Origin of the sequence: Saccharopolyspora elongata (genome assembly GCF_004348985.1) — a bacterium.
GTDB lineage: Bacteria > Actinomycetota > Actinomycetes > Mycobacteriales > Pseudonocardiaceae > Saccharopolyspora > Saccharopolyspora elongata.
In genome coordinates, this window is the sequence record NZ_SMKW01000044.1 from 1 (window position 1) to 57,671 (window position 57,671).

General features: G+C 69.4%; 52 protein-coding genes and 4 tRNA genes (1 of these 56 running past the window's edge). 18 read left to right on the plus strand and 38 right to left on the minus strand.

The window, feature by feature from the left end; genetic code table 11:
- A partial coding sequence (locus E1288_RS28235; protein ID WP_235883856.1) for a YbaB/EbfC family nucleoid-associated protein occupies positions 1–566 on the minus strand: 566 nt, incomplete at its 3' end.
- 194 nt (positions 567–760) lie between these two features.
- On the opposite strand from E1288_RS28235, the gene pdxR reads away from it, so the two are divergent.
- The 5 genes from pdxR to E1288_RS28260 all read left to right on the plus strand — a co-directional run bounded on the left by pdxR (position 761) and on the right by E1288_RS28260 (position 5,253).
- On the plus strand, positions 761–2,152 hold the full coding sequence (gene pdxR / locus E1288_RS28240) for a MocR-like pyridoxine biosynthesis transcription factor PdxR (protein WP_207954595.1): 1,392 nt from the start codon (positions 761–763) through the stop codon (positions 2,150–2,152).
- A 104-nt stretch (positions 2,153–2,256) separates the two neighbouring features.
- Positions 2,257–2,733 (plus strand): DUF6319 family protein, encoded by a 477-nt coding sequence (locus tag E1288_RS28245; protein ID WP_132490250.1) that lies wholly within the window; start codon positions 2,257–2,259, stop codon positions 2,731–2,733.
- Between the two features lie 506 nt (positions 2,734–3,239).
- The gene (locus E1288_RS28250) at positions 3,240–3,677 is read left to right on the plus strand and encodes a YbaB/EbfC family nucleoid-associated protein (RefSeq protein WP_132490252.1); all 438 of its coding nucleotides are present in this window, start codon (positions 3,240–3,242) and stop codon (positions 3,675–3,677) included.
- A gap of 2 nt (positions 3,678–3,679) precedes the next feature.
- On the plus strand, positions 3,680–4,030 hold the full coding sequence (locus tag E1288_RS28255; RefSeq protein ID WP_132490254.1) for a WXG100 family type VII secretion target: 351 nt from the start codon (positions 3,680–3,682) through the stop codon (positions 4,028–4,030).
- Positions 4,027–5,253, plus strand: a complete 1,227-nt coding sequence (locus tag E1288_RS28260) for a WXG100 family type VII secretion target (protein ID WP_132490256.1) — start codon at positions 4,027–4,029, stop codon at positions 5,251–5,253. The genes E1288_RS28255 and E1288_RS28260 overlap by 4 nt, the downstream gene beginning before the upstream one ends.
- A gap of 76 nt (positions 5,254–5,329) precedes the next feature.
- On the opposite strand, the gene E1288_RS28265 is transcribed toward E1288_RS28260, so the two are convergent.
- Together E1288_RS28265 and E1288_RS28270 are read right to left on the minus strand one after the other, a co-directional pair.
- A complete protein-coding gene (locus E1288_RS28265) occupies positions 5,330–6,028 on the minus strand; it encodes a hypothetical protein (protein WP_132490258.1) in 699 nt (232 codons plus the stop codon).
- A gap of 176 nt (positions 6,029–6,204) precedes the next feature.
- On the minus strand, positions 6,205–6,630 hold the full coding sequence (locus E1288_RS28270; protein ID WP_235883857.1) for a hypothetical protein: 426 nt from the start codon (positions 6,628–6,630) through the stop codon (positions 6,205–6,207).
- A 462-nt stretch (positions 6,631–7,092) separates the two neighbouring features.
- On the opposite strand from E1288_RS28270, the gene E1288_RS28275 reads away from it, so the two are divergent.
- Entirely contained in the window at positions 7,093–7,977 is an 885-nt protein-coding gene (locus tag E1288_RS28275; protein ID WP_132490260.1) for a helix-turn-helix domain-containing protein, read from the plus strand.
- 24 nt (positions 7,978–8,001) lie between these two features.
- Entirely contained in the window at positions 8,002–8,202 is a 201-nt protein-coding gene (locus E1288_RS28280) for a DUF397 domain-containing protein (RefSeq protein ID WP_132490262.1), read from the plus strand.
- Positions 8,203–8,320: 118 nt separating this feature from the next.
- Here the strand turns inward: E1288_RS28280 and E1288_RS28285 are convergent, their stop codons facing one another.
- Both E1288_RS28285 and rpoB read right to left on the minus strand, forming a co-directional pair.
- Positions 8,321–12,232 (minus strand): DNA-directed RNA polymerase subunit beta', encoded by a 3,912-nt coding sequence (locus E1288_RS28285; protein ID WP_132490264.1) that lies wholly within the window; start codon positions 12,230–12,232, stop codon positions 8,321–8,323.
- A gap of 111 nt (positions 12,233–12,343) precedes the next feature.
- A complete protein-coding gene (rpoB, locus tag E1288_RS28290; RefSeq protein ID WP_132490265.1) occupies positions 12,344–15,838 on the minus strand; it encodes a DNA-directed RNA polymerase subunit beta in 3,495 nt (1,164 codons plus the stop codon).
- A 1,058-nt stretch (positions 15,839–16,896) separates the two neighbouring features.
- Between rpoB and E1288_RS28295 the strand changes: the two genes are divergently transcribed.
- Entirely contained in the window at positions 16,897–20,034 is a 3,138-nt protein-coding gene (locus E1288_RS28295) for a CHAT domain-containing protein (protein ID WP_132490267.1), read from the plus strand.
- Positions 20,035–20,356: 322 nt separating this feature from the next.
- Here the strand turns inward: E1288_RS28295 and E1288_RS50150 are convergent, their stop codons facing one another.
- Both E1288_RS50150 and E1288_RS28305 read right to left on the minus strand, forming a co-directional pair.
- The gene (locus tag E1288_RS50150; protein WP_165968294.1) at positions 20,357–22,336 is read right to left on the minus strand and encodes a sigma-70 family RNA polymerase sigma factor; all 1,980 of its coding nucleotides are present in this window, start codon (positions 22,334–22,336) and stop codon (positions 20,357–20,359) included.
- Positions 22,333–22,662: a YciI family protein gene (locus E1288_RS28305; RefSeq protein WP_132490269.1), complete on the minus strand. Its 330-nt coding sequence runs from the start codon at positions 22,660–22,662 to the stop codon at positions 22,333–22,335. Before E1288_RS28305 ends, E1288_RS50150 begins: the two co-directional genes overlap by 4 nt.
- A gap of 144 nt (positions 22,663–22,806) precedes the next feature.
- On the opposite strand from E1288_RS28305, the gene E1288_RS28310 reads away from it, so the two are divergent.
- Positions 22,807–23,175: a DUF1801 domain-containing protein gene (locus tag E1288_RS28310; RefSeq protein WP_132490270.1), complete on the plus strand. Its 369-nt coding sequence runs from the start codon at positions 22,807–22,809 to the stop codon at positions 23,173–23,175.
- 170 nt (positions 23,176–23,345) lie between these two features.
- Here the strand turns inward: E1288_RS28310 and E1288_RS28315 are convergent, their stop codons facing one another.
- The 13 genes from E1288_RS28315 to rplJ form a co-directional block, all read right to left on the minus strand.
- Positions 23,346–24,299, minus strand: a complete 954-nt coding sequence (locus E1288_RS28315; protein WP_132490272.1) for a hypothetical protein — start codon at positions 24,297–24,299, stop codon at positions 23,346–23,348.
- A gap of 37 nt (positions 24,300–24,336) precedes the next feature.
- Positions 24,337–24,864, minus strand: a complete 528-nt coding sequence (locus tag E1288_RS28320; RefSeq protein WP_132490274.1) for a nuclear transport factor 2 family protein — start codon at positions 24,862–24,864, stop codon at positions 24,337–24,339.
- 13 nt (positions 24,865–24,877) lie between these two features.
- Positions 24,878–25,981, minus strand: a complete 1,104-nt coding sequence (locus E1288_RS28325; RefSeq protein ID WP_132490276.1) for an MlaD family protein — start codon at positions 25,979–25,981, stop codon at positions 24,878–24,880.
- Positions 25,981–27,111, minus strand: coding sequence for an MCE family protein (locus E1288_RS28330; RefSeq protein ID WP_132490278.1), 1,131 nt, complete (start codon positions 27,109–27,111; stop codon positions 25,981–25,983). The genes E1288_RS28325 and E1288_RS28330 overlap by 1 nt, the downstream gene beginning before the upstream one ends.
- Positions 27,112–27,230: 119 nt before the next feature.
- Complete coding sequence (locus E1288_RS28335) at positions 27,231–28,421, minus strand: MCE family protein (protein ID WP_132490280.1); 1,191 nt, start codon at positions 28,419–28,421, stop codon at positions 27,231–27,233.
- Complete coding sequence (locus E1288_RS28340) at positions 28,418–29,398, minus strand: MCE family protein (RefSeq protein ID WP_132490282.1); 981 nt, start codon at positions 29,396–29,398, stop codon at positions 28,418–28,420. Before E1288_RS28340 ends, E1288_RS28335 begins: the two co-directional genes overlap by 4 nt.
- Positions 29,395–30,420, minus strand: coding sequence for an MCE family protein (locus E1288_RS28345; protein WP_132490284.1), 1,026 nt, complete (start codon positions 30,418–30,420; stop codon positions 29,395–29,397). Before E1288_RS28345 ends, E1288_RS28340 begins: the two co-directional genes overlap by 4 nt.
- On the minus strand, positions 30,417–31,766 hold the full coding sequence (locus tag E1288_RS28350; protein ID WP_132490286.1) for an MCE family protein: 1,350 nt from the start codon (positions 31,764–31,766) through the stop codon (positions 30,417–30,419). The genes E1288_RS28345 and E1288_RS28350 overlap by 4 nt, the downstream gene beginning before the upstream one ends.
- Positions 31,763–32,602, minus strand: a complete 840-nt coding sequence (locus E1288_RS28355) for an MlaE family ABC transporter permease (protein WP_132490288.1) — start codon at positions 32,600–32,602, stop codon at positions 31,763–31,765. Before E1288_RS28355 ends, E1288_RS28350 begins: the two co-directional genes overlap by 4 nt.
- 210 nt (positions 32,603–32,812) lie before the next feature.
- Positions 32,813–33,544 (minus strand): MlaE family ABC transporter permease, encoded by a 732-nt coding sequence (locus E1288_RS28360; protein ID WP_397530415.1) that lies wholly within the window; start codon positions 33,542–33,544, stop codon positions 32,813–32,815.
- 56 nt (positions 33,545–33,600) lie between these two features.
- Positions 33,601–34,788 carry an ABC transporter ATP-binding protein gene (locus tag E1288_RS28365; protein ID WP_132490292.1) on the minus strand — a complete coding sequence of 396 codons (1,188 nt, stop codon included), beginning with the start codon at positions 34,786–34,788 and terminating at the stop codon, positions 33,601–33,603.
- A gap of 258 nt (positions 34,789–35,046) precedes the next feature.
- On the minus strand, positions 35,047–35,430 hold the full coding sequence (gene rplL / locus E1288_RS28370; RefSeq protein ID WP_132490294.1) for a 50S ribosomal protein L7/L12: 384 nt from the start codon (positions 35,428–35,430) through the stop codon (positions 35,047–35,049).
- Between the two features lie 86 nt (positions 35,431–35,516).
- Positions 35,517–36,044 carry a 50S ribosomal protein L10 gene (gene rplJ, locus E1288_RS28375; RefSeq protein WP_132490296.1) on the minus strand — a complete coding sequence of 176 codons (528 nt, stop codon included), beginning with the start codon at positions 36,042–36,044 and terminating at the stop codon, positions 35,517–35,519.
- Positions 36,045–36,362: 318 nt separating this feature from the next.
- Between rplJ and E1288_RS28380 the strand changes: the two genes are divergently transcribed.
- Entirely contained in the window at positions 36,363–37,190 is an 828-nt protein-coding gene (locus E1288_RS28380) for a hypothetical protein (protein WP_132490360.1), read from the plus strand.
- A 158-nt stretch (positions 37,191–37,348) separates the two neighbouring features.
- On the opposite strand, the gene rplA is transcribed toward E1288_RS28380, so the two are convergent.
- From rplA to E1288_RS28405, 5 genes are all read right to left on the minus strand, one after another.
- Positions 37,349–38,056, minus strand: a complete 708-nt coding sequence (gene rplA, locus E1288_RS28385) for a 50S ribosomal protein L1 (RefSeq protein ID WP_132490298.1) — start codon at positions 38,054–38,056, stop codon at positions 37,349–37,351.
- Positions 38,057–38,138: 82 nt separating this feature from the next.
- Positions 38,139–38,573: a 50S ribosomal protein L11 gene (gene rplK / locus E1288_RS28390; protein WP_010315507.1), complete on the minus strand. Its 435-nt coding sequence runs from the start codon at positions 38,571–38,573 to the stop codon at positions 38,139–38,141.
- Positions 38,574–38,729: 156 nt separating this feature from the next.
- Positions 38,730–39,578, minus strand: a complete 849-nt coding sequence (gene nusG / locus E1288_RS28395) for a transcription termination/antitermination protein NusG (RefSeq protein WP_132490299.1) — start codon at positions 39,576–39,578, stop codon at positions 38,730–38,732.
- Positions 39,579–39,660: 82 nt separating this feature from the next.
- Positions 39,661–40,071: a preprotein translocase subunit SecE gene (gene secE / locus E1288_RS28400; protein ID WP_132490301.1), complete on the minus strand. Its 411-nt coding sequence runs from the start codon at positions 40,069–40,071 to the stop codon at positions 39,661–39,663.
- Between the two features lie 30 nt (positions 40,072–40,101).
- Positions 40,102–40,174, minus strand: a tRNA-Trp gene (locus E1288_RS28405).
- Between the two features lie 206 nt (positions 40,175–40,380).
- Here E1288_RS28405 and E1288_RS28410 point away from each other — a divergent pair.
- On the plus strand, positions 40,381–41,610 hold the full coding sequence (locus E1288_RS28410) for a pyridoxal phosphate-dependent aminotransferase (protein ID WP_132490303.1): 1,230 nt from the start codon (positions 40,381–40,383) through the stop codon (positions 41,608–41,610).
- Between the two features lie 61 nt (positions 41,611–41,671).
- Here E1288_RS28410 and E1288_RS28415 read toward each other — a convergent pair whose 3' ends face one another.
- The 7 genes from E1288_RS28415 to E1288_RS28445 form a co-directional block, all read right to left on the minus strand.
- Entirely contained in the window at positions 41,672–42,097 is a 426-nt protein-coding gene (locus E1288_RS28415; RefSeq protein WP_132490305.1) for a MaoC family dehydratase, read from the minus strand.
- Positions 42,098–42,233: 136 nt separating this feature from the next.
- Complete coding sequence (locus E1288_RS28420; protein ID WP_132490306.1) at positions 42,234–42,698, minus strand: MaoC family dehydratase N-terminal domain-containing protein; 465 nt, start codon at positions 42,696–42,698, stop codon at positions 42,234–42,236.
- Between the two features lie 98 nt (positions 42,699–42,796).
- A complete protein-coding gene (rpmG, locus tag E1288_RS28425) occupies positions 42,797–42,961 on the minus strand; it encodes a 50S ribosomal protein L33 (RefSeq protein ID WP_010315521.1) in 165 nt (54 codons plus the stop codon).
- 67 nt (positions 42,962–43,028) lie between these two features.
- Positions 43,029–43,104 (minus strand) — tRNA-Met (locus E1288_RS28430).
- Between the two features lie 105 nt (positions 43,105–43,209).
- A tRNA-Thr gene (locus E1288_RS28435) sits at positions 43,210–43,282 on the minus strand.
- A 133-nt stretch (positions 43,283–43,415) separates the two neighbouring features.
- Complete coding sequence (locus E1288_RS28440) at positions 43,416–46,049, minus strand: putative bifunctional diguanylate cyclase/phosphodiesterase (protein ID WP_132490308.1); 2,634 nt, start codon at positions 46,047–46,049, stop codon at positions 43,416–43,418.
- A gap of 313 nt (positions 46,050–46,362) precedes the next feature.
- Complete coding sequence (locus E1288_RS28445; RefSeq protein WP_235883858.1) at positions 46,363–47,340, minus strand: alpha/beta fold hydrolase; 978 nt, start codon at positions 47,338–47,340, stop codon at positions 46,363–46,365.
- A 28-nt stretch (positions 47,341–47,368) separates the two neighbouring features.
- Here E1288_RS28445 and E1288_RS28450 point away from each other — a divergent pair, with 28 nt between their 5' ends.
- Positions 47,369–47,788 (plus strand): TIGR03668 family PPOX class F420-dependent oxidoreductase, encoded by a 420-nt coding sequence (locus tag E1288_RS28450; RefSeq protein WP_132490312.1) that lies wholly within the window; start codon positions 47,369–47,371, stop codon positions 47,786–47,788.
- Between the two features lie 40 nt (positions 47,789–47,828).
- On the opposite strand, the gene E1288_RS28455 is transcribed toward E1288_RS28450, so the two are convergent.
- Positions 47,829–48,086: a hypothetical protein gene (locus tag E1288_RS28455; protein ID WP_132490314.1), complete on the minus strand. Its 258-nt coding sequence runs from the start codon at positions 48,084–48,086 to the stop codon at positions 47,829–47,831.
- Between the two features lie 104 nt (positions 48,087–48,190).
- Between E1288_RS28455 and E1288_RS28460 the strand changes: the two genes are divergently transcribed.
- The 4 genes from E1288_RS28460 (at position 48,191) to rfbA (ending at position 50,237) form a co-directional block, all read left to right on the plus strand.
- Complete coding sequence (locus tag E1288_RS28460) at positions 48,191–48,499, plus strand: hypothetical protein (protein ID WP_132490316.1); 309 nt, start codon at positions 48,191–48,193, stop codon at positions 48,497–48,499.
- Between the two features lie 72 nt (positions 48,500–48,571).
- Positions 48,572–48,653, plus strand: a tRNA-Tyr gene (locus E1288_RS28465).
- A gap of 190 nt (positions 48,654–48,843) precedes the next feature.
- A complete protein-coding gene (locus E1288_RS28470) occupies positions 48,844–49,335 on the plus strand; it encodes a YajQ family cyclic di-GMP-binding protein (protein ID WP_132490318.1) in 492 nt (163 codons plus the stop codon).
- 20 nt (positions 49,336–49,355) lie between these two features.
- The gene (rfbA, locus tag E1288_RS28475) at positions 49,356–50,237 is read left to right on the plus strand and encodes a glucose-1-phosphate thymidylyltransferase RfbA (RefSeq protein ID WP_132490320.1); all 882 of its coding nucleotides are present in this window, start codon (positions 49,356–49,358) and stop codon (positions 50,235–50,237) included.
- A gap of 162 nt (positions 50,238–50,399) precedes the next feature.
- Here rfbA and htpX read toward each other — a convergent pair whose 3' ends face one another.
- Positions 50,400–51,278: a zinc metalloprotease HtpX gene (gene htpX / locus E1288_RS28480; protein ID WP_132490322.1), complete on the minus strand. Its 879-nt coding sequence runs from the start codon at positions 51,276–51,278 to the stop codon at positions 50,400–50,402.
- Between the two features lie 254 nt (positions 51,279–51,532).
- Here htpX and E1288_RS28485 point away from each other — a divergent pair, with 254 nt between their 5' ends.
- Positions 51,533–52,444, plus strand: a complete 912-nt coding sequence (locus tag E1288_RS28485) for a YceI family protein (RefSeq protein ID WP_132490324.1) — start codon at positions 51,533–51,535, stop codon at positions 52,442–52,444.
- A 50-nt stretch (positions 52,445–52,494) separates the two neighbouring features.
- Here E1288_RS28485 and ddaH read toward each other — a convergent pair whose 3' ends face one another.
- On the minus strand, positions 52,495–53,349 hold the full coding sequence (gene ddaH, locus E1288_RS28490; protein ID WP_132490326.1) for a dimethylargininase: 855 nt from the start codon (positions 53,347–53,349) through the stop codon (positions 52,495–52,497).
- A 74-nt stretch (positions 53,350–53,423) separates the two neighbouring features.
- On the opposite strand from ddaH, the gene E1288_RS28495 reads away from it, so the two are divergent.
- Positions 53,424–53,867: an Lrp/AsnC family transcriptional regulator gene (locus tag E1288_RS28495; protein ID WP_093265728.1), complete on the plus strand. Its 444-nt coding sequence runs from the start codon at positions 53,424–53,426 to the stop codon at positions 53,865–53,867.
- 72 nt (positions 53,868–53,939) lie between these two features.
- Here the strand turns inward: E1288_RS28495 and E1288_RS28500 are convergent, their stop codons facing one another.
- From E1288_RS28500 to nuoN, 3 genes are all read right to left on the minus strand, one after another.
- On the minus strand, positions 53,940–54,992 hold the full coding sequence (locus E1288_RS28500) for a LapA family protein (protein WP_235883859.1): 1,053 nt from the start codon (positions 54,990–54,992) through the stop codon (positions 53,940–53,942).
- Between the two features lie 296 nt (positions 54,993–55,288).
- Positions 55,289–56,320 carry a polyprenyl synthetase family protein gene (locus tag E1288_RS28505; protein ID WP_132490330.1) on the minus strand — a complete coding sequence of 344 codons (1,032 nt, stop codon included), beginning with the start codon at positions 56,318–56,320 and terminating at the stop codon, positions 55,289–55,291.
- Between the two features lie 46 nt (positions 56,321–56,366).
- Positions 56,367–57,671, minus strand: partial view of an NADH-quinone oxidoreductase subunit NuoN gene (nuoN, locus tag E1288_RS28510; RefSeq protein WP_408014007.1) — the 3' portion only. It continues 228 nt past the right edge of the window; 1,305 of the gene's 1,533 nt are visible here — the last part of the coding sequence; the start codon falls outside the window, past its right edge; the stop codon is at positions 56,367–56,369.

Genomic DNA, 57,671 nt, shown 5'->3' on the forward strand with positions numbered 1-57,671 from the left:
GGCTGGCGCCGCTGCTGCGGCTCCTCGTAGTCGTCCTCGACGCCGTACCGCAACTCCTGCAGGCCGGAACCCTGCTTCTGCGGCTCTTCCTCGTCCTCCGGCATCTCCGGGAAGTACTTGCGGGCCTGGCCCAGCACGTGCTGCGCGGCGGAATCCTCCAGCCCGACCGTGCCCGCCACGGCCTGCTGCATGAGCTCGGGGACCTTCGCCTGCGCGGTCTGCACTGCGCGCATGATCTCGGCCGCCAGCTTCGCCATCGGGCGGTTGCTGGCGTTCTCGGAGAGCTGCAGGCCCTGCAAGATGCCGGCGGAGTTCACCGTCACCTCGATCGCGCCGTCCCGGGAGGTCTCGGTCACCGAGATCTGCTCGATCTCCTGCTGCATCCGGCCGAACTTCTCGGCCTTCTCCGTGGCCCGCTCCTGCCACTCGCGAACCATCCGCTCGGCCGCGCCGATGTCGCGTCCGAAGTCGTCCTCAGGCACCCGTCCCCCGACCCGCTCCGCCGCGCACCGGCCGGAGCGCTGCGCCACCACCCGGCGACAGCCCGCGCTCCCCAGCCCTGGCACGGTTTCCCACTCGATCTCGTCCGGCGGGAACCGTATCAACCGCGCGCGCGAGGCCGGGTCGGATCTGCGGGATTTCCCGTGTAGTGACGATCACGAGCCCGGTCCGCCGGACGACCATAACGACGCAAAAGGTTCATAGTGCCGCGACCGAAGCCGGGATCGGCGAATCGGGCACTTCGGTAGGGTCGGTGGTTGTGACAGTCGGATGGCCCGCTTCGCTGGATCTGCACCTGGACTGGGCGGGCCGGCCGGACAGCAGCAGGCTGGCCGAGGCGCTGCGCACCGCGATCCGCGACGGCCGCCTCCCGGCCGGCAGCCGCGTCCCGTCCACCCGCGCCCTGGCCCAGGACCTCGGTGTCGCCCGCGGCACCGTCACCCGCGCCTACGACCAGCTGGTCACCGAGGGCTTCCTGCTGTCCCGCCAGGGCGCGCCGACCACCGTCGCCGAACGGCTGGCGAGCCCGGATCCGATCGCCGCCCCGCCCGACCCGGAAACCCCGGCGCCGCGTTGGGACTTCCGGCCCGGGCGGCCGAACCTCAGCTCCTTCCCGCGCCGGGACTGGCTGGCCGCCAGCCGCCGCGCCCTGCAGTCCACCCCCGACGGCGACCTCGACTACGGCGATCCGCAGGGCCACCCGGCGCTGCGGGAGGCCCTCACCGAATACCTGGCGCGGGTCCGCGCGGTGGCCACCACGCCGGAGCGGATCATCATCTGCAACGGCTACTCCCAGGCGTTGTCGCTGCTCAGCAAGGCCCTGCACGACCAGGGGCTGGACTCGATCGACTTCGAGGACCCGTCCCTGCCGCAGCTGCGCGCGATCCCCGCCGGCTTCGGCATGGCGGTTCGCGGCGTGCCGGTGGATCACGACGGCATCAACGTCGCGCAGCAGCTCAGCCGGGCCGTGGTGGTCACCCCGGCGCACCAGTTCCCGCTCGGCGTCGCCATGAGCTCGGCCCGCCGGACGGAGCTCGTGCAGCTCGCGAAGGCCGAAGACAGGCTGATCATCGAGGACGACTACGACGGCGAGTTCCGCTTCGACCGCAGGCCGATCGGCTCGCTGCAGGGCATGGCGCCCAACCACGTCGCCTACGCGGGCACGGCCAGCAAGACCCTCGCCCCCGCCCTGCGGCTCGCGTGGCTGGCGCTGCCTCCGCACCTGGTGGCGCCGGTGCGCACGCTCAAGGAGCACAGCGGGCTGCACGGCCCGCTGTTCGAACAGCTGGCCATGGCGGAACTCATCCGGTCGGGCGCCTACGATCAGCACGTCCGCCGATCGCGCGCCGTGTACCGGGGGCGACGGGAGCAGCTCCTCGATGCACTGAGCGACCTGCGCGCGCACCACCGGCCCTACCCGGCCGGGATCTCGGCCGGACTGCACATCACCCTGCAGCTCGACCCGGAGGGACCGACGGAGCGAGAAGTCCTGACTAGGGCGCGGAAGCATTCGGTGGAGCTCGAGGTGCTCGGGACGCATTGGGCCTCGCCCGGCCAGCATCCGCCCGGCGTGGTCGTCGGCTACGCCGCCCCCGCGGAACACGCGTTCCGCCCCGCGCTGCAAGCATTGGTCACCGTTCTGCAGCGGTGACCCGATCGGGCGGCGCCGCCGGACCGCCCGACATGTCCGCACCAACAGAGGGGAACATCTGTTCTATTCTGGGTTCCCCTCGCCGCGACACACAGGAGACAGAATTGACCGAAGAGCAGACGAGCACCGAGCAGACCGCGTCGGCCCAGTCCGAGCATGCCCAGCCGGAGTCGGCCCAGCCCGAATCGACCCAGTCCGAGTCGGCGCAGCCCCAGTCGGAGCAGTCTGAGTCGGCGCAGCCCGAGACCGAGTCCGCCGCCGAGGCGGCGCCGAAGAAGCCGCGGGCCCGCAAGCAGAGCACCGCCAAGAAGACCCGGACGGTCGAGCTCACGCTGACGGTCACCGGCACCGCCGACGGCGAGTGGCAGGCCGACCTGATGCACGCGGGCAAGCGCATCGTGCAGGCCCTGCCGGTCGCGGCGGCCGCGGTGTCCAAGGCGGCCGCCGAGCTGCACCAGGACATCTCCGACACGATCGAGAGCGTGCTGAACGAGGCGCGCCAGCAGCACGAAGCGAAGCTCGCCGAACTGGAGGCCGAGGTCGAGCGGGTCCGCAAGGCCCTCGCCGAGCTCGAAGGCTGACAGCCGCGAACAGCCGGGCATGCCGTGCCGGCCCCTCGACGACACGGCATGCCCGCCGCAGTCCCGACCCGGTCGGCTCCGCCGACCGCACTACCGCGGGGCGAGCCGCGAGGCTGGGAGACTCCCAGATTCGGCGGCGACCCCGCAACTTTCGATACCGGGCGGTCGATCGAGCCCCATGCTACGCCGCACGACATGCGCTTCCCGGTCCGAGAGCCCGGCCGGCTCCCGGCGATCCGCCCGGAAAACGCGTTTGGTCGAGCCAATTTCGGGCGGCCGATTCGAGAAACTGCGCGCGTCATTGAGGTAAACCGCGGCGTCGCGGCCGATGAATTCGGTTCCAAATGCCGGGAATTCGAACGCAGTGGCGATGACCAGCTGGTACGTCCGGACCGGAAAGGGTTGCGCCATCTCCGGGTTTTTTCCGGGTATTCGTCCCGCCGCTCCGTCCGATGGGCAAGGATAGCCGATCAGACCCAATCAGCACTGGGCCGAGGAGGCGAATCATGTCCGCGGATCTGGATGATCTGCAACGCAAGCTGGACGCGCTCAAGGAAGCCGGCCGCCGGGCCGAGGAACGAATGGGCGATTTCGGCCAGATACGCGAGCAGATCAGCGAGCTGCAGGTGGCCGCCACGTCCGCGGATCGCTCGGTCACCGTCACCGCAAGCCCCGGCGGCGTCACCGGCATCGAGTTCACCCAGGACGCGATGCGCCTGTCGCCCGCGCAGTTGTCGGGCACCGTCATGAGCACCTTGCAGCTCGCGGTCGCCGAGGCCGCCCGCAGGCAGGCCGAGATCGTGCAGGAGTACGTGCCGGACAGCGACGTCCTCGACCGCGTGCTGCGCACCCAGGAAGAGCTGTTCGGCGCCCAGCCCGAGCAGCACGAAGAGCCGGTCGACGACGACGAGCAGCCGGATTCCTTCCTCGACGGCAGGAGATGACGATGCCGGGGTACAAGGCACCCGCCGAAATGATCATGCAGTGCGGCGGCAACATCGGCAGGATGAACGCCGACGCGAAGGCCGTCCGGGACAAGGTCGCCGGCGCGGAGGTCCCGGAGGTCTCGTGGGGGCTGCTCGGCCTGGCCACCACCTACAGCTCCTACCGCGACCTGCTGGAGAAGTTCAAGCAGCACCTCGACGAGATGAGCCGAGGGCTGACCAAGGCGGGCGAGGACATCACCGCCTGCGGCCGTGACTACCAGGAATCCGACGAGTCGATGGCCGAGATGTTCGGCAAGATCCTCGGCGAGGTCGGCAAGGGCGGCGGCGGTGGCGGAGGCGGTTCCTGGTGACCACCAACGCGGAAGCGATCAGCGAGAACAGCGCGCTCAACCCGGCGGCCCCGCGCGTCGACGGGTCGGCGTTCGGGAAGCTGCCGTTCGTCAAGGACATCATCAAGGCCAGTGACGACGCCGGTAAGGGCGACATCGAGGCGCTTAAGGGCGACATCGAGAGCTACCTGTCCAGCGCGACCAGCTTCGCGCTGGACCCGATGGGCTTCCTCATCGGCACCGGCGTCGAGTTCGTGATCAACTTTGTGGCCCCGGTGCGCGACGCGATCCAGCTCGTCACCGGCGACAGCGAGGCGCTGGCCAAGAGCGCCCAGTCGTTCGCCGAGGTCCAGGACGAGATCAACAAGCTCGGCCAGAATCTGACCGACAGGCTGGACAGCGAGCTCGCGGACTGGGACGGCGAAGCCGCCGACGCGCTGCGCAAGAAGATGGCGAAGTTCATCGACGGCGTGCATGCCACCGGCGGCCAGGCGAACAACATCTCGCAGCTGCTGCAGATGAGCGGCACCATGATGGAAGCCGCCGAGGGCGTGATCAAGGGCATCCTCGCCGACTTCCTGACCTGGGCGATCACCACCTGGATCACGGCGACGGCCTCGGCGGGCCCGACCTTCGGCGGCTCCATCGCCGCGGCCACCGCGGTGACGACGGCGGAAGCGGGCATCACCTGCGCCCGGGCCGCCCAGCAGATCCAGAAGATCACCAAGATCATCGGCCACATCATGGACGTGATCACGGCGATCAAGGCGATCCTGGACACGATCCGGATCATCGAGAGCGTCCAGCAGATCACGGACGGGAAGCCCGGCGGGGACGGCGGCAAGAGCCTGGCGGACATGGGCAGCAAGATCCTCGGCGGAGTGACGAAGGAAACCGCGGACGAGCGCAAGGTCGTGGGCCAACTCGGCACGGGATTCCAGTCCGAAGCCGAAGACCGCGGCTACACCGTCGACGGTGATGGCGACATCGCGTCGGTCGGCGAAGACGGAACCCGCACCAAGCTCGACGAACACGGCAACCCCGTCCGCGACGAGCACGGAAACCCCGTCACATCGGAGAAGCCCACGCCGTCTTACGGCGCGAGGGACGTCGCCAAGTCCGGCTTCAACCAGGTCGCCGGCGGCCTCGGCTCCGCCGCTGACGCCCTGGAGAAGCAGGCTCAGGGAGGCGGCTTCACCGACGTACCCCCGGACGAAACGATCAGCGGCGACCTCAATTGGTGAGCCCTTGATCGCTTAGCGGGTGAAGGGCACCGTCGCGCAGCACGGCTGCTCAACGGTGCCCTTCACCTCGAATAGATCAGACAAAGGGAAGCTGCAGTTGCGGCAGCGGAATGCTCTGGCGGTCGGCCTCAGCAGCTGCCGGATCCTGGTACGCGGCAGGCGGAATCCAGCGCTGGATCTCCTGGGCTATTCCGAGGAGATTGTCGAGCACGACGGGATCCTCGAAGTTGCGGCCGCACCAGACGATGATCTTGCGACCGGACAGGCGGAAGTGGACCTTGCCCAGCGTGGTGTTCGGGGCCGGACCGCGTCCCTCGTTGTACAGCCAACGCGTCCGATCCGGTGTCACCACCGCGCGCGCGTACTCCGGCGAGGCACCGGAAACGTGGTAGATGTTCAGCGAAGCCGGCCCGACGTCGATTCCCTTGCCCTGGACGACGTTCTTGGAACGGTTGAAATCGAACAAGCTGGCAATGTCGCCAAGCTTGTCCCGCTTCTCCTCCACCACCAGTTCCGGAACCGGTGACGGCATCTCGAGGACCACCGTTCCACAGGTCACCACCTGCTTGCTCGTCTTCGACGCGCCGTTCATGTACATGCCCGCGCTCGACGAGTAGTGGGAACTGCCAGGACTGGAATTCTTCTTGCTGAAGCGGATGTGCACCGCCAGCCCGGGCATCCCCTGGTAGAAGCCCGCCATCAGCAGCGGCACGGACCTGCGCCGATAGTTGTGGAAAGGCGCGCCGGGCAACTGGTCCAGCACGTTGTCGGGCACGTTCCAGGCCATCCGCCAGCCGAGTCGCTGCGCCCAGTCCGCAACCGGGACGCCCGGCTGTCCAGGTTGGTTCATCCCGCCTCCCATCGCCGCCGCACACCGTATCTGCCGAGCCCCCGCTGGCCAACCGACCAGCTGCTTCAGCGGTAGTCGTGGCCGAAGTCGTAGTCGTAGGGTTAGTGGTCTGCCCGGTGGTGGTGTTTCCCAGCCGGCCGGACGGCGCAAGCAGACCCGTCGGGGCAGATCGTGGGGAATGGGAATCCCATTGGTATTTCGGGAAATTCGTGACCGGCGGCGCGGTTGTGTCCGGCGTTGCGGGATTCGGCGTTTTCGGCTTCGATGTCGGCAATGAGGCGCCAGACGGTGTAGTCGCCTTCGCCGCCTCCGGCGTGCTGGCCTGTGGCGGTGAACGCGATGGCTCGTGCGGGGATCTGGGTGGTGAGCATGGCGAGGATCAGCAGGTTGAACAGGACGAACATGCTGAGCTGAATCCAGAACATGAGTTTGGGTTCCTTCCGTGGCTTGAGGTGCGCCGTTTTCGCGCGAAACCGGCGTTTCGCCTGCGTGGCGGCGCCGTTTTCGCGCGAAAACGCCACCTCCACCCAGACGTGTCAGGGGCGGGCGGCGAGGACGTGCCAGCAGCGCATGCACGCTCCGCAGAACGCCACCACCGGCACACCCGCAGGGGTTTTCGTTGCTGCGATTGGGAAAGCGTGGCGGCCTCCCGTGACCGGGCGTCAGACGTAGATCAAGTAGTCGGACATGAGCAGCCTCCATTGCCGAACGTGCAGCTCTGCTTGGCCGGGTGGGCCGGTGGGTGGAGGTCGGGGAAAGGTCACCGCACCGGCCCGGCTCGAAGGCCCGCCCCGCCATTGCTGTCCCTGCAAGACCGGCGGGACGGGCTGCGCTACCGGTTTCGAGCCCTCGCATCCCCGGCGGCACATTGATCAAGCTAGTCCATGTGTACACATGGGCTCAATTACCTGATCAGGGGAAGCCAATGTGAACACTCGCCAGGCAAGATGTGGATCAACCGAAGAGTCCGCGTTACCAGGGAGCACTTGATGGCCGACCTGACCGATGACCTGCTTGACGATGAAGGGCCGGGCCCGAACCTGCGTCGCCGAGAACTCGGCCGCGAGCTGCGTGCGTTGCGGGAGCAGGCCGGGAAGAAGGTTGCAGATGCCGCCAAGTACGCGGGCCTGACCGTCACCACGATCAACCGCATCGAAGGTGGCAAGCAGGTCATCTTGCCGCGCAACGTTCGCCTGCTCTGCCAGTTCTACGGTGTCGAAGCCCCGATGTCCGACCACCTCGTGCGCCAAGCCGAGGAGTCGAACGAACGCGGCTGGTGGGCCATGTACTCCGACAACATGCCCGACTGGTTCGAGAAGTACGTCGGCCTGGAGTCCGACGCCGCCGAGCTGTGGAACTACTCGGCTACCGCCGTCGACGGCCTGCTGCAAACGCCGGAATACGCAGAGGCGTTCTTCGCAGTTCGGCCGGATGGCGAAGAACGCGGTATCCGGCGAGCTGTTGAGCTCCGACAGGCACGCCAAGAACGGGTCAACCGCGCGAACCACCCGACTCACCTGCACGTGATCCACGACGAGGCGGCGATGCGCCGGATGGTCGGCGGTCCCGAGGTGATACGCGATCAGCTCCAATACCTCGTCAAAGCAGCCGACCGCCCCAACATCACCGTCCAAGTCGTGCCGTTCAGCATCGGTGCGTACCCCGGTGGCAACAGTTCCTTCTCGATGATCCGGTTCCCAGAAGGCTTCGACGACATGGATGCCGTGTACCTCGAGAACCAGCGCGGGGCGGTGTGGCTGGAACGACCGGCCGACATCAAGCACTACGGCGAGGTGTTCGCGCGACTTCGGAACGTTGCGCTCTCACCGGAAAAGTCCGTGGAGTTCATGGCTAGCCTTGCGATGTCCCTGTGAGACATCTGCAAGGAGAAGCTCGGAATGTCGAACCTCAATGGCGCTGTGTGGCGCAAGTCGAGCCGCAGCCACGAGCAGGGCCAGTGCGTCGAGTTGGCCCAGAACCTGCCCGGCGTCGCTGCCGTCCGTGACTCGAAGACCCCTGAGCAGGGCGCCCTGGTGTTCACCAAGGCCCAGATCCAGACGTTCCTTTCCACCGTCAAGTCAGGCCGGCTCGACCTCTGACGCCGGACGAACAAAGCCCCATCCCGACGGTGCCGGGATGGGGCTTTGTTCGTATCAGCACAGAGAAGGGCCCCTGTCCGGAGGAGTCGGACAGGGGCCCTTTGGTCAACTAGCTACTTCAGCGGTAGTCGCGGCCGAAGTCGTAGTCGTCCAGCGGAACCGCGGCACCGGTACCGGTGCCGAACACGTCCGGGGTGTAGTAGCTGTCGTCGTAGGACGGGATCGCGTATGCCGCGGCCCGTGCCTCCTCCGTCGGCTGCACCTGGATGTTGCGGTACCGGTTGATGCCCGTACCAGCCGGGATCAACTTACCGATGATCACGTTCTCCTTCAGGCCGACCAGCTTGTCACTCGCGCCCTCGATCGCGGCGTTCGTGAGGATGCGGGTCGTCTCCTGGAAGGAGGCCGCCGACAGCCACGAGTCCGTGGCCAGCGACGCCTTGGTGATACCCATCAGCACCGGACGGCCGGACGCCGGGTCGCCGCCCTCGGCGACGACGCGACGGTTCTCCGACTCGAACTGCGAGCGCTCGACCGGCGAACCGGGCAGGAACTCGGTGGCACCCGAGTCGATGATGATGACCCGGCGCAGCATCTGGCGGACGATGACCTCGACGTGCTTGTCATGGATGCCCACACCCTGCGACCGGTACACCTCCTGCACCTCGCGCACCAGGTGCAGCTGGGCCTCGCGCGGGCCCATCACGCGCAGCACCTCGTGCGGGTCGACCGCACCTTCCAGCAGCTGCTGGCCGACCTCGACGTGGTCGCCGTCGGCGATCTGCCGCTCGCTGCCGTCCACCGAGATCGCCGCGAGCCGCTGCCGCTTGGACAGCTTGTCGTAGACGATCTCCTCGCCGCCGTCGTCCGGAATGATGGTGATCTTCCAGTAGCGGTCGTTGTCCTCCATCCGGATCCGGCCGGAGGTGTCGGCGATCGGCGCCTTGCCCTTCGGGACCCGGGCCTCGAACAGCTCCTGGACACGCGGCAGACCGGTGGTGATGTCGTCACCGGCGACACCGCCCTGGTGGAAGGTACGCATCGTCAGCTGCGTACCCGGCTCACCGATCGACTGGGCGGCGACGATGCCGACGGCCTCGCCGACGTCCACCAGCTTGCCGGTGGCCATCGAGCGGCCGTAGCAGACCGCGCAGACGCCGACGCCGGACTCGCAGGTCAGCACGCTGCGGACCTTGACCGTGGTGATCTTGGCGGCGAGCAGCTTCTCGATCGCCGGGTCACCCAGGTCCGAACCGCGGGCCAGCACGATGTTGCCGTCGGCGTCGGTGACGTCCTCGGCCGTGGTGCGGGCGTAGATGCTGGTCTCCACGTGCGCGTCGCGCAGCAGCGTGCCGTCCGGCAGCAGCTCCGCGATCGGCATCCGGATGCCGCGCTCGGTGCTGCAGTCGGTCTCGCGGACGATGACGTCCTGCGAGACGTCCACCAGACGACGGGTCAGGTAACCCGAGTCGGCGGTACGCAGCGCCGTGTCGGCTAGACCCTTTCGGGCACCGTGGTTGGAGATGAAGTACTCCAGCACCGACAGGCCCTCGCGGAAGTTCGCCTTGATCGGGCGCGGGATGTACTCACCCTTCGGGTTCGACACCAGACCACGCATACCGGCCAGCTGGACGACCTGGGTCATGTTACCGGCGGCCCCGGACTTCACGATCACGCTGATCGAGTTGTCCTCGGGGAAGTTCGCCTCCATGGCCTCGGCGACCTCGTCCTTGGCGGCCGTCCAGACCTTGACCAGCTCGGCGTTGCGCTCCTGGTAGGACAGCGCACCGCGGCGGTACCGCTTCTCGACCTGGTCGGCCTTGGCCTCGTAGGAGTCCAGGATCTCGGTCTTGTTCGGCGGCACGACCACGTCGGTGATCGACACGGTCACGCCCGAACGGGTCGCCCAGTGGAAGCCGGCGTCCTTGAGCTTGTCCAGGGTCTGCGCCACGGTGACCATCGGGTACCGCTCGGCCAGGTCGTTGACGATCGCGGCCTGCTTCTTCTTCGGCAGCAGGTCGTCGACGAACGGGTAGTCCTCGGGCAGCAGCTCGTTGAACCACACGCGGCCGAGGGTGGTCTCGGCCAGCCACGGCTGACCGGGCTCCCAGCCCTCCGGCAGCTGCGCCTTGTTCGGCACCACGTCGCGCAACCGGATCTTGATCTTGGCCTGCAGGTCCAGCGCGCCGCGGTCGAAGGCCATGATGGCCTCGCCGACCGAGGAGAACGCCAGGCCCTCGCCCTTGGCGCCGTCCACCTGACGGGTCAGGTGGTACAGGCCGGTGACCATGTCCAGACGCGGCATCGCCAGCGGCCGGCCGGAGGCCGGCGACAGGATGTTGTTGCTGGACAGCATCAGGATCCGGGCCTCGGCCTGGGCCTCGGCCGACAGCGGCAGGTGCACCGCCATCTGGTCACCGTCGAAGTCCGCGTTGAACGCCTCGCAGACCAGCGGGTGCAGCTGGATGGCCTTGCCTTCCACCAGCTGCGGCTCGAAGGCCTGGATGCCGAGGCGGTGCAGCGTGGGAGCACGGTTGAGCAGCACCGGGTGCTCGGCGATGACCTCTTCCAGCACGTCCCACACCTGCGGGCGCTGGCGCTCCACCATCCGCTTCGCGGACTTGATGTTCTGCGCGTGGTTGAGGTCGACCAGCCGCTTCATGACGAACGGCTTGAACAGCTCGACCGCCATTTCCTTCGGCAGACCGCACTGGTGCAGCTTCAGCTGCGGGCCGACCACGATGACCGAACGGCCCGAGTAGTCGACGCGCTTGCCGAGCAGGTTCTGGCGGAACCGGCCCTGCTTGCCCTTGAGCAGGTCGGACAGCGACTTCAGCGGCCGGTTGCCCGGGCCGGTGACCGGACGCCCGCGACGGCCGTTGTCGAACAGCGCGTCCACGGACTCCTGCAGCATCCGCTTCTCGTTGTTGACGATGATCTCGGGAGCCCCGAGGTCGATCAGTCGCTTGAGGCGGTTGTTGCGGTTGATCACCCGGCGGTACAGGTCGTTGAGGTCGGAGGTCGCGAAGCGGCCACCGTCCAGCTGCACCATCGGACGCAGGTCCGGCGGGATGACCGGCACGCAGTTGAGCACCATGCCGCTCGGGTCGTTGCCGGTGGCCTGGAAGGCCGCCACGACCTTGAGCCGCTTGAGGGCGCGGAGCTTCTTCTGGCCCTTGCCGCTGCGGATGGTCTCGCGCAGCAGCTCGGCCTCGGCGCCGATGTCGAAGGTACCCAGCAGCGACTGGATCGCCTCGGCGCCCATGCCACCGGTGAAGTACTCGCCGTACCGGTCGTAGAGCTCGCGGTACAGGATCTCGTCGGCGATCAGCTGGCGGGGCTCCAGCTTGGTGAAGGTCTCCCAGATCTCGTCGAGCTTGTCGATCTCGCGCTGCGCACGGTCGCGCAGCTGCTTCATCTCGCGCTCGGCGCCTTCCTTGACCTTGCGGCGCTGGTCGCTCTTGGCGCCCTCGGCCTCGAGCGCGGCCAGGTCGGCCTCGAGCTTCTGGGCCCGGGCCTCCAGGTCGGAGTCGCGCTGGTCGGCGACGCGCTTGCGCTCGACGCTGATCTCGCTCTCCAGCGTCGACAGGTCGTTGTGCCGCATCTCGGTGTTCACCGAGGTGATCACGTACGCGGCGAAGTAGATGATCTTCTCGAGGTCCTTGGGGGCCAGGTCGAGCAGGTAGCCCAGCCGGGACGGGACGCCCTTGAAGTACCAGATGTGCGTGACGGCGGCGGCCAGCTCGATGTGGCCCATCCGCTCGCGGCGAACCTTGGCGCGGGTCACCTCGACGCCGCAGCGCTCGCAGATGATGCCCTTGAACCGGACCCGCTTGTACTTACCGCAGTAGCACTCCCAGTCCCGGGTCGGGCCGAAGATCTTCTCGCAGAAGAGCCCGTCCTTCTCCGGCTTCAGGGTGCGGTAGTTGATGGTCTCGGGCTTCTTGACCTCGCCGTAGGACCACTGGCGGATGTCGTCGGCCGTGGCGAGGCCGATGCGGAGTTCATCGAAGAAGTTGACGTCAAGCACGTCGGGTCTTCTCCCTTGATCGAAAGGTTCTGCCGGGTAACACCGGCAGCGGTGCCAGGTTGGGTCGGACGCCGGTCCGCGAGATCAGCTCCCGCGGACCGGCGGCGAGGTTCAGTGCGCGAGGTCGTCGACCGAGGCCGACTCGTTGCGGGACAGGTTGATGCCGAGGTTGGCCGCGGCACGCTCCAGGTCCTCGTCCTCGCTGTCGCGCATCTCGATGGCCGCACCGTCGCTGGAGAGCACCTCGACGTTCAGGCACAGCGACTGGAGCTCCTTCAGCAACACCTTGAAGGACTCCGGGATGCCCGGCTCTGGGATGTTCTCGCCCTTGACGATCGCCTCGTAGACCTTGACGCGGCCGACCACGTCGTCGGACTTGATCGTCAACAGCTCCTGCAGCGTGTACGCGGCGCCGTAGGCCTGCATGGCCCAGCACTCCATCTCACCGAAGCGCTGACCACCGAACTGCGCCTTACCGCCCAGCGGCTGCTGGGTGATCATCGAGTACGGGCCGGTCGACCGGGCGTGGATCTTGTCGTCCACCAGGTGCGACAGCTTGAGGATGTACATGTACCCGACGGCGATCGGGTACGGGTACGGCTCCCCGCTGCGGCCGTCGAACAGCTGCGCCTTGCCGTCGCCGCCCACCATGCGCTCACCGTCGCGGTTCGGCTTGGTGGAGGCCAGCAGGCCGGTGATCTCCTCCTCCCGCGCACCGTCGAAGACGGGGCTGGCGGTGTTGGTGCCCGGCTCGACGTCGTAGAGGTCCTCCGGCAGGCGCTGGGCCCACTCGGAGTCGCCGTCGATCGTCCAGCCCTGGGAGGCGATCCAGCCGAGGTGCGTCTCCAGCACCTGGCCGATGTTCATCCGTCGCGGCACACCGTGGGTGTTCAGGATGATGTCCACCGGGGTGCCGTCGGAGAGGAACGGCATGTCCTCGGCCGGCAGGATCTTGCCGATGACGCCCTTGTTGCCGTGGCGGCCGGCGAGCTTGTCGCCGTCCTGGATCTTGCGCTTCTGCGCGACGTAGACCCGCACCAGCTGGTTGACGCCCGGGGGCAGCTCGTCGTCGTCCTCGCGGTTGAACACGCGGACGCCGATGACCTTGCCGGTCTCGCCGTGCGGCACCTTCAGCGAGGTGTCGCGGACCTCGCGGGCCTTCTCGCCGAAGATCGCGCGCAGCAGCCGCTCCTCCGGGGTCAGCTCGGTCTCGCCCTTCGGCGTGACCTTGCCGACCAGGATGTCGCCGCCCTGCACCTCGGCACCGATGCGGATGATGCCGCGCTCGTCGAGGTCGGCCAGCACGTCGTCGGAGACGTTCGGGATGTCCCGGGTGATCTCCTCGGCACCGAGCTTGGTGTCGCGGGCGTCGACCTCGTGCTCCTCGATGTGGATCGAGGTGAGCACGTCGTCCTGCACCAGGCGCTGGGACAGGATGATCGCGTCTTCGTAGTTGTGGCCTTCCCACGGCATGATCGCGACGAGCAGGTTCTTACCCAGCGCCATCTCGCCGTTCTGGGTGCACGGCCCGTCCGCGATGACCTGCCCGGCCTCGACCCGGTCGCCCTCGTTGACGATCGGCTTCTGGTTGATGCAGGTGCCGTGGTTGGACCGGGAGAACTTCTGCATCCGGTACGAGCGGCGGGTGCCGTCGTCGGCCATCACCGTCACGTAGTCGGCGCACAGCTCCTCGACCACACCGGCCTTGTCGGCGGTGATCACGTCACCGGCGTCGACCGCGGCGCGCAGCTCCATGCCCGTGCCGACCAGCGGCGACTCGCTGCGCAGCAGCGGCACCGCCTGGCGCTGCATGTTCGCACCCATCAGGGCGCGGTTGGCGTCGTCGTGCTCGAGGAACGGGATCATCGCGGTCGCGGCGGAGACCATCTGCCGCGGCGAGACGTCCATGTAGTCGATCTCGGTCGGCGCGAGCAGCTCGACCTCGCCGCCCTTGCGTCGACCCAGCACGCGCTCGTCGATGAAGTTGCCGTCTTCGTCGATCGGCGCGTTGGCCTGCGCCTTGACGTAGCGGTCCTCTTCGTCGGCGGTCAGGTAGTCGATCTGGTCGGTGACCCGGCCGTCGACGACCTTGCGGTACGGCGTCTCGATGAAGCCGAACGGGTTGACCCGCGCGAACGTCGCGAGCGAGCCGATCAGACCGATGTTCGGGCCTTCCGGCGTCTCGATCGGGCACATGCGGCCGTAGTGCGACGGGTGCACGTCGCGGACCTCCATGCCCGCGCGCTCCCGGGACAGACCACCCGGGCCGAGCGCGTTCAGACGCCGCTTGTGCGTCAGGCCCGCGAGCGGGTTGGTCTGGTCCATGAACTGCGAGAGCTGCGAGGTGCCGAAGAACTCCCGGATCGCCGCCGTGATCGGGCGGATGTTGATCAGGGTCTGCGGGGTGATCGCCTCGACGTCCTGGGTGGTCATCCGCTCCCGGACGACGCGCTCCATGCGGGACAGGCCGACCCGGACCTGGTTCTGGATCAGCTCGCCCACCGTGCGCAGGCGGCGGTTGCCGAAGTGGTCGATGTCGTCGACCTCGACGGGCACGGTCGCGCCTTCGCCCTCACCGCGGGCGGGCATCTCGGTCTCGGCGGCGTGCAGCCGGACCAGGTACTCGATCGTGGTGACGATGTCTTCCTCGGTCAGCACGCCGGCCTGGTACGGGTGGCCCAGGCCGAGCTTCTTGTTGACCTTGTAGCGGCCGACCCGACCGAGGTCGTAGCGCTTCTCCTTGAAGAACAGGTTCTCCAGGAGCGTCTGCGCGCTCTCCTTGGTCGGCGGTTCGCCCGGCCGCAGCTTGCGGTAGATGTCCAGCAGAGCTTCGTCCGTACCGGCGGTGTGGTCCTTCTCCAGAGTCGTCATCAACGTCTCGGAGAAGCCGAACCGCTCGCGGATCGCCTCGGCCGTCCAGCCCAGCGCCTTCAGCAGCACGGTGACCGGCTGCCGGCGCTTGCGGTCGATGCGGACGCCGACGGTGTCGCGCTTGTCGACGTCGAACTCCAGCCACGCACCGCGGCTGGGGATGACCTTGACGCTGAACACGTCCTTGTCGGTGGTCTTGTCGACCGCCTGGTCGAAGTAGACACCGGGGGAACGGACCAGCTGGGTGACGACCACCCGCTCGGTGCCGTTGATGATGAAGGTGCCCTTGTTCGACATCATCGGGAAGTCACCCATGAACACCGTCTGGCTCTTGATCTCGCCAGTGGTGTGGTTGGTGAACTCCGCGGTGACGAACAGCGGGGCCGCGTAGGTCATGTCCTTGTCCTTGCACTCCTCGACGGAGGCCTTGACCTCGTCGAAGCGTGGGTCGGAGAAGGACAGCGACATCGATCCGGAGAAGTCCTCGATCGGGGAGATCTCGCTGAGGACCTCCTCAAGACCGCCAACCGGATTCTCCTCGCCGGCGTCGACCCGGCGCTGGAACCAGGCCTCGTTACCGACAAGCCATTCGAAGGACTGGATCTGCAGGTCTAGCAGGTTCGGCACGTTCAACGGTTCGCGAATGTTCGCGAACGAGACCCGCTTGGGTGCCCCAGGGATCCCCGACGTGTAGTTGGAAGCTGCAGAGACCTTGGTCGCGCGGGAGACTGCCAAGATGCGTCCTTCCGGGACTCTGAACTGGCTACAGCCGCATCAGCGAAAGTGCCCGGCGAAGTGACCGACGGGGGTCCGTACCCGCTGGCACAGTTCGCTAACACAGCTGTCAAGGGTGCAATGGCGCCCACGATCCTACGGTCCGGTGCAGGACAGACGGAAAGAGGGCAGCGCAAAGTAGCAGTCTAGCCGGAACTACGCCAGCTGTCGAGGGGGCCCACCGATGGCGGCCCAGCCCCGTGTTGAGCACCAGAGTGAACCCGCGCGAGCCCGCAGTCAAGAGATCACGCTTCGATCACCCTCGTGGCGCAAAACACGATCACCGCTCGTGACCATCAGAGGCGTCGTCTTGCCTGGTCAGCGCGCCATCTGCAGGTAACCGCAGGGACCCCGTGGCGACACTCCCGGCACCCCTCCGAACGGCCCTTGACAGTTCCGCCGGCGATCGCCCCACGAGTGACGAGCACCTCAACATCCGGGATCGCGTTCCCTATTCCTGGGACGACTCGGCCGAACGGAGCCATTCCCGCAAACCCGCCCCGCCACATTCACCCCGCGTGCTCACATCGACACCTGCAGTCATTTCCATTCCCAGGGAATTCGATCTTCGAATTCCCGATCCACCCCAGGGAGGCGCGGAGTGCCACCGAGCACGCAACGTCGCGATGCGCGCACGGCGCGGGATCTGGCGATCACCCGCATTCGTCCGGTGTGGACGAATGCGGGGCGAGCACGGAGCGCGCGCGGCCCGGCACGGCGGGAAAGATCCGGCCGACGCGATCACCCGAGCACGACGACGTCCGCCGCCCGATCTCGAAGTCGCCGCCGCCGGCGCGTGCCGTCCGTGAGTAGCAATGGTCGCAGTAATGACATTTCCCGCTGCGAACCGGTACTTTCGATCAGGAGCGCTTAACGAATGGTGCGTTCGGGCACAACTGCCCAACAGCACGATCTCAGGTGATGCACGCGGGCTATTCGGCGCTCGCGTCCGCCGGTAGCGTGATACGCCCCACCTGTTCCAGGTGCCCCGGGTGAGCAGGCCACAGGAGAACCGACCGATGACAGACGATGCAAGCCGCGCGAGCGAACGGTTCAGCGGGCTGCAGCGTTGGACAGGGGGGCCGGACCGCAGCGGTTCCAGCTCGAGCTGGTTCGCCGCCGAGCCGGAGGACGCCACGCCCCCGCCCCGGCAGGCCCCGCAACCTCCCGAGGCGCCGGCCCCCGAACCCCGGCGCAGCGCCGAGCAGCGCTACGCCGACGCCATCGCGGCGATGAACAAGATCGTCACCACCCTGGACTTCGAGCAGCTGCCCTGGGTGACCGAGGTGTTCCGGGCGACCGCCGGAGTGCTGAACGAGAACGACCCCGCGCGCGCGGGCGTGCTCAACAACCTGGGTAGCGCCGCGCAGCTGACGCACGTGCGCAGCGGCGCGCTGGCCGACCTGGAAGACGCGATCTCCTACTACCGGTCGGCGCGGGACTCGGCGCACAGCAGCGACCAGGACCGCGTGCTCTACCAGTGCAACCTCGCGCTGGCACTCACCGATCTCGCGAGCAAGACCGACAGCGCCTCATCGGCGGCGGAGAGCGTGCAGGTCGCGCGGGAGACCGTCGAGCAGACGCCGCGCCGCGACCAGCGCCGCGCGATGGCGCTGATCCGGCTGGCCAACGCGTTGCGGCTGCACGCCCGGCTGGCCGACGAGCCGCGGTCCGACGACGAGTCGATCGACGTGTTCCGGGAGGCCGCCCGGATCTCGCCGGCCAACGACCCGGCCACCTCCGAGCTGCTGATCAACCTCGGCGCGGCGCTGCTGCGCCGGTTCGAGCGCGGCGGCTCGCCCGAGGACCTCGACGAGGGCATCAAGCACCTCGGGTCCGGCGCCGGCGCCCTCGCCGACGGCGAGCCGCGGCGGGCCGCGTTGTGCCACCTGGCCAAGGCGCTACGGCTGCGGTTCCAGCGCAACGGCGATCTGACCGATCTGAACTCGGCGATCAGCGAGCTGATCGGCGTGCTCGGCATGCTGGAAAGCGGAAATCCCTTGCTGGGCACGGCGATCTGGCACCTCGCCGCGGCGACCGTCGAGCACGTCGACGCCACCGGCGAGGCGAGCCAGCTGCGCCGCGTGCTGCGGCCGATCGCGCCTGCGGTGCGCGCGATGTCCGCCGACGACCAGAGCCGCTCCGTCGCCCTCACCGGTTACGCGACCTTGCTGCGCAGGCATTTCCTGCACGGCGGGGAGGCCAAGGTGCTGGACACCGCGGTCACCGCAGGCGAGGCCGCGGTGGAGGCGGCGAGCGCGGCGGACCGCGGCGTGATGCTGCATTCGCTGGTCACCACGTTGATCGGCCGCTTCGAGCACCACGGGGAGGCCACCGACCTGGACCGGGCGGCCGAGATCGCGCGCGAAGCCGCGAAGCTCGACGCCGCGTCGCAGCCCGCGGCGTGGGCGCAGCTCGGCATCGTCTCGGCGCACCGGTTCCGGTTGACCGCCAAGACTCGGGACATCGAGGCCGCCATCGAGCTGCTGGACCAGGCGCTCATCGCGACGCCGGCGACCGCGCCGAACCGCGCGGGCATCGCCGTCCACCTCGGCCGCGCTCTGCGCACGCTCTACCAGCGCAGCGGGCGGAGGCGGTACTACCGGTGGGCGCGCAAGGTGCTCATGGAGGCCGCCGAGCAGTCCAACGCCCCCGCCGACCAGCGGCTCCGGGCGGCGAGCCTGTCCGGTCAGATCTGCGCGCAGGCGCACCGGTGGTCGGAGGCGCTGGAGTCGTTCGAGGTCGCGGTCGACCTGCTGCCGCTGGTCACGCGCGGCAAGCGGGTCGTCGCGTCGCCTGCCGCGCAGCAGCGGTGGGCGACGATCGCGGCCGATGCCGCGGCGTGCGCGTTGGAGAGCGGCGCGCCCGAGCGGGCCGTGGAGCTGCTGGAGCACGGGCAGAACGCGGTCCTGGCGGACTTCCTGCCGACCGGTGGAGAGCTCGGCGCGCTGCACCGCACCCATCCGGACCTCGCGGACGAGGCGGTCCGGGTGCGGCGGCTGCTGGACCGGCCGGTGGACGAGCCGGTGCTCATCGGGTCCGACGACCGGATGCGGCTGGCGCACACCTGGGACGAGCTGCTCGCGGAGATCCGCCAGGTGCAGCCGGGCCACCTGCTGCGCACGCCGATCGAGCAGCTGTCGGCCGCGGTGCCGGAAGGCTGCGCGGCGCTGGTCAACCTCAGCCGCTACCGGTCGGATGCGCTGGTGCTCATCGCCGGGCGAGTGCTGACCGTGCCGCTGCCGAACGCCGCGCCGGAGACCGCGGCCGACCGGGCGGGCGAGCTGCTGGCGGCCGCGCAGCAGGACGACCACGAGGCGCTGTCCGAGGCCCTCGACTGGACCTGGGACCGGATCGCGCGCCCGGTCATGGAGCGGATGGGCTACCTGCGCACGCCGGAGCCCGGCGCCCGGTGGCCGAGGATGTGGTGGAGCGCCCTCGGCGCGATGGCGTTCCTCCCGGTGCACGCGGCGACCTCGCGGACCGGTGAGTCCACATTGGACCGCGTGGTGTCGTCGTACACCCCGACGCTGGGCTGCCTGCTCCGGGCGACGCAGCGGCCGGTGCCGACGGGCGGCCGGGCCCTGGTGGCGGCCGGATCCGCCGAGCAGGTCGGGCGGGAACTCCCGCCGCAGAACCAGGTCCTGGCGCAGTACTGGCCGTCGGCGGAGATCGCGTCGGTGGAGAGCACCAGCGCGACCGAGATGCTGCAGCTGCTGCCGGAACACCCGTGGTTGCACGTGTGCGAGCCGAGTTCGCAGTTCCCGGGGCAGCCGGCGGCGGCGCTGCTGCTGGACCGCGAATCACCGCACCGGCCACTGGGCGTGGTCGAACTGGGCCAGGCGCCGTTGGAGGAAGCGGAGTTCGGCTACCTCGGCCAGTGCGCGACGGCGGCCGACCCGCCGTGCGCGGCGGCGGTGTCCCTGCCCGGAGCGCTGGGCTTCGCGGGGTTCACGCACGTCATCGGCACCCTGTGGGAGATCGACCCGGAGAGCGCGGTGCAGGTGCACGCCGACGTCTACGCCGCGGTGTTCGGCGGCGAGGAGTTCGACACGGACCGCTCGTCCTACGCCCTGCACAACGCGGCCCGCCAGCTCCGGGCCCGCTATCCCGAGGAGCACTGCATCTGGGCGGCCCACGTCCACATCGGACCGTGACGCCATAGCGGGCAGAACCGGGGCACTCCCGCGGCCACACCGGCTGCAGGCCCGGGAACGCCCAATTTTAGGCAAAATCGGAACAGCACCCCGCCACAGCCAGGCTGGCCACAGGCCCGGGGACGGTTCCAATTTCAGGGGTCGTTCCAGAATGGCTCCGCCTGGTCGTCCAGGAGGCGCCCGGCGCCTGACAGGCGGTGCCGGTTTCGCGCGAAACCGTGGCCCTGCACCCCAGACGTTCACGTCCCACACATCCCCGCGCACCATTCTAAAACGACCCCTCGGGCAGGGCCGGGGTGTGGTCGGCGGGTGGATTTCGCTTTCAGGGGCGGGGTTTCAGCCGACGGAGGGTGTAGCCGTCGCCGGTCGGGTCCAGGGCCGCGGTGGCTCGCTTGAACAGGTACTCGGCTCGTTCGTAGGACAGGCGGCTGCGGCCCGTCTCCGGGCACAGGTCGCCGTCCTGGGGCGGCCTGGACGGCCCGGGTCTGCGATCGGTCAGGAACAGCGGGCCCCGGGTGCGGCCCGCCACCAGCTCGGGGAGCAGCGCGGCCGTGCCGGATCGCCAGCTCACCCAGGCGCCGGCCACCCGGGCGCGGCGGTCGTCCAGGTCCAGGTCCTCGACGTTCAGGGACAGGACCGCCGTCACCGCGGCCCCGGATTCGTGCAGCAGCCGCCACAAGGTGCGTTCCCGCAGCGGGATCCCGGGGCGGTTCCAGATCTCGTCGAGCTGCGCGGGGTCGATCGGCAGCGCCGGGGAGCGGGTTTCGGCGCGGCGGTCCAGGCCCGCCGCCAGATCGTCCAGGCCCGCCCAGGCGGCGAACGACCGGATCGCCGCGCGGTGCCGGTTCCACGTCTTCGCCGCCACCGAGCCCCATGCCGTCTCGAACACCCTCGCCACTTGCTCGGCGGTCATGGCGGCCAGCGGCCGATCCCCCAGGGCAAGGCGCAGCCGTCGCAGGGTCTGCCCGTAGGAGCGGATCGTCGCGGCGTTCAGCTCGTCGCGTGCCAGGAACTCCTCGACCGCCGCCCCTAGCGTCGGACCGGAATCGCCGCCGGCGAGCTCTCCCGCGCGGCGGAGCAGGAAAGCGCGTTCTGCGCTGTTCTGGGTGAGCGCCGCGGCCCGCTCGAACTCGAACTTCGCCTCTCCGCCGCGCCCGAGCCGCGCCAGGAGGTCGCCCCGGACGCTGGGCAGCAGGTGGTAGTTCTGCAGAACCGGGTCGGCGCCCAACGAATCGACCAGCGCGAGCCCGGCGTCCGGCCCGCGCGCCATACCGACCGCCACAGCCTTGTTGAGCTGCACGATCGGCGTCGGCAACAGCCGGGACAACGCTTCGTAGAGCGCCGCGATCTGCGCCCAGTCGGTGTCCTCGGCGGTCCGCGCCCGCGCGTGGCACACGGCGATCGCGGCCTGCAGCACGTACGGGCCGGGGGCGCCGCCGATCTCCTTCGCTCGCAGCAGTGCGGCGAAGCCTCGGCGGATGAGCAGCTGATCCCAGCGCCCCCGGTTCTGCTCGTGCAGCTGGACGGGCTCCCCCGACGGGCCGGTGCGCGCGGCCGATCGCGACTCCTGGATCTCCATCAGCGCGACCAGCCCGTGCACCTCGGCCTCGTGCGGCGCCAGCTCGGCGAGCAACCGCCCCAGCCGCAGGGCCTCCTGGCAAAGTCCGGGGCGCAGCAGGTCGTCGCCGGCGGTAGCCGAGTACCCCTCGTTGAAGATCAGGTAGACGACGCCGAGCACCGACGAGACGCGATCGGCCAGCTCCGGGCCGTCCGGGAGGTCGAACGGCACCTGCCCCCGGGCCAAGGTCCGCTTCGCCGCGGCGATCCGCCGAGCGATCTGCGGTTCGCTGACGAGGAACGCCCGGGCGATCTCCGCGGCCGTCAGGCCACCGAGCAGCCGGAGGGTCAGCGCGACCCGCTCCCGCATCGGAAGCACCGGGTGGCAGGAGATGAACATCAGCCGCAGCACGTCGTCCTGTTCGAGGTCCTGCTGCCGTTCCTGCTCGTGCGCCAGCTGCTCGTGCTTCTCCTCCAGGCGGCGGGACCGCCGGATGTGGTCGATGGCGCGGCGCTTGGCGATCGCCATCAGCCAGGCGCCCGGGTTGTCCGGGATGCCCGCGGGCCATTGCTCCAGCGCGGCCACGAGCGCGTCCTGGGCCAGCTCCTCGGCCAGGCCGACGTCGTGCACCAGCCGCGTGAGCCCGGCGATGATCCGGGCCGATTCGAGCTTCCAGATCGCGTCGACGGTGCGCCGCACGGCGGGTGCGCCGCCCCGGTCGGGGCGGCGCGGACCGGGTGTCACGGGCCGAAGACCTGCTGGACCACGCTCTCGCCGTCACCGACGATCTTGCGGAACCGGCGGGCCAGCTCGATCGCCTCCTCCTTGGACCGGACCTCGACCAGCGCGAAGCCCGCCACCGACTCCTTGGCCTCGGCGAACGGCCCGTCCGTCACGGTGATCTCGCCGTCCGCGGAGGTCACCCGGACGCCGCCGGGTTCGAGTCCGCCGGTGGCCAGCAGGACCCCGGCCGCGGTCAGCTCCTCGACGAACTTGCCCATCTCGACGTACAGGCTCTCGTCGGGAGCGGCATCGGAGTCGGAGGCCTTGGTCATCATCAGATAGCGCACGGCGCTGTCCCCTTCCTTCGCTGAGCTGCCTTCCGCATCAGCGTCGGACGAGCTTATGCGACGGGGAACGGGCGCATTCCCTGTCGCATCGCCGGTTCGACGTGTTGGCGAGAACCCGAGCACCGCAACAGGAAGGACGAAGCCATGGCCAAGTTCGCCACCGTGCAGGAGTACACCGCCTCGCTCCCCGAGGCCCAGCGCGCGATCGCCGACGAGCTGCTTCCGCTCATCGACGAGGCGCTGCCCGGCGCGGGAGCGGTCTGGCACGGCCACCCGGTGTGGAGGCTCGGCCCGGCGCCCGGCAAGTCGCCGGTCTGCTTCATCAAGGCCTTCTCCGCCCACGTGTCCTTCGGCTTCTGGCGCGGCCAGGAGATCACCGACGCGTCCGGCCGCCTCGAACCCGGCTCACGCGCGATGGCGAGCGTCAAGCTCCGCACCCCGTCCGACATCGACGCCGGGTTGTTCACCGACTGGCTGCGCGCGACCCGCGACCTGGAGACCGCAACCGCCTGACCTGAACCCGGGTGAGCAGCGCCGACCACCCGACGCTGCTCACCCGTGTGCCGGAGGAGCCGTTCGGGAACGTGTTCCGTACGCCGTTTTCGCGCGAAAGCGGCGTTCCCCACGCCTAGCGGGTGACGGTTTCGCGCGAAAGCGGCGCTTCTGAAGGGTCGCGGCGTCGGTCAGCGCAGGGTGATCTGGGTGATCTTCCACTTCTCGCCCTGCTTCTCGGCACTCACCGAGATCTGGGCCGGGCCGACGTTGCTCTCGCCGGTGTTGGCGCGCATCGCGTGCTGGTCGACGAACAACAAGAGCTCGGCGCGGTCGCCCTGCAGCCTCGTCACCGCGCTGTTCTTCACCGTCGTGGTGACGATCAGCTGCTGCTGCGGGGCCTGCTCCCGGACCACCTTGAACAGGTCGTCGTACTTCTGCACCGCCGAGCCGACCAGCAGGTCCCGCGCGGCGGCCTCGGTCTTGCCCGTGTCGTTGAAGTCGTAGGAGAACACCTTCTCCACGGCATCGCCGATCTGGCCGTTGACCTCGCTGGTGGCCCCGGCCGAGACCAGCGCCTGGTTGGCCCCGGCCCCGGAGTACCGCGCGTCGAACGCCTTGATGCCGAGGAACACCGCCGCCCCGATGAACAGGACCGCGAGGATCCAGACCGTCCACGCCAGGCCCGTCAACGACGTCTTGCCGGACGCTGCCGCGCCGGCCGCGACACCGGGCTGCGCCCCGGTCCACGCCTGCTGCGCGTCGTACGGGGCCGCGGCTACGCCGCTGGACCCCTCCGGCTCCACACCAGCCGCTTCGCTGCCCTCCGCGACCGGCTCCGCCGAGCCGCGCTCCGCCGAGCCGCGCTCCGCCACATCGGCTTCGCCGACCTCGACGGTCGGCTGCACCGAACCGGCCGCCGGTGCGACGTCGCTGCGCTCCGGCGCGGCTTCGACGGAACCGTTGCGCGGGGTCTCGGCATCCGGCTCCCGCTTCGCGGTCCCCTTGGCAGCCTGCCGCTCCTCCGCGGCGCGCCGGGCTTCCCGGGCCTCCTCCTGGAGGGCGTCGCCGAGCAGGGTTTCGCGGTTGCGCAGGCCCGCCACCTTGGGACGGCGGGTGGGGGTCTTGCGGCGGTTGCTTGGCACTGACTGCACTCCTCGAATTGCTTGCGAGTGTCGCCGTTCAGCCGACCGGCACGGTGCCGAGCGCACTGAGCTTCCAGGTCTCGCCTTCGCGGGTGAGCTCGGCCTGGTAGCGGTCCTGCTTGTTGGTCGGCTGCTGGCCCTCGATGGTGACCGTCACCTGCACGACGGCGATCATCCGGGCCTTGCCCGCGTTCTCGTCAAGCTCGACGATCCCGGCGTCGAGCACCCGGGCCGTGGTGCTGCTCTTGGCCTGGGTGATCTGGGTCGCGTAGTTCTGCCGGCCTTGCCGGATCTCGTCTCGCAGCGGGCCGGTCGAGTTGTCCTCCCAGCGCTTCAGGCCGCCGTCCACATCCCGGTAGTCGAGGCTGTTGAAGCTGATGATCGCGCTCGTCCCGTCGTGCAGCGCCGCGTCCCGCACCTCCGCGCGGGCGACCGAGTCGCTGTTGCCGGCCAGCGCCCACGTGACGCCGAAGAACAGGCTGGCCACCACGCCGATCGCGAGCAGCGTCAGGCCCGTGATCAGGCCCAGGACCGGGCGCTTCCGCTCAGCGGTTCCGGTGGTCATTTCGGCCTCCTCCCTACTGTCCCGGTGCATTCTGCGCGCCGCGGACCGACGTGTCACTGCCCTGGGGCTCCGCGCAGTGCGCGTTGGGGTTCAGCGGCATCTCGCGGAAGTCGTCGCCGGCGCGGCGCTCGGTCGACTCGTAGCCCTTGGTGCAGGGCAGCGGGTCGAACACGTTGAGCACCAGGCCGAAGTGCGCGGTGCCGTCGCCGGGCACCACCGTGTTGCTGGCGGTGACGATCGCCGGGTACAGCGTCATGATCTGCTCGATGCCGTCGACGCGTTCGGCCATGACCCGCGATGTGGTCGTCAGGTTCGCCAGCAGCGGTCCGAGCTGCTGGTTCTCCTGCAGGAGCGCGCTGACCTGGCGGGCCGCCGGTGGGGCGCGCTCGATCACCGCGCGCAGGTCGCCGTCGGAGTTCTTCACCGACTCCGACAGCAGCCGCAGGTCTTCGCCGAACGACCTGATCGCCGAGCCCTGCTCGTTCTGGGTGGCCAGGACTGCCTTGCCGTCCTGGAGCAGCTGCACCGTCTGCGGCAGGTGCTCCTGCGCGGCGGCGGTGAACTCGCGGCTGGTGTCCAGGATGGTCTGCAGGTGGCCGCCGTTGTCGCGGAACGCCGTGCCGAGCTCGCTGACCACGGTGCGCAGCGACTCCTCCGGCACCGAGTTCGCGAACGCGTCCAGGTTCGTCATCAGGCTTTCCACCGGCAGCGGCGTGGTCGCGGATTCCTGCGCGATCACCGAACCGTCAGCCAGGAACGGGCCGTCGTCGCTCTTGGGCCGCAGATCGACGTACTGCTCACCGACCGCGGACCGGTTGGTCACCACCGCCTGCACGTCGCGCGGGATCCGCGGCGCGCTGGACTCGATGTCCAGCGGCACCTCCACGCCGGTGCCGGTCAGCTTCAGGTCGCCGACCCGGCCGACCGGCACCCCGCGGTAGGTGACCTCGGCGTTGTTGAAGACGCCGCCGGTGTCGGCGAGTTGCAGCGTCACCACGTAGCCGCGCGGGCCGAACAGCCGGTCCAGGCCCGCGTAGCGGGCTCCGGCGTAGCTGACGCCGACCAGGGCGATCGCGACGAACGCGATGATCTGCAGGCGCACTCGACGGGTGAGCATCAGCGGCCACCTCCCAACAACGAGCCCAGCAGGCCACCGGATTCCCGCTCCGGCTCGGCCGGCGGTTGCGCGGGCTGCTCCGGCGGCGCCTGCGGCGTCAGCGGCAGCGGGATGGACTTCAGGGCGTCCGGCAGCGGGATCAGCGGCTGCCGGCTGCGACCGAGGTTCTCGAGCACGTGGGTGAGGTTCAGGTCCACGTTGGCGTAGAGGTTGGTGAAGTCGCTGTTGCCGATGCCGTCGACCGCGTTGTCCGGGAACGGGAACGAGACGAGCACCTCCAGCGACTTCGGCAGGCTGTCACCCGCCGCGGCCAGCTGGTTCAGGGCCGGCGCGAGCTGGTTGAGGTTGTGCACCAGGTCGTCGCGGGACCTGTTGACCACGTCCGTGCCGACGCCGGAGAGCTGGTCGAGCGACTGCAGCATGGTGACCAGCTGGGTGCGCTGCTCGTTGAGCACCCGCAGCCCGGGTTCCAGGTCGCGCAGCGCGGTGTCGATGCTCCCGCGCTGCTCGTTGAGCCGGGCGCTGAGCCGGTTGATGCTGTCCAGTGCCCGCGTGATGTCGTCGCGCTGCGCGTCCAGCCCGGCGACCAGTTCGTCCAAATTGGACAACAGGCTGCGGACGTCGGACTCGCGGCCCTCCAGCGCGGCGTTGAGCTCCTTGGTGATGTTCTGCAGCTGCGCCACGCCACCGCCGTTGAGCAGCATGGACAGCGCGCCGAGCACCTCTTCCACCTCGGGGTTGCGGCCGGTGCGGTCGAGGCCGATCAGGGCTCCGTCAGCGAGGCGGCCGACGTCGGACTGCCCCTCCGGCGGGCCGGCGAGCTCGACGTACTTCTCGCCGAGCAGGCTGGACTGCCGCAGCCGGGCGGTCGCGTTGGCCGGCAGCTTGACGTCGCCGTTGACCTGCACGGTCACCTCGGCCTGCCAGGAGTCGGGGGCGAGACCGATGGTCGACACCCGGCCGACCGGCACGTCGTTGACCCGCACCCCGGCGTTGGGCCCCAGGTCCAGCACGTCGGCGAAGCGCACCTTGACCTCGTAGGGGTCGCTGCCGAGGTCGGCGCCGCCGGGCAGCGGCATGTCGTAGACGCCCTGCGAACTGCACCCGCCGAGCACGACCAGCGCCAGCACGGCGGCCCCAACCTTCGGACCACATCGCAACGACGACCGTGCCCGCCCCGAGCGGGTCCGCAATTTCCATTGAAATCGAAGGTTCGATTTCAATGGAAATTGCGTCAGAAACAGTCCCTTCACCGGGTGCCTCCCGCGGTTTGGGTGCCGCTCGCGTCGGAGAGCGGAAGCGGAAGCGGTGGGAGCTTGCCGTTCTGGATGGCGTTGAGGGTCTCCGCCGGGGTCGGCAGCTTCACCACGCCGTCGAGGATCGGCTGCAGCGACTTGCACGCGTCGCTGACGTCCTTCGGCAGGTCCGCCGGGCTGTGCTGCTGCAGCATCTTGCACACCGCCACCACCGGCGGCTGGTTCAGCTCGTTGAAGTTCGCGCGGACGTCCAGCGTTCCCGCCGCGCCGTTGTAGGCGTTGTTGAGGTTGCTCAGCGCCAGCGGCGCGTTGTTCAGCGACTCGCTGAGCGCTTCCTTCTGCTCCACCAGCACGGTCGCCACCGCGTTCAACTGGTCGACGTTGGACTTCACCAGGCCCCGGTTGTCCCGCACGAAGGACTCGACCTTGCCCAGCGCCACGGCCAGCTCCGCCAGCGCCGCGCTCATGTCCTCGCGCTCGCCGGCCAGCAGCGAGCTGACCTGCTGCATCTGCGTGTTGAACCGGCGCACCTGGTCGTCGTTCTCGGCCAGCATCGTGGTGAACCGCTGCACGTTGTCGACGGTGGCGAACAGCTGATCGCTGTTGCCGGACAACGTGGTGCCGACCTCGCCGAGGTTGCGGATGGTCTCCGACAGCGCCTTCCCGTTGCCGTCGAGGTTCGCCGCGCTGGTGTTGAGCAGGTCGGTCAGCGCGCCGTCGGCGTTGGCGCCGTCGGGCCCCAGCGCGGTCGTGATGTCGTTGAGGCTGCGGTAGATCTGGTCCAGCTCCACCGGAGTCGCGGTGCGCTCCTTCGGGATCACCGCACCGTCGGCCAGCTCCGGCCCGCCCCGGTAGACGGGGGCGAGCTGCACGTAGCGGTCGCTGACCACGCTCGGCGCGACCGCCACCGCGCCCGCGTCGGCGGGCACCTTCACGTCGCGGTCCACGCTCATCACGACGCGCACCACCTGGCCCTGCGGCACGACCTCGTCGACGGTGCCCACCGGGACCCCGAGGATCCGCACGTCACCTCCCGGGTAGATGCCGACGGCGGCGTGGAAGTACGCGGTGACCTTCCGCTCGGCGGCGCCGAAGAACAGCCACCACACCCCGGTGGTCACGGCGAGCACGACCACCACGGCGATCGACAGCGTCCTGGTCAGCGACGGGCGTGCGCTGGTCATGGCTGGCAGCCCTTCTGGTTGATCGGACCGATGGCGGGCGGCAGCAGGCCGCAGATGTAGGTGTCGAACCAGCGGCCGTTGCCCAGAACGTTGGAGAAGTACCTGGTGAACGGGGCGAACATCTCGAGGCTGCGGTTCAGGTTGTCCTGGTTGCGCTGCAGCATCTTGGTGACCCGGTCGAGCTGCTGCAGCGCCGGGCCGATCTGCGCGTTGTTGTCGTCGACCAGCCCGCTGAGCTGCTGGGACAACGTGCGGGTGCCGTCCAGCAGGCCGCTGATCGAATCCCGCCGCGCCCGGATCTCCTGCAGCAGCAGGTTGCCGTCGGCCAGCAGCTTCTCGAAGTCGGCGTTGCGGTCGGCGATCGTCTTCGACACCTGCGAGGTGTTGCTCAGCAGGTGCTCCAGCTGCTCGTCGCGCGAGGAGATGGTCCGCGACAGCTGCGACAACCCGTCCAGCGCGCCGCTGACCTCGTCCGGCGTGCCCTTGAACGTGTTGGAGAGCGTGCGGAAGCTCTCCGCGAGCTGCCCGGTGTCGATCTTGTCCACAGTGGTCGAGAGGTCGCTGAAGGCCTCGATGACGTCGTAGGGCGACACGGTGCGCTGCAGCGGGATCGGCTCGGACGGCGACATTTCCTCGCCGCCCTGCGGGTCCAGCGCCAGGTACTTCTGGCCGAGCAGCGTCTTGATCCGGATCGCGGCCGTGGTGTGGTCGCCCAGCCACGCGTCGCCGACCCGGAAGCTGACCAGCACGTGGTCGCCCTCGATCTCGACGTCCGAGACGGTGCCGACCTTCACCCCGGCGATGCGCACCTCGCTGTCCGGCCGCAGCCCCGCGGCCTCGGTGAACTGCGCGGTGTAGGTGGTGCCGCCGATGAACGGCAGGCGCTCGAAGTTCAGCGCGAGCAGGAACATCAGCACCAGCGCCAGGAGGCCGGCGATGCCGATCTTGAGCGGGTCGCGCTGGGAGAATGCGGTCATCGCTGGCACCTCGGCTGCGTCACCGGCATCAGCGGCAGCGGCAGGTTCAGCTCGCCGATGCCGACCGTGCCACCGGCCTTGCACATGTAGAAGTTGAACCAGGAGCCGTGGCTGGCCGTCCGGCCGATCGTTTCGAGCTTGCCGGGCATGTTCTGCAGCACCCGCTCGGTCAGCTGCTCGTGGTCGTTGAGGTTCTTCGACAGCTCACCGAGACCCGCGATGTCCTGCTGCAGCCCCGGTCGCGCCTCGGTCAGCAGGCCCGCGGTGCTGTTCGTCAGGCCGTCCATCGCGGTGATCGCGGAGCCGATCGAATCCCGGTCGGCGGACAGCCCGGACACCACCTGCTGCAGCTGGCCGATGAGCTCGGACAGCTGCTGGTCGCGGGAGTTGACGGTGTCCAGGACGCCGTTGAGGTTGTCGATGACCTGCCCGATCACCTGGTCGCGGGAGGCGATCGTGGAGGTCAGCGAGGCGGTGTGGGCCAGCAGGCTCTCCACCGTGCCGCCCTCGCCCTGCAGCACCTGGATGATCTCGTAGGACAGCTTGTTCACGTCTTCCGGCGAGAGCGCCTGGAAAAGGGGCTTGAACCCGCCCAGCAGCACGGTCAGGTCCAGCGCCGGCTTGGTGCGCTCCAGCGGGATCTCGCCGCCCGGGGGCAGGACTCCGCTGGAATCGCCCGCGCCCTGCTCCAGCGCGATGTACCGCTGGCCCACCAGGTTCCGGTACTTGATGGTGGCGGTCACCGAGCTCGGCAGCCGCCGGTCCGACACGTTGAACCGCACCTCGGCGATCCGCCGGTCGACCACCTCGATGCTCTCCACCTGGCCGACCTTCACCCCGGAGATGCGCACCTCGTCGCCCTCGTTGAGGTTGGTGACGTCGGTGAACCGCGCCGTGTAGGACTCCGACGCGCGCAGGTCCCGGTTGGCGATGGTCAGCACCAGCAACCCGGTGGCCAGCACGGTGACCAGCACGAAGATCAGGAACTTCACCAGTGGTGCGACGATGCTGCGGCCGTTCACCGGTAGCTCACCTCCGCTCCGCGAAGCACGGGCCCGACCAGCAGCGAGCCCCAGTCCGGCACCTCACTCGCCGGGCGGCCCACCGCGGGCGCCAGCAACACCGCCACCATGTCCCGCTCGGCCGGGGAGTTCACCCAGGTCGCGGACTGCGGCGAGGTGCTGGCGGGCAGGTAGCCCTGGCCCATCGACGGCGGGTTCAGGCCGCCGTCGGCCGGCCGCGACGCGGGCGGCGGAACCGAGCCGTCCTTGTACGGCCCGTCCGGCGGGTACTCCGGCACCGGATCCGGCAGCGGCATGAAGTTGTAGCAGCGCGGGCCGCGCTTGTCGGCGAACTCCGGCTCGTCCTGGTTCGGCACGTACTTGCCGCGGGTCGCGACGACCTCCAGGGTGATGTGCAGGCCCGGCTCGGCGGACCCCTCGCCCAGCACCTGCCGCATCCGCGGCACGAACTCCGCCATCTCCTGCAGGAAGCACGGGTACTCGGGCGCGTACTTGGCCAGCACGTCCAGCGTCGGCCGCTGCGCCTCGCCGAGCTGGATGATGTTCTGCCGGTTGTCCCGCAGGAAACCGGTCAGATCACCGGAGCTGGTGGTCAGCTGCGAGGTGAGCGCGGTCAGGTTCTCCCGCTGCGCCACCAGGGTCCGGGCGGTGGTGCTGAAGTTGTCCAGCGCCTCCAGCACGTCCGGCGCGGCCTGCTCGTAGGTCTGCGCGACGCCGACCAGCTCCTGCAGGTTCTCCTTGAGGTCCGGCACCGACGGGTTGAGCCCGTCCAGGTAGGTGTTCAGCTGCGACAGCGTCTCGCCCAGCGGCTTGCCGCGCCCGGCCAACGCCTGGTCCAGCGCGTTCAGCGTCACGGCCAGGTCGTCCGGGTGGACCGCCTGCAGCACCGGCATCGTGTCGGACAGCACCTGCTCCAGCTCGATGCCCGCGCTGGTGCGGTCCTGCTCGATCACGTCACCGGAGGCCAGTGTCGTGGTCGACGCCTGCTCCGGCAGCTCCAGCGACACGTACCGCTCGCCGAAGAGCGTCCGCGGCAGCAGCCGCGCCGACACGTTCGACGGCAGCTGCTCGGCCCGCTCCGGGTCCAGCGCCAGCCGCAGCTCCGCACCGTCCCCTGTGGACGTCACGCTCACCACCCGGCCGACGACCATGCCGCGCACCTTCACGTCCGACTCGGGCAGCAGCTGGTTCCCGGTCGACGGCGCCTTCAGCACGACGTCCACGCTGGACGCGAAGGCCTTCTGGTAGATCGCCACGGTCAGCCCGATGAACAGCACCATGCTCATCAGCAACGCCAGGCCGAGGGCGCGGCGCCGGAGCGTCGTCAACGCGCTTCGCGTGCTCATCCCGTGATCCGAACCGTCGTCGTGGTGCCCCAGATCGCGAGGCTGAGGAAGAAGTCGAGCAGCGCGGTGGTCACGATCGCGGTCCGCACCGCGCGCCCCACCGCGATGCCGACACCGGCCGGGCCGCCGCTGGCGCGGTAGCCGTAGTAGCAGTGCGTCATGATCACCACCACGCTGAAGACGAGCACCTTCCCGAAGGACCACAACACGTCCTCGGGAGGCAGGAACAGGTTGAAGTAGTGGTCGTAGGTGCCCGCGGACTGGCCGTAGATGTAGATCGTGACCGCGCGGGCGGCGATGTACGACGTCAGCAGGCCCAGCACGTACAGCGGGATCACCGCGATGAACCCGGCGATCACGCGGGTCGTCACCAGGTACGGCAGGCTGGGGACGCCCATGACTTCCAGCGCGTCGATCTCGTCGGAGATCCGCATCGCGCCCAGCTGCGCGGTGAAGCCGGAGCCGACCGTCGCCGACAGCGCGAGCCCGGCGACCAGCGGCGCGATCTCGCGGGTGTTGAAGTACGCGGAGACGAAGCCGGCGAACGCCGAGGTGCCGAGCTGGTCCAGCGCCGCGAAGCCCTGCAGGCCGACCACGGTGCCGGTGAACAGCGTCAGGCCGATCATCACGCCTACCGTGCCGCCGATCACCGCCAACGCGCCGCTGCCGAAGCTCACCTCGGCCAGCAGCCGCAGCGTCTCCTTCGCGTAGCGGGCGATCGCCCGCGGAATCCACGCCAGCGAGCGCAGGTAGAACGACATCTGGTCGCCCAGGTCGTCCAGCATCACCAGCGGCCGCCGGGCCGCGCGCTTCGCGCGCTGCGAGATGGTCACCATGTCATTTCCGCCTCTTTGAAGCGGCGAAGCCGCTTAGCCCACCTACGCGACTCGCACCGCCGCGGGTTCTCAGACGTCGTCCTCGCGAGGACAGCCCCAGCGTGGTGTATTGGACATACATGAGTCGGGGATCCCGCAGTCGAGGCGGCGTCTGAGGTTCCGCTATCCGCACCGCTGAGCAAACCGAGTTCCGGGAACACGCTTCTCATGTCACATTCCCTTTGGCGGGACCAGTTGCAGGTAGAGCGTCGTTAAGACGAAGTTCACGGCGAACAGGAGCAGGAAGGTGATCACCACCGACTGGTTCACCGCGTCCCCGACGCCCTTCGGTCCCGGCGGCGGGTGCAGGCCGCGATAGGCGGCCACCACGCCGGCCAGGAACCCGAAGATCACCGCCTTCAGCTCGCCGATCCACAGGTCGGACAACTGCGCCAACGCGTTGAAGCTCGCCATGTACGCGCCGGGCGTGCCACCCTGCATGATCACGTTGAACGTGTAACCGCCGAGCACGCCGACCACGCTGACCATGCCGTTGAGCAGCAGCGCCACCAGCATCGCGGCCAGCACCCGCGGCACCACCAGCCGCTGGATCGGCGAAATCCCCAGGACCTCCATCGCGTCGATCTCGTCGCGGATCTTCCGGGAACCGAGGTCCGCGCAGATCGCCGAGCCGCCGGCCCCCGCGATCAGCAGCGCGGTCACGATCGGGCTGGCCTGCTGGATGATCGCCAGCACGCTCGCCGCGCCGGTGAACGACTGGGCGCCGATCTGCCTGGTCAGCGAGCCGAGCTGGAGCGCGATCACCGCACCGAACGGGATCGACACCAGCGCGGTCGGCAGGATCGTCACGCTGGCGATGAACCAGCACTGCTGGATGAACTCGCGGATCTGGAACGGGCGGCTGGGCATCGCCCGCACCACGTCGAGCGCCAGCGCGAACATGCGGCCGGTCTCGCGAAGCCCGCCCGCCCCCGGGAACCGCGCCTGGGACGGCGAACTCACGACTCACCCCGCTTGCGGCCGAACCAGCGGCGCCGCGACGACTCGGCCGACTCCTCCGCATCCCACGGCGTCGACTCCGGCTGCCGGGGGTGGGGCGTCGGGCGCACCTGCTGCGGCGGCACATCGGCGACCGCCGCCGGCGGCAGCCGGTCCTGGGCCGGCGCCTGCACCGGCTCGGTCTGCTGCGGCCACGCACCGGTCGCGGGCGTGGAAAAACCGTAGAGCGCCAGCTCATCCGGGGTGAGCGTCTTGAGGATCTCCTGCTGCGCCGACGGGTTCAGCGTCCGCAGCTGGCGCAGCACCCGGTCCTTGCGGCGGCGCACCGCGGTCCGCTCCGGCATCCCCGGCGAGACCTCCAGCTGCGCCATCATCGGCGGCACGGCGAGCTGGCTCAGCCGCGCCAGCTCGGACGGCCCGATGTCCTTCTCCTCGCTCATGCCGATCGGCCCGTCGGCGCGCCCGTTGAGGAACTGCACCACCACCGGCTCGGCAGAGGTCAGCAGCACCTCGCGCGGCCCGAACATCACCAGGTTCCGGCGGTAGAGCATGCCGATGTTGTCCGGCACCGTCCGGGCGGTGTTGATGTCGTGCGTGACGATCAGGATCGTGGCGTCGATCTGCGCGTTCAGGTCGACGATCAGCTGGTTCAGCAGCACGGTGCGGACGGGGTCCAGCCCGGAGTCGGGCTCGTCGACGAGGATGATCTCGGGGTCCAGCACCAGCGCGCGGGCCAGCCCGGCGCGCTTGCGCATACCGCCGGAGATCTCGCCGGGCAGCTTCTCCTCGGCGCCGAGGAGACCGACCATCTCCATCTTCTCGAGCACCAGGTCGCGGATCTCGGACTCGCCCTTGCGGGTGTGCTCGCGGAGCGGGAACGCGATGTTGTCGTAGAGGTTCATCGACCCGAACAGCGCGCCGTCCTGGAACAGCACGCCGAACATCTTCCGGATCTCGTAGAGCTCGCGCTCCGAGCAGGTGCAGATGTCCGTGCCGTTGATGACCACCTTGCCCTGCTCCGGCTTCAACAAGCCGACCAGGGACTTCAGGAACACCGACTTTCCGGTCCCGGAAGGCCCGAGCAGCACGCTGATCTCGCCGGGAGGAAGCGTCAGGCTGACGTCCCGCCAGATGGTCTGCGCGCCGAAGGACTTCGACAGTCCGTCGACAACCACCTCGACGCCCATCCGCACCTCCGCGTTCCTCGAATTAACCGCATCGGGGGTCACCCCGGTGAGGCAGCCTGGCACATGTGACGCGCTTAACGAAGGTCATCGGCGTCACACCTATGCAACGAGCCTGACGCGAACGGGTTACTCGCCAGTTCACTTCGATTCGGGAAACCACAGGATTTGTCCGGTAAAAGCGATTCTTCTTTCCCGGACAGCAAAAAAGGCGAGCACTCGCAACCGCGAGTGCTCGCCTTTTTACCGTCAGTCAGATGCTCACTTGACGGAGACCGACGCGCCGGCCTCTTCCAGCTTGGCCTTGACCTCTTCGGCCTTCTCCTTCTCGACCTTCTCCAGGATCGGCTTCGGAGCGCCCTCGACCAGCTCCTTGGCCTCCTTCAGGCCCAGGCCGGAGACGATCTCACGGACGACCTTGATGACCTGGATCTTCTTGTCGCCAGCGCCCTCGAGGATGACGTCGAACTCGTCCTGCTCCTCGGCGGCCGGGGCAGCGGCGCCGGCCGGGCCCGCCACGACGGCGGCCGGGGCGGCGGCGGTGACGTCGAAGGTCTCCTCGAACTGCTTCACGAACTCCGACAGCTCCAGGAGGGTCATCTCCTTGAAGACGTCCAACAGCTCTTCGTTGCTCAGCTTCGCCACGGCGGCGTTCCTTTCAGTTCAGTGCCCGGGAACGGGAAGTGCCCGGGTGGGGAGTTCTTGCAACCGACAACTGCGCCCGAAGGGACTCAGGCGTCGGCTTCGCCGCTCTTCTTCTCCTGCAGAGCGGCGGCCAACCGAGCCACCTGGGACGCCGGCGCGGCGAACAGCGCAGCGGCCTGGCCCATCTTGGCCTTCATGGCACCGGCCAGCTTGGCCAGGGTGACCTCGCGGGAGTCGAGGTCGGCAATGCCCTCGACCTCGGACACGGACAGCGCGCGGCCGTCCATGTAACCGCCCTTGATCACCAGGGCCTTGTTGTCCTTGGCGAATTCACGCAGAGCCTTGGCCGCGTCGACCGGCTCGCCCTCGACGAAGGCGATCGCGGTCGGGCCGACGAACAGGTCGTCGAGGCCCTCGACGCCGGACTGCTCGGCGGCACGCTTGACCAGCGTGTTCTTCGCGACACGGTACGAGGTGCCCGCACCGAGGGCACGACGCAGCTCAGACAGCTGCGCCATGGACAGCCCGCGGTACTCGGTCACGACCGCAGCGGTCGAGTTGCTGAACTTATCCGCGATCTCAGTGACCGCATCAACCTTGTCGGGCTTCGCCATGTCGCCTCCTCTCTATCTCCGACTGTGATCCGCATCCAGTCGGTCCTGAGACGACAAAACGCCCCGGCGCAGAAAGCACGGGGCGTCAAGATCATGGGCGCGCGGTGGCGCGCACGGATAGCCTCGTCCCTCCTGCGCGGGCCGCCCGCATCTCACGGGACCTTCGTTCTCCCCGCCCCTGGCGGGGCACGAAGAAGACCAGCGGTCTTGGGTGGAACCTCGACCAGCGTACGCGACCCGTCCCGGGGTCCACCAACCACCCCCTGTCTCGCCTTCCGGCGGTCACCGGTCGTGACCTGGACGCGACGGCCGGGCATCATGTTGTGCGTGGCTGATCAGCACGAGTCGCCCCGCCCGAACCTGCCGGAGAAACCGCGCACCGCGGAGGTCGTCGACGCCGAGGTGGTGGACAGCGAGGTCGTCGAGGCCGACGCACCGGCGCGCCCGCAGCAGTCGGCGGACGACGCGGAGTTCCGCCAGTACCAGCAGTTCCTGGAGTTCCAGAAGTTCCGCGAATGGCAGCGGTCCCAGGACGGGGAAGTAGCGGTTCCGCCGTCGGCGGCGCCCCCGGCCGCGAAGCCGGAAGCGCCGAAGAAAGCCTGGTGGAAGCGCGCCCTGGGCCTGCTGCGCTACAAGCTGGTCCGCCGCCTGATCTACCTGCTGCTGGCGCTCCTGCTGCTCAACTACCTGTACAACAGCGTGATGACGTCCTGGTTCGGCAGCACCGGAGGCGGCAATGGCACCGGCAACAGCGGCATACCGACCGACTCGGTGCCGGTGAAGTCGACGAACCCCCAGCAGGCGGTGCGCAGCGTCTACAACTACCTGCGCGGGGCGGGTCCGGAACGGACCTGCGAGCTGTTCGACGCGGATGGCAAGTCCGGCTTCGCCGGCGCCTACCAAGCCCCGGACTGCGCCACCGCGGCGCGCCAGGTGCACCAGCAGATCACCGACCCGAACGCGTACGCGAACCCCAAGTTCGACCACAACGCGGTGACCGAGATCGGCCAGGAGGCCCAGGTCCTCGGCTGCCGCGTGCAGGTCAACGGCGGTCCCCGCCTCGGCACCTTCAAGCTCACCAAGCAATCGGACGGCGGCTGGACGATCAGCGCCTACGCCCTCCAGGCCGAGAGCTGCGGCGGCTAGCAAGCTCCCAATTTTGCCTAAAATTGGGCGTCCCTCCTGGTGAGGCCAGCCGCGCACCCAGGGGGAGCACCCAATTTTGCCTAAAATTGGGCGTCCCACATGCGAAAGGGCGGGCCGCCCCTGGTGGGGTGGCCCGCCCTCTCAGCGGAACTCCGGGATCAGGCCGAGGCCGTGATCCGGGTCGCGTTCGGGTCGACCGGGATGCCCGGGCCCATCGTGGTGGTGAAGGTGACCTTCTTCAGGTACCGGCCCTTCGACGCCGACGGCTTCGCGCGCAGGATCTCGTCCAGCGCCGCCGCGTAGTTCTCCACCAGCTTCTCGGTGTCGAACGACGCCTTGCCGATGATGAAGTGCAGGTTGGCCTGCTTGTCGACGCGGAAGTTGATCTTACCGCCCTTGATCTCCGTGATCGCCTTGGTGACGTTCGGAGTGACGGTGCCGGTCTTCGGGTTCGGCATCAGGCCGCGCGGGCCGAGCACCCGAGCGATCTTGCCGACCTTGGCCATCTGGTCCGGGGTGGCGATCGCCGCGTCGAAATCGAGCCAGCCGCCCTGAATGCGCTCGATCAGGTCCTCGGAACCAACCGCGTCCGCACCGGCGGCCTCGGCCTCGGCGGCCTTGTCCCCGACGGCGAACACGATGACGCGGGCAGTCTTACCAGTGCCGTGCGGCAGGTTCACGGTGCCGCGGACCATCTGGTCTGCCTTGCGGGGGTCGACGCCCAGCCGCAGCGCCACCTCGACGGTGGCGTCGTACTTGACCTTGGCGGTCTTCTTGGCCAGCTCGGCGGCCTCCGTCGGCGCGTACAGCCGCGCGCGATCGATCAGCTCGGCCGCCTGCTGGTATGCCTTGCTGCGCTTTGCCATTTCTGTCCCTATCGCAGGTGGATCAGTTGTGGTTGGTCGGGCTGCGCTGGAGCCCTCCCACACTGCCAGCCGTCCGGCTGGGTCAGCCCTCGACCGTCAGGCCCATCGACCGGGCGGTGCCGGCGATGATCTTGGCGGCCTGGTCGATGTCGTTGGCGTTGAGGTCGGCCATCTTGGTCTGCGCGATCTCGCGGACCTGGTCCATGGAGACCTTGCCGACCTTGGTCTTGTGCGGCTCGCCACTGCCCTTGGCCACGCCCGCCGCCTTGAGCAGCAGCTTGGCCGCCGGCGGGGTCTTCAGCGCGAAGCTGAAGGAGCGGTCTTCGAACACGGAGATCTCGACCGGCACGACGTTGCCACGCTGGTTCTCCGTGGCGGCGTTGTAGGCCTTGCAGAACTCCATGATGTTGACGCCGTGCTGACCCAGCGCCGGGCCGACCGGCGGGGCCGGGTTGGCCTGGCCGGCCTGGATCTGCAGCTTGATGATCGCTGCGAGCTTCTTCTTCTTGGGCGGCATGTTTGCTTCCTGTGTCTTCGCTATCCGGTTGCCCGGCCCCGCCTAGTGGCGGAGCCGAATCGGCGAGACCACGAAACGGTGGCTTCGCCCGGTTCTGCGCACGGGTCCTGCCAGATCCGCGCGCAGCCGCCGCACTCCCGCACCGCGGGAGAACGGTCAGATCTTGGAAACCTGGCTGAACGAAAGCTCAACCGGCGTTTCGCGGCCGAAGATCGACACCAGCACCTTGAGCTTCTGGGCGTCCGGGTTGACCTCGTTGATCGTCGCGGGCAGGGTCGCGAACGGCCCGTCCATGACGGTGACGGACTCGCCGACCTCGAAGTCGACCTCGACCGAGGGCTTGGCGGCGGCCGACGCGGCGGCCTTCTTGCCCGGCTCGGCCTTCTTCTCCTCGACCTGCGGTGCCAGGAACTTCAGCACGTCGTCGATGGTCAGCGGCGACGGCTTGGAGGTGGCGCCGACGAAGCCGGTGACACCCGGCGTGTTGCGCACCGCGCTCCAGGACGCGTCGTTGAGCTCCATCCGGACCAGGATGTAGCCGGGCAGCACCTTGCGCTGCACCAGCTTGCGCTGGCCGTTCTTGATCTCGGTGACCTCTTCGGTCGGCACCTCGACCTGGAAGATGAAGTCCTCGACGTCGAGCGTCTGGGCCCGCGTTTCGAGGTTGGTCTTGACCTTGTTCTCGTAGCCCGCGTAGGAGTGCACGACGTACCAGTCGCCGGGGGCGCGCCGCAGCGCCGCGCGCAGCTCCTCGACCGGGTCCGCTTCGGCGGCCACTTCTTCGCCGGCCGCTTCCTCGCCGGTTTCGCCTTCCTCACCGGTTTCGTCGGCGTCCTCGGCCGACTCCTCGGCCTGGTCGGCCGAGTCGGTGTCCTCGCCGGAGTCGGCGCTGTCCGCGGATTCGACTGCGTCGACCGAGTCAGCGGTCGCCTCGGCCTCCGCGGCCTCGGGCTGCACCTGCTCGTCGGTGAGGCCGGTGGATTCCTGGCCCTCGTGGGAGGTCACAGTCGGTCTCGCTTCCTCTCGTGCGTTGCGTGCCGGGTCGTCGTTCCGCCGCCGGCACCACCTAGGGCGGGCCCGCAGCCGTTCAGCCGGAGCCGAACAGCCAGCCCACTCCCTTGGCGAAGAGCACGTCCACGCCGGCGACGAACGCCACCATGATGCTGACGAAGACCAGCACCACGAAGGTGTAGGTCGCCAGCGCCTTGCGCGTCGGCCAGATGACCTTGCGCAGTTCGGCGACGACCTCGCGCAGGAAGCGTCCGATCTTCCGGAACAGCGAAACCCGACCCTGCCGGCCATCCCGCGACGGGGTCGGCCGACCCTTCGACTCAGTTGTGCGCGCCGAGTTCGCTCCGGTCGAACCCGACTCACCGGACCGGCCCTTGCGACCGGCCGGACGGGCGGAGGCACGGCGCTCGCGCCGCGCCGCGGCGCTGGACGGACGGGCTGCGTCTTCGCGCGCTCCGTCCTGCTCCTGCTCGCGGTCCTCGCTCACGCCCATCCTCCGCTCACCGTCGCATCGACGCAGGGGTGACAGGACTTGAACCTGCAACCTGCGGTTTTGGAGACCGCTGCTCTGCCAATTGAGCTACACCCCTTTGCGGCCCTGGAGCTCGACCGCACTTCGGGACACCCGACACCGGCCATGGAACCGGAGTTCATGGTGTTCAGGCATCCCAGGTTCGAAAGTGTACGGCACGCCGACGACCTTGCTCCAACGGCACCCCCTGAGGCGGGTCATGAACAACTCCGCCGCAGGTGGGGAGCGTGTTCGACGACACGCCGCGTCTGTCAGGATGCAAGCATGGCCGCACCTCAGACAGACCAAGAGACCAGGGCGCGGGTGTCCGCGCGGATCGGCGGGATCAGCGAGTCCGCCACGCTGGCCGTGGACGCCAAGGCGAAGGCGCTCAAGGCGGCCGGCCGGCCGGTGATCGGGTTCGGCGCCGGCGAGCCGGACTTCCCGACGCCGCAGCCGATCGTGGATGCCGCCATCGCCGCCTGCTCCGACCCGAAGAACCACCGCTACAGCCCGGCGGCCGGCCTGCCGGAGCTGCGCGACGCCATCGCCGCGAAGACGCTGCGGGATTCCGCCTACACCGTGCAGGCCAGTCAGGTGCTGGTGACCAACGGCGGCAAGCAGGCCGTCTACCAGGCGTTCCAGACGCTGCTCGACCCGGGCGACGAGGTCCTGCTGCCCGCCCCGTACTGGACCACCTACCCGGAGGCGATCACCCTGCCGGGTGGAGTTCCGGTAGTGGTGCCCGCCGACGAGTCGACCGGCTACCTGGTTTCCGTCGAGCAGCTGGAGGCCGCGCGGACGCCGCGCACCAAGGTGCTGCTGTTCAACTCGCCGTCCAACCCGACCGGCGCGATCTACCCGCCGGAGCAGGTCGAGGCGATCGGCCGCTGGGCGCTCGAGCACGGCATCTGGGTGGTCACCGACGAGATCTACGAGCACCTGGTCTACGGCGACGCCCGGCACGTGTCGATGCCCGCCGTGGTCCCGGAGCTCGCGGACACCTGCGTGGTGCTCAACGGGGTCGCCAAGACCTACGCCATGACCGGCTGGCGGGTGGGCTGGATGATCGGCCCGCAGGACGTCATCAAGGCGGCCGCGAACCTGCAGTCGCACCTGTCGTCCAACGTCGCCAACGTCTCGCAGCGGGCCGCGCTGGAGGCCGTCAGCGGCTCCCTGGACGCCGTCGCGGAGATGCGGTCGGCGTTCGACCGCCGCCGCCGCAAGATCGTCGAGCTGCTCTCGGCGATCCCCGGCGTCAGCTGCCCGGAGCCGCAGGGCGCGTTCTACGCGTACCCGTCGGTCAAGGGCCTGCTGGGCAAGGAGATCCGCGGCGTCCGCCCGGAGACCAGCGTGGAGCTGGCGAGCCTGGTCCTGGAGCAGGCGGAGGTCGCGGTGGTCCCGGGCGAGGCCTTCGGCACCCCGGGATACTTCCGCCTGTCCTACGCCCTCGGCGACGAGGACCTCGTCACCGGCGTGACCCGGATGGCGGAACTCCTCGGCGAAGCCAAGTAGTCCCGCAACCCGCGAAAGGCGCCCCCGGCGGCTCGGCCGGGGGCGCCTTTTCGCGTTCTCGCTACTCCGGGAGGCGGACGGTGGCGCTGGCGCCGCCGAGAACGCCCTGGTCCGCGCTGCGGGCCGTGATGCTGACCTTCACCGTGCCGTCGTCGTTCTTCTTCGCGACCTTGCCGGACAGCTCGACCAGCGCCCCGGTTCCGTCGTCGGGGACCACCACCGGTCGGGTGAACCGCACGCCGTAGTGCACGATCGCGCCCGGGTCGCCCGTCCACTCGCTGACCAGGCGGCCGGCGACGGCCATCGTGAGCATGCCGTGGGCGATCACGTCGGGCAGGCCGACCTGGGTCGCGAACCGCTCGTTCCAGTGAATCGGGTTGAAGTCGCCGGACGCCCCGGCGTAACGGACCAGATCGGCACGGGTTAGCGGCACGCTCAGCACCGGCAGCTGGTCGCCGACGGCGACCTCGGACATCCGCACGCTCATGCCAGTTCCGCCTCTCCGCGTTTCACAGTCGTGGTTGCGTCCGGCTCAATCCCGCGTTTCGCAGTTTCTTGCGGCTGGTTTGCGTCACGTTCCCCTGAGGTGCGGTTGAGGAGGACTCGGGTTGCCACAGGGCTACTCATGCGCCCTCCCCCTCGTCGGCCGCGCCGCGGGCCACCAGCATCGACTTCGCGGTGCACACCGGCTCGCCGTCGACGGTGCCGATCTCGGCGCGCACCGTCAGGAAGTCGTTGCCCGCGCGGGCCTTGATGTCGTCCACGTGCACCACGGTGACGAGGCGGTCGCCCGCCCGGATCGGCCGGTGGTGGGTGAAGTCCTGCTGGCCGTGCACCACGCGGCTGTAGTCCAGGCCGAGCTGCGGGTCCTCGACGATCGCGTCGTGGGCACCCATGGAGAGGATCACCGCGAACGTCGGCGGCGCGATCACGTCCGGGTATCCGGCGGCCTTGGCTGCGTCGACGTCGCGGTACAGCGGCGAGTCGTCCTTGATTGCCGCGGCGAACTCGCGGATCTTCTCCCGGCCCACCTCGTAGGCGGCCGTGGGCGGGTATTCACGCCCGATAAATGACTGGTCAAGCGGCACGCCCGCAGGCTACCCGGCACACCTGGGCCCAATGACGAGAGCCCACCCCCGGAATCCGGGGGCGGGCTCTCGCTGAAGCTGGGGTTGGAACCGCTGGATCAGCGGGTTTCCTTGTGCAGCTTGTGCGTACCGCAGTTCGGGCAGAACTTCTTCATCTCCAAGCGGTCCGGGTCGTTGCGCCGGTTCTTGTTGGTGATGTAGTTGCGGTGCTTGCACTCCTCGCACGCCAGCGTGATCTTGGGTCGGACGTCGGTGGCGGCCACGGGGGTGCCTTTCTCTCTCGGTCGTAAATCCGGAACGGTTCGCCGTAGATCTGTGCGAACCCGTGACTGGTAGCGGTGGCCGGACTTGAACCGGCGACACAGCGATTATGAGCCGCTTGCTCTACCGACTGAGCTACACCGCCATGCTGGGACCTTCGGTGCACGCACCTCGCGCCTCAGCCGACGCAGGGTATCCCATGCAAAACAGCCACAGCACCCAGTTTACCGAGTACCGCAGCTGTCTTTCGAGCCCCAATACGGAATCGAACCGTAGACCTTCTCCTTACCATGGAGACGCTCTGCCGACTGAGCTATTGGGGCGTTTCCTTGCGGAACGTCTAGAACTTTACACACCACCCGGACCCCCTCGAAACAGGGGGGTACCTTTTGGCGAAAACGCAGGTCATGACGGGGTTTTCGACCCACAGGCGGCGCATGGGGGCGAAAACCGGGCTCAGTGCAGGAGTGTGAGGACGGTCTCGGACCGGGCGCCCCGGCCGCGCTTGGTGCGGGCCTGGAGCCACGCCTCGAACCGCTCCTCGGAGAGCGGGCGCGAGATCAGGTAGCCCTGGGCGACGTCGCAGCCCATCTCCACCAGCTGATCGCGGGCGGCGTCGTCCTCCACGCCCTCGGCGACCACTGCGAGGTCCAGCGAGTGCCCGAGCTCGACGATGGAGCGCACCACCGCCATGTCGCCGAGATCGGTGCCCATGCCGAGCACGAAGCTCTTGTCGATCTTCACCTCGTCCACCGGCAGCTGCCGCAGGTAGGCCAGCGACGAGTAGCCGGTGCCGAAGTCGTCCACCGCCAGCACCACGCCCATCGCGTGCAGCCTCCGCAGCAGCGGCAGGGAGCGCTCCGGGTCGGCCATCACGCTGGACTCGGTCAGCTCGAAGGTGAGCAGCTCCGGCGGGATGTCGTGGCGCAGCAGCGCCTCGCCGACCCGGTCCGGGAAGGTCTCGTCGGCGAGGTTGCGCACCGACAGGTTCACCGCCACCGACATCCGCAGGCCGCGATCCATCCACTTCCGGATCTTGACCAGCGCGCACTCCATGACGAACGCGGTGAGCGCGTCCACCAGCCCGGTCGCCTCGACCAGCGGCACGAACTCGTCCGGGTCCAGCCGCCCGTACTCGGGGTGCGACCAGCGCACGAGGGCTTCGGCGCCCACCACCTGGCGTTCGGGCAGCGCGACCTTCGGCTGGTAGTGCACCTCGACCTGGCCGGTGTCCAGCGCCTGCCGGAACTGGGTGACCAGCTGGAAGCGGCGCAGGAAGACCTGGCCCATCGCGGGGGCGTAGCCGCGCACCCCGTCCTCGCCGTTGCGGGCCGCCCGGACCGCGACGTCGGAGCGTTGCAGGAGGGTGTCGATGTCGGTCTCGCACTCGCCGTCGGCCGGCGCGGATGAGGCGTACCCGGCGACGCCCGCGGCCTCCACGACGATCCGGTCCAGCGGGTACGGCTTGCCGATCACCTCGCGCAGGTGCTGGGCGAACTCGTGCGCCTGGGCCTCGCTGTGGTCCAGCAGCAGCACCGCGAAGGAGTTCGCTTCGAGCCTGGCCAGCGGCGCCTCGCCGAGTTCGTCGCGCATCCGGCGCCCGGCGGCGACGATCATCCGGTCGCCCCAGGTGTAGCCGAGGGCCTCGCTGACGGTGGTGAGCACGTCGAGGTCCATCCGCAGCACGACCGCGGTGCGCCCGTTGCGCAGCTCCTCGGCGGCCATCTCGCGGAAGCCGGTCCGGTTGAGCAGACCGGTCAGCGGATCGTGGTAGGCGTCGTGCCGCAGCCGCGCGAGCAGCCGGCGGTTGTCCATCGCGGTCGCGAGGTGGCTGGCCAGGGTGTGCAGCAGTCGCACGTCGGCCCGGCCGAAGCCGCGCCACCGGCTGACCCGGTCGTGCACCTCGACCGCCCCGAGCAGCTGGCTCGCACCGCGCAGCGGCACCACGAGCGCCTCATAAGCGCCGCGTTGGCGCAGCGCGCGCCGCACCTCTTCGGGGGCTTCGAGCGTCCGGAAGGAACGCACGTGGCTGCCCGGCAGCTGGAGCAACGGATCGTCGCGCAGCGCCGAGGGCGCGGCTTGCTGCGCCATCTCCGGCAGCGACTCCCCCGCGACCAGCGTGCTGACCTCGCCGCTGGGGTCCAGCCGCAGCCGCAGCACCACGCGGGTCGCGTTCAGCTGCTCCCGGATCCGCTCCGCGACCGGCTCCCACTCGCTGACCGACACCTCCGGCTCGCCGGCCACGGCGTCTGAAGGGCCGTGCGCGGCGGTCTGCCCGGAGCGGGCCACGCTCAGGCTGACGTCGCTGAGCGCCTCCAGGTCGCGCTGCTCGCGCAGCAGGCCGGAGTAGGCGCGGTACAGGCCGATCACGGCCACCGCGACCAGCGCCACCAGCAGCCAGCCCCACGGCGTGCTGATCGAGACCTCGTAGCCGACCAGGCCGACCGAGGTGTTGAGCAGGCCCACGGCCAGCGTGTTCACCGCGAGCCGCACGCCGGCGGATACCCGCATCGCGCCGCCCAGCACGTGCAGCGCGGCGAGCGCGAAGGCGCAGCTGATCAGCGGCGACGTCAGAGTGCCGATGACCGGGCCGAACCAGGCCGGGGCCACGTCGACCAGCGCCAGGTTGACCGCGTTGGCCACCGCGAACGGCACCGCGATCTCCAGGCACAGCACGCCCGCGTTGTAGACGACGTGGGTGGCCGCGCGACGGCCGACCTGCGCGCCGAGCCCGGCCAGCAGGTTGGCCGCGAGCACCACCTCGAACGGCACCGTCAGCAGCCCGAGGATCAGCGGGATCTCGGTGAACGAGATGGTCCAGCCGACCCGCTTCACGTCGACGTCGATGGTCAGCTGCTCGGCCAGCAGGAAGCCCATGGCCAGCAGCGGCCCGATGAACAGCAGGTCCGAGCGGTAGTGGAAGGGCAGCCAGGCCGAGGTCGCGGCGGACGCGAGGAGGCCGGCGGCGAGGACCACGAACGAGAACCCGGTGAACATCCGGCGCCGGACCGGATCCACCTCGGCGCGCACCGGCGGGCGGGCGGATTCCAGGCTGGATTGCGGACCGAGGGAGCGGTGACGCTCGATCATCCACGCTCCTCCCAAGCCGGCGGCGCGTGCGCACCACACGAATGCCGTGGCAAATCGTGACGCACGACCGCGCGGAAGGCCAGGGGCCAATGGTCCCCGTCGCATCTGCCGGACGCACGCATCTGCGTTGATGCGGGTGCTTCGCGGCGACATCCTTGCACAGCATCGGGAGTTGACCAGCAAAGATTTCACAACGGCCGCCGGGCGCCGCGGTCCGGTGGGCGCGACGAGGCACACCCCGAAGATTTGTGATGATCGCCGCAGCAACCGATCGGCTCGGATACCGTACGCGACCGGCGAAAACGCACGGTTACTACTGCAGCCCGAACTCGTCGAGGAAGTCCCGGACCGCGCGGTCGAGATCCGCCAGCCCCGACTCCTCCACCGGGAGGTGGCCGGCACCGCTGAGCGTCGCGAAGCGGGTGGGCCCGGCGATCCGGTCGAAGAACTGGCGGGACAGCAGCAGCGGCGTCCACCGGTCGTCGTCGGGGTGCGCCAGCAGCAGCGGCGGCCCAGCGTAGTCCTCGGGCGCCACCGCGGGCGGAGTGGCCAGGCAGCTGCGGGCGAAGCCGAGCGCGAGCCAGCTACCGCCGCCGATCTCGTCGGCCCACACCAGGTTGGCGAACTGGCCGTGGTTGGACGCCGCGGCGATGTTCGTCAGCCAGTGCACCGGCACCCGCGCCGCCGCGAGCGGCTTCGGGACCAGCGTCAGCAGCCCGGCCCACTGGGCCATCTCCGGCCGGGCCGCGAGCCGCCGCCGGACGTCGTCGCGCCGCGGGTCGGCCAGGCAGGTCGCGATCACGCCCGCCACCGCGCCGCCGGCCTGCGCGGCGACGTCGTAGGCGAGCCGGCCGCCGGTGCTGACGCCGAGCAGCACGATCGGCCGCTCGTCGCGGGAGCGCTCGGCCTCGACCAGGTCGAGCACGCAGGAAACCCAGTCCCGGTAGGTGATCGCGCGCCGCGGGGCGCCGCTCAGGCCGAAGCCGGGCAGGTCTGGGGCGATGAATTCGAAGTCCGCCAGCGACGGCAGCCGCCCGTACGGGGCGAGCATGCGGCCGTAGGTGCCGACTCCGTGCAACGCGATCAGCTTGGTCGGGGCGCTCGGGCGCGCGACGCGGTCGAGGTGGACCACCGTGCCGCGCCACGGCCACCACTGCTCGGCCGGGGCGTTCTCGGCGGTGACGCGGAGCGCACCGGGGAAGAAGTCCTGGTAGCGGAGCCAGTACTGCTGGTCGCGGTAGCCGGGGCCGACGACGGTGGCGGACCCTGGGGTGGATGGAGCCGAAGGCACACTCCGAACATACGGACCGGACCGGACGATGCGCATCAGCCAACAGCAGGCACGGAGCTGGTTCGCGCGGGCACGGGCGGCACGCCTGGCCAGCGCCGATGAGCTGGGACGACCGCACCTGGTGCCGATCACCTTCGCGATCCGCGGGGATGTGATCGTCACCGCAGTGGACCACAAGCCGAAGCGGACCACGAACCTCAAGCGGCTGCGCAACATCGCCGCGAACCCGCAGGTGGCGCTGCTCGCCGACCACTACGAGGACGACTGGTCCCGCCTGTGGTGGGCGCGCGCCGACGGCGAGGCGGAGCCGACCGCCAGCGCGGCGCGCCCGGACCTCGTCGCGGCGCTCGCGGAGAAGTACCCGCAGTACCGGGAGCACCCGCCGACGGGCACGTTGATCGTGATCCGGGTGGCGCGGTGGAGCGCCTGGTCGGCCGAACCGCCATGACCGCCCACCATTCCCGATGGTCACGGACCCGGCAGGGGCCTTACCCGCTTTTCCGCTCCAGGTGGACGACGTCCGAGTCGAGATCGAGCGGGCCGCCCGCCTCCCGGTCGTCCTCCTTGACGACCTCCACCCAGGCGAGCTGTTCCAGCTGGTGCCTGGCTCCCGCGCTGAACAGGCCCTCGATGCCCAACGCCGCCGAGGCGGTCCGGCGCTGCTCCTCGGGCTGCGCCGGGGCGGGCGGTGCCGCGGCGCGCTGCTCCTGCCGCCGCTTCGCCCGACCTGCTCGATCTATGGCCATCTGCCCAGGTTAGCCCGGTCGCGGCGGCGTAGGCCGGTGCTGCCGAGAAGACGCCAAGCCGCGCCCGGCGGCCGGCGGGCGCGGGTCAACTAGGCTGCGGATTCGTGCCCGATCCGTACTTTGTCCTGGTCAGCACGGCGGAACTCGCGGATCTGGCGAGCGCGCTGGACGTCGTCGACGACCAGGCCGAGCTCAACCACCGCTACCGCAAGCTGATCGCCGACTCCCGCCAGGTGCTGGCGGCCGAGGAGATCCGCCTCACCCAGGCCCGCGGGCTCGCGAAGCGGCTGATGGTGCTCGTCAAGGCGGCCGGCCCGGACTTCCGCGACGGGCTGCCGGAGACGGCCCGCGCGGCGCTCGACGCGGGCTTGGCCCAGGCCGATGCGCTGGTCTTCCACCCCGAGCCGGACTGAGCAGGCCCCCTGGAATACCGGCGGCGGCCGGTATGTATTATTTCCTCGCAAGCCAGCGATGCTGGTGCGCACGCCAGGTTGCCCGAGCGGCCAAAGGGAGCTGACTGTAAATCAGCCGGCAATGCCTTCGGAGGTTCGAATCCTCCACCTGGCACTCAGCGAAGATGCCCCTGTGACCGGTCCGGTCGCGGGGGCATCTTCGTTTGCGCTGTTCGTGGCCGATGCCGGGGGCGAGCGCGAATCGACTCCGGCTCGACCGGTCTCCGGTCTGCTGCGTTGGCCGGTAGCGTGTGGCGGCAGAACTTCGCAGCTCGCGCTGCTTCGGCTCAACAGGAGGTAGTCACGTGGCAAACCCGTCCTTCGACGTGGTGAGCAAGGTGGACCACCAAGAGGTGGACAACGCGCTGAACCAGGCGGCAAAGGAGCTCGCCAACCGGTTCGACTTCCGCGGCACCGGCTCGAAGATCCAGTGGTCGGGCGAGAACGGCGTGGTGCTGGAGTCGGAGACGGAAGAGCGCTGCAAGGCCGCCATCGAGGTCTTCAAGGAGAAGCTGATCAAGCGCGGCATCTCGCTGAAGGCGCTGGACATGGGTGAGCCGGCCAGCTCCGGTCAGATCTTCCGGGCCACCGGCAAGGTCGTGCAGGGCATCTCGCAGGAGGTCGCGAAGAAGATCTCCAAGAAGATCCGCGACGAGGGCCCCAAAGGCGTCCAGGCCCAGATCCAGGGCGAGCAGCTGCGGGTGTCCGGCAAGAAGAAGGACGACCTGCAGGCCGTGATCCAGCTGCTGAAGTCCGGCGACTTCGATGCCCCGCTCCAGTTCGAGAATTTCCGGTAAACCACCGCTGGAGGACCCAGGTGAAGGGGATCGTGCTGGCGGGCGGCAATGGGACGCGCCTGCATCCGCTGACGCAGGCCGTGTCCAAGCAGCTGCTCCCGGTCTACGACAAACCGATGATCTACTACCCGCTGTCGGTGCTGATGCTGGCCGGCATCCGGGAAGTGCTGCTCATCTCGACCCCGGCCGACATGCCGCTGTTCCGGCGGCTGCTCGGGGACGGCTCCCAGTTCGGCATCCGCATCGAGTACGCCGAGCAGGCCCAGCCCAACGGCCTCGCCGAGGCGTTCGTGATCGGGGCGGACTTCATCGGCGATGACCCGGTGGCGCTGGTGCTCGGCGACAACATCTTCTACGGGCAGGGCTTCTCCCGGGTCCTCCAGCAGTGCGTTCGCGACCTCGACGGCTGCACCCTGTTCGGCTATCCGGTCCGCGACCCGCAGCGCTACGGCGTCGGCGAGGTGGGCGAGGACGGCCGGCTGGTGTCGATCGTGGAGAAGCCGGCGGAGCCGAAGTCCAACATGGCCATCACCGGCCTGTACTTCTACGACAACGACGTGGTGGGCATCGCCAAGGGGCTGACGCCGTCGGCTCGCGGCGAGCTGGAGATCACCGACGTCAACCTCGCCTACCTGCGGGAGGGCCGGGCGCGGCTGACGCAGCTCGGCCGCGGCTTCGCCTGGCTGGACACCGGCACCCACGACTCGCTGGTGGAGGCCTCGCAGTTCGTGCAGGTGCTGGAGCACCGGCAGGGCGTGCGGATCGCCTGCCTGGAGGAGATCGCCCTGCGCATGGGCTACATCTCGGCGGACGAGTGCTTCGAGCTCGGCGCCAAGCTGGCCAAGTCGGGCTACGGCGAGTACGTCATGGACGTCGCCCGCCGCTCCGGCGCCACGGGCTGACCCGTCCGCTCCTCCCACCTGCCGCAATTTCAATGGAAATCGAAGGTCTGATTTCCATTGAAATTGCGGAAGTTGTCCACAGGAACCCGAGGTTGTCCACAGGTTGCGGCGTGTCGGGGCGCGACACGCCGTTACTGTTCCGCAATTTCCATTGAAATTGCGTCACCAGGCCGGGGGCAGCTGGTGCCCGGCCATGCCTTCCAGGCGGCTGATGCGGTCGGCCATCGGCGGGTGCGTGGAGAACAGCCGCGCCAGCCGCTCGCCGGGGCGGAACGGGTTCGCGATCATCAGGTGCGACTGGGACACCAGCTGGGGCTCCGGTGACAGCGGCGCCAGCTGGGTACCGCGCTCCAGCTTGCGCAGCGCCGACGCCAGCGCCAGCGGATCCCCGGTCAGCTGCACCCCGGACGCGTCGGCCTGGTACTCGCGGGAGCGGCTGACGGCCATCTGCACCACGGCGGCCGCGATCGGGCCCAGCAGCGCCACCAGCAGCATCGCGAACGGGTTGGGCCGGTTCTCGTCGTTGCCGCCGCCGAACATGCCGAAGAACATCCCGAAGTTGGCCAGGAACGTCACCACGCTGGCGAGCGCCCCGGCGACGCTGGAGATCAGGATGTCGCGGTTGTAGACGTGCGAGAGCTCGTGGCCGAGCACGGCGCGCAGCTCGCGCTCGTTGAGCAGTTCGAGGATTCCCGACGTGCAGCACACCGCGGCGTTGCGCGGGTTGCGGCCGGTGGCGAAGGCGTTGGGCGCTCGCGTCGGGCTGATGTACAGCGCGGGCATCGGCTGCCGCGCCGAGGTCGCCAGCTCGCGCACGATCCGGTACATGGCCGGCTGCTCGGCCTCCGACACCGGCCGGGCGCGCATCGCGCGCAGGGCCAGGTTGGCCGAGTTGAAGTACGCGTAGCCGTTCATGCCCAGCGCCACGAAGAACGCGATGACCAGGCCGGTCCGGCCGAAGATCGACCCGACCAGCAGGACCAGCGCGCTCATGCCGCCGAGCAGCAGAGCGGTCTTCAAACCGTTGACGTGACTGTGCACCGTGCCTGCCTCCGCCCGAGGGCCAGCCCCGGTTCCCCGACCGGGATGGATGGCCTCCCAGAACACCTTTCCACGTAATCCGAAGGTCACCCAGAAAACGACTCGGCGCGAGTCGTAGTTCCGCTGGGCGGATGTGCTGAAGCCAACGCCTCCGGAGGGCCGGACCACCGGGCTCGCGGCCTTACCATGGTCAGTTAGTTGAAATCACAACCTTTATCCGGTTCGGGGACCGGAGGACCAGAAGAGGGCACCGAATGATCTTCGCCAGGCTGCGTCGCCGGCACTCGACCAGCAAGGGCACGCCGGCTCGAACCGGCATCTCCGGCGGCTTCCTCCCCCCGACGCCGCTCGACAGCGGCCTGCTGACCTGCCAGGTGCACGACGAGAGCGGATCGCTGCTGCCCGGCGCGACCGTGACGCTGCTGGACCGGCTGAACCAGCGGTCCGCGCACGGCACCACCGACAGCTACGGCTGCTTCGTGACGTCGATCGCGCCCGGCACCCACAAGTTGTCGATCAGCGCGGGCGGCTACCGCCGGTACACCACCCGCGTGGAGGTGCGGGTCAACCAGCACTGCTCGCTCGGCGGCATCCGCCTGGAGCCGGACACCTCGCTGGAACTGCCGCGCCCGGGCCGCTACCGGTTCGACCCGTACCACACCGAGGTCCGGTTCATCGCCCAGCACATCGGCATGTCAAAGATCCACGGGATGTTCAAGAACTACGACGGCGTGGTGGAGGTGGCGCCGCGGTTCGAGGACTCGCGGATCCAGGTGGCCATCGACGCGGCCAGCATCGAGACCGGCGTGAAGATGCGCGACGACCACCTGCGGTCGGCGGACTTCTTCGACGTGGCCAACCACCCGCGGATCACCTTCACCAGCGACCGGTTCACGCACCTGCGCGCCGATCGCTGGATGATCAGCGGCCGCCTGGCGCTGCGCGGCACCAGCAGCCCGGTGCAGCTGGAGACCACCTACCTGGGCCAGCGGAAGTGGCAGGGGCCGGGCTTCGACGGCGACCTGCGGGTCGCCTGCCACGCGACCGCGACGCTGCGCCGCGAGGACTACTCGGTGAACTGGCAGGCCACCCTGGCGAAGGGCATCGCCGTGGTCGGCCCCACGATCAGCATCGAGCTCGGCGTGCAGGCCGTCCTGGAGCAGTGACGAAGAAGGGCGTCGTTGCAGGTCGACGACGCCCTTCGCACCCCGCCCCCTCAGGCGTGGAGTTCCATCGTGCAGCACTTCGGGCCGCCGCCGGACTTCCGGAGCTCGGAGATGTCCAGCAGGACCGGCTCGTAGCCGCGGGCGGCCAGCTGCGCGGCGAGCCCGGTCGCCTCCGCAGGCAGCACCACGTGCCGCCCGTCGGAAACCCCGTTCAGGCCGAGGCAGGCGGCGTCGGTGGCGTCGGCGATCACGGCGTCCGGGAACATCCGCTCCAGCACGCGGCGCGACCCGGGCGAGAAGGCATCCGGGAAGTAGGCGATCTGCGCCCGCTCGCCGCGCTCCAGCACGAACAGCGCGGTGTCCAGGTGGTAGTAGCGCGGGTCGACCAGCCGCAGCGAGACCACGGGCACCCCGAGCACCTCCTGTGCCTCCGCGTGCGCTTCCGGATCGGTGCGGAACCCACTGCCCGCCAGCAGCACCCGGCCGGTCCAGGCGAAGTCGCCCTCCGCCTCGTTGATCCGGGACGGCATCACCAGGTTCCGGTAGCCGCGGGTGACGAACCAGCGCCGGAAGTGCTCCGCCTCGGCGGCCCGCTGCGGTGCGCGGAACCGGGCGCCCAGCACCCGGTCGTCGATCACGGTCGCCGAGTTGGCCGCGAACACCATGTCGGGCAGGCCAGGCTGCGGCTCGACCAGCTCGACGACGTGCCCGAGCCGCTCGTAGGCGCGCTTCAGCTCCGTCCACTGGACCATCGCCAGGTCGGCGTCCACCGGCTTGCCCGGGTCCATCCACGGGTTGATCGAATACTCGACGGTGAAGTACTTGGGCGCGCACATCACGTAGTGGCGCGTGGTGGCCTGGGGCGGCGCGAGGGTCTCAAGAGCCGAACCGGCGGTAACCGTCATGAATCGAAATCTAAGTGTTCTCCTGACCACCCATCAATAACGCTACGTTCGTTTTTTACGGCAGAATGTTGCGTATGGACGCCTTGGACCAACGAATCATTTCGCGCCTGGTGGCCGACGCCCGAGCGAGCTACGCGGAGATCGGCGCGGAGGTGGGCCTGTCGGCGCCCGCGGTGAAGCGCCGGGTGGACAAGCTGCTGGACCAGGGCGTGCTGCAGGGGTTCACGGCCGTCGTGGACCCGGAGGCGCTGGGCTGGGGCACGGAGGCGTTCGTGGAGGTGCACTGCGACGGCAACGTCCCGGCGCACCGGATCCGCAACGGCCTGGAACCGCTGCCGGAAGTGGTCGCGGCCTACACGGTGTCGGGGCAGGCGGACGCGATCGTGCACCTGCGGGCGGCGAACATCCACCACCTCGAAGAGGCGATGGAGCGCCTGCGGTCGGTCGAGTTCGTGAGCCGGACGGTGTCGACCGTGGTGCTCTCCCGACTCCTGGAACGCCAGCCCCAACCAGAGTGAGGAAAGGCCGGCCCGTACGCGTTTTGTGCTGTTATGGCAACACAAAACGCGCACGGGACCCAGGCGGAGCGCTCAGGTGGTGCGCTGGCCGTTCCAGGGCACGAAACCGGCGATCTCCGCGTCGGCCGGGGTGCGGAACCACACGTCGGCGACGATCTTGTCGTAGGCCGGCGATTCGGGGCTGTGGTACTGCCTCGACGCGGAGTGCCCCTTGATCATCGGCCCCGAGCCGCCCTCCCGCCCGGGCCGCGGCCCGGCGCCGGGCGTCCGCCGCGGCAGCGGCGGCGGCTCCGCCGACCCCTCCGCGCTGTCCGCGCTCTCCGGCCCTCGGTCTGCGACCTTCGGGATCACCTGCGTCGCATCCGCTCCGACCGGTGGCACGTACGGTGTCTCGGCCGCTGCGCCGCTGCGCGGCTCCACGTTCTCGAACAGCGACCGCAGCTGCCCGGACAACCGCGACTCCGTCGCGTCGTCCGCGTCTTCGAGCCGCCCGGTGATCCGCGACTCCGTCGGCTCCGCCTCCGGCCATGCCGAGATGTCGGTCGCGGGCTCCTCCGGCGTCGCCTTCCGCTCCGCGGCAGCCGGCTCCGCCGGCGCTTCCGCGGGCGGCTCCACCGGCTTCACCGATGCCGTCGGCTCGTCCGCCTCCGGGTCCTCGGGCTTCGGCTCCGCGGGCTTCGACTCCACAGTCCTCGGCTCCACCGGCCTCGGCTCCTCAGCCGGTGGCACTCGCGGCTGAACCGCGGTCACGGCGGCGTCGGCCTGGTCGACCCCGTTCACGCGTTCGTCCCACTGGCGGAACCACTCGCTGTCCGAGTCGGACCGCTCGGGACCGGACTTCTCCGGCGCCACCCAGGCGCGCGGGGCCCGGCCCCAGTCGCCGACCTCGGGGTCGTCCGGCCGCTCCCAGCGCGGCGGCGCGGGCCGCAGCAGGTCCAGCGGGGCTTCGGCGGCGACCGGCTCGTCCTGCTGCTCGTACACGTACTCGCCCTCCGGGTAGCCGGCGGTGAGTTCGGCCAGCTGCCTGCGCAGCGGGCGGACGAAGAGCAGCCAGGTGATCAGCGCTCCCAGTGCGAACGCGGCGAGGCTCCACAGCCACACCTGGGTGAACAGCCAGGTGATCACGAGAGATTCCCTCCTCAGGGCTCCAGCAGCGCCGCCAGTTCTCCGGGGATACCTATCACGCGGCGCCCCGGCCGCGGACCAGCTTGACCGGCTCGTGACACACGCGGGTGGTGCTTGCACAACTTTCCGGGCACGTGTGCTTCTTCTTTGAAGCGGCGCAGCCGCTTGGCCCACCCAAGCGACTCGCACCGCCGCGGGGGCCTCCCGGCCCCGACGTGGTTGCACAGCGAGGAGGCCGCAGCAACTCCGCAGGGGCCGCCACGCAGAACAAGCCTGGAAGCAGGTTCAGCCGGCGATCAGCGGGTGCGCGCCACCACGTAGTCGACCAGCATCGACAGCGCTTCGCGGGCCGGGACGTCGGGCAGCGAGGCGAGTTCCTTGCGGGCGTCGTCGGCGTACTCGTCCAGGGTGGCGCGGGTCCGCGCGAGCCCGCTGGACCCGCGCAGCAGTTCCAGCGCCTCGTCGACCTCGGCGTCCTCGGTCAGCGGCCGGGACAGCAGGTCGCGCAGCCGCGGGGAGGTCTCCGGGTCCGCCAGCGCGTACAGCATCGGCAGCGTCCGGACGCCCTCGCGGAGGTCGGTGCCCGGGGTCTTGCCCGATTCCTTGGCCGGCGAGGCGATGTCGATGATGTCGTCGGAGATCTGGAAACCGGTGCCGATGATCCGGCCGATCCGCTCCAGGGCGTCGATCGTCGCCTGGTCCGCGCCGGAGAACCAGGCGCCGAACCGCCCGGCGGTGGCGATCAGCGAACCGGTCTTCTCGAAGATCACCTTCAGGTAGAACTCGACGGCGTCCTCGTCCTCGCCGACCCCGACGGTCTCCCGCATCTGGCCGGTGACCAGCGCCTCGAAGGTGCCCGCCATCTCCCGGACCGCGGCACCGCCGAGATCGGCGATCAGCCGGGACGCCTGGGCGAACAGGAAGTCACCGGTCAGGATCGCCACCGAGTTGTCCCAGCGGGCGTTGGCGCTGGTCGCGCCGCGCCGCATGGTCGCCTCGTCCATCACGTCGTCGTGGTAGAGCGTGGCGAGGTGGATCATCTCGATCACCGCGGCGGACTTGATCACCTCGTCCGCGGCGGGGTTGCCGAACTGCGCGGCCAGCAACGTGAACAGCGGCCGGAACCGCTTGCCGCCCGCGTCCACCAGGTGCAGCGAGGTGCGGGTGGCGAACTCGAGGTCGCTGCGCACGGATTCGCGCAGGAGCCGCTCCACCCGGTCCATGCCCTGCCGCACCGAGTCGGCCAACGCCTCGTCGGCGATGTCGACGAACCCGCCCAATCCACCCGCGGTCAGGTCGTTGATCGGGTCACCCGCTGGCTTGCTCACGTCACCGTCGCCTTCGCTCCCCCGGTTCGCCCTACGGGCGAGCACTCTACGACACGAAGCCGCCGACGTTCGCCCAGTCCAGCGCCAAAGTCGGCAGCACGCCCAGCAACAGCGTGACGACCACACCGAGCGTGATCGCCGCTGTCGTGAACGCACCCGGCACGCTGACGGTGGGGCCGTCCTCGGCGGGTTCGCTGAAGTACATCAGCACGATGACACGAAGGTAGAAGAAGGCGGCAACCGCACTGGCCACCAGGGCCACCACCACCAGCGGCGCCATGCCGTCGGCCAGCGCCGCCTCGAACACCACGAACTTTCCGACGAAACCGCTAGTCAGCGGGATGCCCGCGAGGGCGAACAACAGGAAGGTGAACACCCCTGCGACCAGCGGAGAACGCTTCGCCAGCCCCGCCCAGTCCGAAAGGTGAGTTGCCTCACCATCGGCGCGTCGCACCAGGCTGATCACCCCGAACACGGCGATCGTCGTGAACCCGTAGGCCAGCAGGTAGAACAGCGTGGCGGACAGGCCGCGGTCGGTCAGCGCCAGCGAGCCGATCAGCATGAACCCGGCGTGCGCGACGGACGAGTAGGCGATCATCCGCTTGATGTCGCGCTGCGTCAGGCCGAGCACCACGCCGATGACCATCGAGGCGATCGCGACGGCCCACAGCACGCCGCGCCACTCCCAGCTGGAGGCCTGGAACGCGACCTGCAGCACCCGCAGGATCCCGCCGAACGCGGCGACCTTGGTGCAGGCGGCCATGAAGCCGGTGACCGCGGTCGGGGCGCCCTGGTAGACGTCCGGAGTCCAGGTGTGGAACGGGCCGACCGAGGCCTTGAACAGCAGACCCACCAGCAGCAGGCCGAGCCCGGCGAACAGCAGCGTGTCCGAGCGGTCCGAACCGGCGGTGGCGTCCGCGATCGCCTGCAGCTTCACCGAACCCGCGTAGCCGTAGAGCAGGGCCAGGCCGTACAGGAAGAACGCCGAGGCGAACGCGCCGAGCAGGAAGTACTTGACCGCCGACTCCTGCGACAGCAGCCGCCGGCGCTTGGCCAGCCCGCACATCAGGTACAGCGGCAGGCTCAGCACCTCGAGCGCGATGAACATCGTCAGCAGGTCGTTCGCCGCGCAGAACACCATCATCCCGCCGAGCGAGAACAGGGCGAGCGGGAAGACCTCGGTACGCATCCCCGCGACCCCGGCGGCCGCGCGGGTCATCGCGCCCGGCCCGTCGGTCGCCCGCGACTCGGCGACGAACGCGCCGCCCGGCTCCACCGAGCGGTCCGCGATCAGCAGGAACGCGCCCAGGCCGAGCGCGAGGAGCGTGCCCCAGAGGAACAGCGTGGGCGG

Excerpts from the sequence above, each read along its gene's own strand:
- E1288_RS28485 (WP_132490324.1), top strand. The coding sequence starts at position 51,533 with ATGATCTTCGCCAGGCTGCGTCGCCGGCACTCGACCAGCAAGGGCACG.
- E1288_RS28340 (WP_132490282.1), bottom strand. The coding sequence starts at position 29,398 with ATGACCGCATTCTCCCAGCGCGACCCGCTCAAGATCGGCATCGCCGGC.
- E1288_RS28325 (WP_132490276.1), bottom strand. The coding sequence starts at position 25,981 with ATGCTCACCCGTCGAGTGCGCCTGCAGATCATCGCGTTCGTCGCGATC.
- E1288_RS28495 (WP_093265728.1), top strand. The coding sequence starts at position 53,424 with ATGGACGCCTTGGACCAACGAATCATTTCGCGCCTGGTGGCCGACGCC.
- E1288_RS28275 (WP_132490260.1), top strand. The coding sequence starts at position 7,093 with ATGGCCGACCTGACCGATGACCTGCTTGACGATGAAGGGCCGGGCCCG.
- E1288_RS28455 (WP_132490314.1), bottom strand. The coding sequence starts at position 48,086 with ATGGCCATAGATCGAGCAGGTCGGGCGAAGCGGCGGCAGGAGCAGCGC.
- E1288_RS28250 (WP_132490252.1), top strand. The coding sequence starts at position 3,240 with ATGTCCGCGGATCTGGATGATCTGCAACGCAAGCTGGACGCGCTCAAG.
- E1288_RS28355 (WP_132490288.1), bottom strand. The coding sequence starts at position 32,602 with ATGGTGACCATCTCGCAGCGCGCGAAGCGCGCGGCCCGGCGGCCGCTG.
- E1288_RS28310 (WP_132490270.1), top strand. The coding sequence starts at position 22,807 with ATGGCCAAGTTCGCCACCGTGCAGGAGTACACCGCCTCGCTCCCCGAG.
- E1288_RS28350 (WP_132490286.1), bottom strand. The coding sequence starts at position 31,766 with ATGAGCACGCGAAGCGCGTTGACGACGCTCCGGCGCCGCGCCCTCGGC.
- E1288_RS28415 (WP_132490305.1), bottom strand. The coding sequence starts at position 42,097 with ATGAGCGTGCGGATGTCCGAGGTCGCCGTCGGCGACCAGCTGCCGGTG.
- E1288_RS28380 (WP_132490360.1), top strand. The coding sequence starts at position 36,363 with ATGTTGTGCGTGGCTGATCAGCACGAGTCGCCCCGCCCGAACCTGCCG.
- ddaH (WP_132490326.1), bottom strand. The coding sequence starts at position 53,349 with ATGACGGTTACCGCCGGTTCGGCTCTTGAGACCCTCGCGCCGCCCCAG.
- E1288_RS28280 (WP_132490262.1), top strand. The coding sequence starts at position 8,002 with ATGTCGAACCTCAATGGCGCTGTGTGGCGCAAGTCGAGCCGCAGCCAC.
- rplK (WP_010315507.1), bottom strand. The coding sequence starts at position 38,573 with ATGCCGCCCAAGAAGAAGAAGCTCGCAGCGATCATCAAGCTGCAGATC.
- E1288_RS28335 (WP_132490280.1), bottom strand. The coding sequence starts at position 28,421 with ATGACCAGCGCACGCCCGTCGCTGACCAGGACGCTGTCGATCGCCGTG.
- E1288_RS28440 (WP_132490308.1), bottom strand. The coding sequence starts at position 46,049 with ATGATCGAGCGTCACCGCTCCCTCGGTCCGCAATCCAGCCTGGAATCC.
- E1288_RS28365 (WP_132490292.1), bottom strand. The coding sequence starts at position 34,788 with ATGGGCGTCGAGGTGGTTGTCGACGGACTGTCGAAGTCCTTCGGCGCG.
- E1288_RS28255 (WP_132490254.1), top strand. The coding sequence starts at position 3,680 with ATGCCGGGGTACAAGGCACCCGCCGAAATGATCATGCAGTGCGGCGGC.
- E1288_RS28295 (WP_132490267.1), top strand. The coding sequence starts at position 16,897 with ATGACAGACGATGCAAGCCGCGCGAGCGAACGGTTCAGCGGGCTGCAG.
- E1288_RS28320 (WP_132490274.1), bottom strand. The coding sequence starts at position 24,864 with ATGACCACCGGAACCGCTGAGCGGAAGCGCCCGGTCCTGGGCCTGATC.
- E1288_RS28450 (WP_132490312.1), top strand. The coding sequence starts at position 47,369 with ATGCGCATCAGCCAACAGCAGGCACGGAGCTGGTTCGCGCGGGCACGG.
- E1288_RS28360 (WP_397530415.1), bottom strand. The coding sequence starts at position 33,544 with ATGTTCGCGCTGGCGCTCGACGTGGTGCGGGCGATGCCCAGCCGCCCG.
- rplJ (WP_132490296.1), bottom strand. The coding sequence starts at position 36,044 with ATGGCGAAGCCCGACAAGGTTGATGCGGTCACTGAGATCGCGGATAAG.
- rplA (WP_132490298.1), bottom strand. The coding sequence starts at position 38,056 with ATGGCAAAGCGCAGCAAGGCATACCAGCAGGCGGCCGAGCTGATCGAT.
- E1288_RS28410 (WP_132490303.1), top strand. The coding sequence starts at position 40,381 with ATGGCCGCACCTCAGACAGACCAAGAGACCAGGGCGCGGGTGTCCGCG.